This is a genomic window from Gracilibacillus xinjiangensis (genome assembly GCF_042651765.1).
Lineage (GTDB): Bacteria > Bacillota > Bacilli > Bacillales > Amphibacillaceae > Gracilibacillus > Gracilibacillus xinjiangensis.
In genome coordinates this window covers 173,015-230,685 of the sequence record NZ_JBHSDT010000002.1, presented here as the reverse complement: position 1 = coordinate 230,685, position 57,671 = coordinate 173,015, and the positions used below count along the sequence as shown (strand labels likewise).

At 36.0% G+C, this 57,671-nt stretch carries 58 protein-coding genes and 1 pseudogene (2 of these 59 running past the window's edge); 32 read left to right on the top strand and 27 right to left on the bottom strand.

Annotated elements, in window-relative coordinates; genetic code table 11:
- On the bottom strand, positions 1–556 hold the 5' portion of the coding sequence (locus ACFOY7_RS02675) for a TetR/AcrR family transcriptional regulator (protein WP_390249159.1). Its footprint begins 317 nt before the window's first position; the window shows 556 of its 873 coding nt (coding positions 1–556); it begins with the start codon at positions 554–556; its stop codon lies beyond the left edge, outside the window.
- A gap of 159 nt (positions 557–715) precedes the next feature.
- Between ACFOY7_RS02675 and ACFOY7_RS02670 the strand changes: the two genes are divergently transcribed.
- The 3 genes from ACFOY7_RS02670 to ACFOY7_RS02660 all read left to right on the top strand — a co-directional run bounded on the left by ACFOY7_RS02670 (position 716) and on the right by ACFOY7_RS02660 (position 3,580).
- Positions 716–2,218 carry an MDR family MFS transporter gene (locus ACFOY7_RS02670; protein ID WP_390249157.1) on the top strand — a complete coding sequence of 501 codons (1,503 nt, stop codon included), beginning with the start codon at positions 716–718 and terminating at the stop codon, positions 2,216–2,218.
- A 160-nt stretch (positions 2,219–2,378) separates the two neighbouring features.
- On the top strand, positions 2,379–3,077 hold the full coding sequence (locus ACFOY7_RS02665; protein WP_390249155.1) for a DUF421 domain-containing protein: 699 nt from the start codon (positions 2,379–2,381) through the stop codon (positions 3,075–3,077).
- 131 nt (positions 3,078–3,208) lie between these two features.
- Positions 3,209–3,580 carry a hypothetical protein gene (locus ACFOY7_RS02660; RefSeq protein ID WP_390249153.1) on the top strand — a complete coding sequence of 124 codons (372 nt, stop codon included), beginning with the start codon at positions 3,209–3,211 and terminating at the stop codon, positions 3,578–3,580.
- Positions 3,581–3,656: 76 nt separating this feature from the next.
- Here ACFOY7_RS02660 and ACFOY7_RS02655 read toward each other — a convergent pair whose 3' ends face one another.
- The 3 genes from ACFOY7_RS02655 to ACFOY7_RS02645 all read right to left on the bottom strand — a co-directional run bounded on the left by ACFOY7_RS02655 (position 3,657) and on the right by ACFOY7_RS02645 (position 5,306).
- On the bottom strand, positions 3,657–4,481 hold the full coding sequence (locus tag ACFOY7_RS02655) for an alpha/beta fold hydrolase (protein ID WP_390249150.1): 825 nt from the start codon (positions 4,479–4,481) through the stop codon (positions 3,657–3,659).
- Positions 4,482–4,806: 325 nt separating this feature from the next.
- A complete protein-coding gene (locus ACFOY7_RS02650; RefSeq protein WP_390249148.1) occupies positions 4,807–5,103 on the bottom strand; it encodes a spore coat protein in 297 nt (98 codons plus the stop codon).
- Positions 5,100–5,306, bottom strand: coding sequence for a hypothetical protein (locus ACFOY7_RS02645; RefSeq protein WP_390249146.1), 207 nt, complete (start codon positions 5,304–5,306; stop codon positions 5,100–5,102). The genes ACFOY7_RS02650 and ACFOY7_RS02645 overlap by 4 nt, the downstream gene beginning before the upstream one ends.
- 138 nt (positions 5,307–5,444) lie before the next feature.
- Between ACFOY7_RS02645 and ACFOY7_RS02640 the strand changes: the two genes are divergently transcribed.
- Genes ACFOY7_RS02640 through ACFOY7_RS02630 form a run of 3 tightly spaced genes read left to right on the top strand, consistent with a single transcriptional unit; the run spans position 5,445 to position 7,182 of the window.
- Entirely contained in the window at positions 5,445–5,651 is a 207-nt protein-coding gene (locus ACFOY7_RS02640) for a spore coat protein (protein WP_390249144.1), read from the top strand.
- Between the two features lie 13 nt (positions 5,652–5,664).
- Positions 5,665–6,024, top strand: a complete 360-nt coding sequence (locus ACFOY7_RS02635) for a spore coat protein (RefSeq protein WP_390249142.1) — start codon at positions 5,665–5,667, stop codon at positions 6,022–6,024.
- 21 nt (positions 6,025–6,045) lie between these two features.
- On the top strand, positions 6,046–7,182 hold the full coding sequence (locus ACFOY7_RS02630; protein ID WP_390249140.1) for a zinc-dependent alcohol dehydrogenase: 1,137 nt from the start codon (positions 6,046–6,048) through the stop codon (positions 7,180–7,182).
- A gap of 177 nt (positions 7,183–7,359) precedes the next feature.
- On the opposite strand, the gene tatC is transcribed toward ACFOY7_RS02630, so the two are convergent.
- From tatC to ACFOY7_RS02610, 4 genes are all read right to left on the bottom strand, one after another.
- Positions 7,360–8,088 (bottom strand): twin-arginine translocase subunit TatC, encoded by a 729-nt coding sequence (tatC, locus tag ACFOY7_RS02625; RefSeq protein WP_390249139.1) that lies wholly within the window; start codon positions 8,086–8,088, stop codon positions 7,360–7,362.
- Between the two features lie 87 nt (positions 8,089–8,175).
- A complete protein-coding gene (gene tatA / locus ACFOY7_RS02620; protein WP_390249137.1) occupies positions 8,176–8,385 on the bottom strand; it encodes a twin-arginine translocase TatA/TatE family subunit in 210 nt (69 codons plus the stop codon).
- A gap of 27 nt (positions 8,386–8,412) precedes the next feature.
- On the bottom strand, positions 8,413–8,955 hold the full coding sequence (locus ACFOY7_RS02615) for a Rid family hydrolase (RefSeq protein WP_390249135.1): 543 nt from the start codon (positions 8,953–8,955) through the stop codon (positions 8,413–8,415).
- A gap of 44 nt (positions 8,956–8,999) precedes the next feature.
- The gene (locus tag ACFOY7_RS02610; protein WP_390249133.1) at positions 9,000–10,619 is read right to left on the bottom strand and encodes an FAD-dependent oxidoreductase; all 1,620 of its coding nucleotides are present in this window, start codon (positions 10,617–10,619) and stop codon (positions 9,000–9,002) included.
- Between the two features lie 311 nt (positions 10,620–10,930).
- Here ACFOY7_RS02610 and ACFOY7_RS02605 point away from each other — a divergent pair, with 311 nt between their 5' ends.
- Positions 10,931–11,479 carry an MFS transporter gene (locus ACFOY7_RS02605; protein WP_390249130.1) on the top strand — a complete coding sequence of 183 codons (549 nt, stop codon included), beginning with the start codon at positions 10,931–10,933 and terminating at the stop codon, positions 11,477–11,479.
- 256 nt (positions 11,480–11,735) lie between these two features.
- Here ACFOY7_RS02605 and ACFOY7_RS02600 read toward each other — a convergent pair whose 3' ends face one another.
- The 7 genes from ACFOY7_RS02600 to ACFOY7_RS02570 all read right to left on the bottom strand — a co-directional run bounded on the left by ACFOY7_RS02600 (position 11,736) and on the right by ACFOY7_RS02570 (position 19,432).
- Positions 11,736–13,259 carry a CehA/McbA family metallohydrolase gene (locus ACFOY7_RS02600; RefSeq protein WP_390249128.1) on the bottom strand — a complete coding sequence of 508 codons (1,524 nt, stop codon included), beginning with the start codon at positions 13,257–13,259 and terminating at the stop codon, positions 11,736–11,738.
- 16 nt (positions 13,260–13,275) lie between these two features.
- Positions 13,276–14,535, bottom strand: coding sequence for a hypothetical protein (locus ACFOY7_RS02595; protein ID WP_390249126.1), 1,260 nt, complete (start codon positions 14,533–14,535; stop codon positions 13,276–13,278).
- Positions 14,536–14,555: 20 nt separating this feature from the next.
- Positions 14,556–15,392, bottom strand: a complete 837-nt coding sequence (locus tag ACFOY7_RS02590; protein ID WP_390249124.1) for an ABC transporter permease — start codon at positions 15,390–15,392, stop codon at positions 14,556–14,558.
- Positions 15,389–16,534 (bottom strand): extracellular solute-binding protein, encoded by a 1,146-nt coding sequence (locus tag ACFOY7_RS02585; protein ID WP_390249122.1) that lies wholly within the window; start codon positions 16,532–16,534, stop codon positions 15,389–15,391. The genes ACFOY7_RS02590 and ACFOY7_RS02585 overlap by 4 nt, the downstream gene beginning before the upstream one ends.
- The gene (locus ACFOY7_RS02580) at positions 16,521–17,594 is read right to left on the bottom strand and encodes an ABC transporter ATP-binding protein (RefSeq protein WP_390249120.1); all 1,074 of its coding nucleotides are present in this window, start codon (positions 17,592–17,594) and stop codon (positions 16,521–16,523) included. The genes ACFOY7_RS02585 and ACFOY7_RS02580 overlap by 14 nt, the downstream gene beginning before the upstream one ends.
- Before the next feature lie 15 nt (positions 17,595–17,609).
- A complete protein-coding gene (locus tag ACFOY7_RS02575; protein ID WP_390249118.1) occupies positions 17,610–18,431 on the bottom strand; it encodes an ABC transporter permease in 822 nt (273 codons plus the stop codon).
- A 287-nt stretch (positions 18,432–18,718) separates the two neighbouring features.
- Positions 18,719–19,432 (bottom strand): GntR family transcriptional regulator, encoded by a 714-nt coding sequence (locus ACFOY7_RS02570; protein WP_390249116.1) that lies wholly within the window; start codon positions 19,430–19,432, stop codon positions 18,719–18,721.
- 230 nt (positions 19,433–19,662) lie between these two features.
- Between ACFOY7_RS02570 and uvsE the strand changes: the two genes are divergently transcribed.
- Positions 19,663–20,619, top strand: a complete 957-nt coding sequence (gene uvsE, locus ACFOY7_RS02565; RefSeq protein ID WP_390249114.1) for a UV DNA damage repair endonuclease UvsE — start codon at positions 19,663–19,665, stop codon at positions 20,617–20,619.
- A gap of 143 nt (positions 20,620–20,762) precedes the next feature.
- Positions 20,763–22,088, top strand: a complete 1,326-nt coding sequence (locus ACFOY7_RS02560; protein ID WP_390249112.1) for a S8 family peptidase — start codon at positions 20,763–20,765, stop codon at positions 22,086–22,088.
- A gap of 83 nt (positions 22,089–22,171) precedes the next feature.
- On the opposite strand, the gene hxlB is transcribed toward ACFOY7_RS02560, so the two are convergent.
- Positions 22,172–22,726 (bottom strand): 6-phospho-3-hexuloisomerase, encoded by a 555-nt coding sequence (gene hxlB / locus ACFOY7_RS02555; RefSeq protein ID WP_390249110.1) that lies wholly within the window; start codon positions 22,724–22,726, stop codon positions 22,172–22,174.
- A gap of 6 nt (positions 22,727–22,732) precedes the next feature.
- Positions 22,733–23,365, bottom strand: coding sequence for a 3-hexulose-6-phosphate synthase (hxlA, locus tag ACFOY7_RS02550; RefSeq protein WP_153406986.1), 633 nt, complete (start codon positions 23,363–23,365; stop codon positions 22,733–22,735).
- Between the two features lie 243 nt (positions 23,366–23,608).
- Here hxlA and ACFOY7_RS02545 point away from each other — a divergent pair.
- The 3 genes and pseudogenes from ACFOY7_RS02545 to ACFOY7_RS02535 form a co-directional block, all read left to right on the top strand.
- Positions 23,609–23,941: pseudogene (locus tag ACFOY7_RS02545) on the top strand (winged helix-turn-helix transcriptional regulator); the annotation flags it as partial.
- Positions 23,918–24,316 (top strand): winged helix-turn-helix transcriptional regulator, encoded by a 399-nt coding sequence (locus ACFOY7_RS02540; protein WP_390249220.1) that lies wholly within the window; start codon positions 23,918–23,920, stop codon positions 24,314–24,316. The pseudogene ACFOY7_RS02545 and the gene ACFOY7_RS02540, both read left to right, overlap by 24 nt.
- A 190-nt stretch (positions 24,317–24,506) precedes the next feature.
- Positions 24,507–25,472: a bile acid:sodium symporter family protein gene (locus ACFOY7_RS02535; protein WP_390249108.1), complete on the top strand. Its 966-nt coding sequence runs from the start codon at positions 24,507–24,509 to the stop codon at positions 25,470–25,472.
- Positions 25,473–25,592: 120 nt separating this feature from the next.
- On the opposite strand, the gene ACFOY7_RS02530 is transcribed toward ACFOY7_RS02535, so the two are convergent.
- Complete coding sequence (locus ACFOY7_RS02530) at positions 25,593–26,630, bottom strand: NAD(P)/FAD-dependent oxidoreductase (protein ID WP_390249106.1); 1,038 nt, start codon at positions 26,628–26,630, stop codon at positions 25,593–25,595.
- Between the two features lie 155 nt (positions 26,631–26,785).
- Here ACFOY7_RS02530 and ACFOY7_RS02525 point away from each other — a divergent pair, with 155 nt between their 5' ends.
- Both ACFOY7_RS02525 and ACFOY7_RS02520 read left to right on the top strand, forming a co-directional pair.
- On the top strand, positions 26,786–27,412 hold the full coding sequence (locus tag ACFOY7_RS02525) for a spore coat protein (protein ID WP_390249104.1): 627 nt from the start codon (positions 26,786–26,788) through the stop codon (positions 27,410–27,412).
- Between the two features lie 128 nt (positions 27,413–27,540).
- Complete coding sequence (locus ACFOY7_RS02520; RefSeq protein WP_390249102.1) at positions 27,541–28,305, top strand: DUF2935 domain-containing protein; 765 nt, start codon at positions 27,541–27,543, stop codon at positions 28,303–28,305.
- A gap of 43 nt (positions 28,306–28,348) precedes the next feature.
- On the opposite strand, the gene ACFOY7_RS02515 is transcribed toward ACFOY7_RS02520, so the two are convergent.
- Positions 28,349–29,191, bottom strand: a complete 843-nt coding sequence (locus ACFOY7_RS02515; protein WP_390249100.1) for an aldo/keto reductase — start codon at positions 29,189–29,191, stop codon at positions 28,349–28,351.
- Positions 29,192–29,348: 157 nt separating this feature from the next.
- On the opposite strand from ACFOY7_RS02515, the gene ACFOY7_RS02510 reads away from it, so the two are divergent.
- On the top strand, positions 29,349–30,599 hold the full coding sequence (locus tag ACFOY7_RS02510; RefSeq protein ID WP_390249097.1) for a cytochrome P450: 1,251 nt from the start codon (positions 29,349–29,351) through the stop codon (positions 30,597–30,599).
- Between the two features lie 44 nt (positions 30,600–30,643).
- On the opposite strand, the gene ACFOY7_RS02505 is transcribed toward ACFOY7_RS02510, so the two are convergent.
- Together ACFOY7_RS02505 and ACFOY7_RS02500 are read right to left on the bottom strand one after the other, a co-directional pair.
- Positions 30,644–32,254, bottom strand: a complete 1,611-nt coding sequence (locus ACFOY7_RS02505; protein ID WP_390249095.1) for a hypothetical protein — start codon at positions 32,252–32,254, stop codon at positions 30,644–30,646.
- The gene (locus ACFOY7_RS02500; RefSeq protein ID WP_390249091.1) at positions 32,251–33,039 is read right to left on the bottom strand and encodes an ABC transporter ATP-binding protein; all 789 of its coding nucleotides are present in this window, start codon (positions 33,037–33,039) and stop codon (positions 32,251–32,253) included. Before ACFOY7_RS02500 ends, ACFOY7_RS02505 begins: the two co-directional genes overlap by 4 nt.
- A 179-nt stretch (positions 33,040–33,218) precedes the next feature.
- On the opposite strand from ACFOY7_RS02500, the gene ACFOY7_RS02495 reads away from it, so the two are divergent.
- From ACFOY7_RS02495 to ACFOY7_RS02445, 11 genes are all read left to right on the top strand, one after another.
- Complete coding sequence (locus ACFOY7_RS02495) at positions 33,219–34,172, top strand: alpha/beta hydrolase (RefSeq protein WP_390249088.1); 954 nt, start codon at positions 33,219–33,221, stop codon at positions 34,170–34,172.
- A gap of 342 nt (positions 34,173–34,514) precedes the next feature.
- The gene (locus ACFOY7_RS02490) at positions 34,515–35,078 is read left to right on the top strand and encodes an RNA polymerase sigma factor (RefSeq protein WP_390249085.1); all 564 of its coding nucleotides are present in this window, start codon (positions 34,515–34,517) and stop codon (positions 35,076–35,078) included.
- Entirely contained in the window at positions 35,062–35,820 is a 759-nt protein-coding gene (locus tag ACFOY7_RS02485) for a hypothetical protein (RefSeq protein ID WP_390249082.1), read from the top strand. The genes ACFOY7_RS02490 and ACFOY7_RS02485 overlap by 17 nt, the downstream gene beginning before the upstream one ends.
- A gap of 1 nt (position 35,821) precedes the next feature.
- Positions 35,822–36,703, top strand: coding sequence for an ABC transporter ATP-binding protein (locus ACFOY7_RS02480; RefSeq protein WP_390249078.1), 882 nt, complete (start codon positions 35,822–35,824; stop codon positions 36,701–36,703).
- Complete coding sequence (locus ACFOY7_RS02475) at positions 36,703–37,962, top strand: hypothetical protein (RefSeq protein ID WP_390249075.1); 1,260 nt, start codon at positions 36,703–36,705, stop codon at positions 37,960–37,962. Before ACFOY7_RS02480 ends, ACFOY7_RS02475 begins: the two co-directional genes overlap by 1 nt.
- Positions 37,963–37,973: 11 nt before the next feature.
- Positions 37,974–39,113 carry a hypothetical protein gene (locus ACFOY7_RS02470; protein ID WP_390249072.1) on the top strand — a complete coding sequence of 380 codons (1,140 nt, stop codon included), beginning with the start codon at positions 37,974–37,976 and terminating at the stop codon, positions 39,111–39,113.
- Between the two features lie 203 nt (positions 39,114–39,316).
- Positions 39,317–40,084: a C39 family peptidase gene (locus ACFOY7_RS02465; RefSeq protein WP_390249070.1), complete on the top strand. Its 768-nt coding sequence runs from the start codon at positions 39,317–39,319 to the stop codon at positions 40,082–40,084.
- A 264-nt stretch (positions 40,085–40,348) separates the two neighbouring features.
- Positions 40,349–41,032: a response regulator transcription factor gene (locus ACFOY7_RS02460; RefSeq protein WP_390249067.1), complete on the top strand. Its 684-nt coding sequence runs from the start codon at positions 40,349–40,351 to the stop codon at positions 41,030–41,032.
- Between the two features lies 1 nt (position 41,033).
- Positions 41,034–42,038: a sensor histidine kinase gene (locus ACFOY7_RS02455; RefSeq protein ID WP_390249064.1), complete on the top strand. Its 1,005-nt coding sequence runs from the start codon at positions 41,034–41,036 to the stop codon at positions 42,036–42,038.
- 89 nt (positions 42,039–42,127) lie between these two features.
- Positions 42,128–42,811: an ABC transporter ATP-binding protein gene (locus ACFOY7_RS02450; RefSeq protein WP_390249061.1), complete on the top strand. Its 684-nt coding sequence runs from the start codon at positions 42,128–42,130 to the stop codon at positions 42,809–42,811.
- 5 nt (positions 42,812–42,816) lie between these two features.
- A complete protein-coding gene (locus ACFOY7_RS02445) occupies positions 42,817–45,399 on the top strand; it encodes an ABC transporter permease (RefSeq protein WP_390249058.1) in 2,583 nt (860 codons plus the stop codon).
- Positions 45,400–45,691: 292 nt separating this feature from the next.
- On the opposite strand, the gene ACFOY7_RS02440 is transcribed toward ACFOY7_RS02445, so the two are convergent.
- On the bottom strand, positions 45,692–46,174 hold the full coding sequence (locus ACFOY7_RS02440) for an STAS domain-containing protein (protein WP_390249055.1): 483 nt from the start codon (positions 46,172–46,174) through the stop codon (positions 45,692–45,694).
- A 367-nt stretch (positions 46,175–46,541) separates the two neighbouring features.
- On the opposite strand from ACFOY7_RS02440, the gene ACFOY7_RS02435 reads away from it, so the two are divergent.
- Complete coding sequence (locus ACFOY7_RS02435; RefSeq protein ID WP_390249052.1) at positions 46,542–46,733, top strand: DUF1653 domain-containing protein; 192 nt, start codon at positions 46,542–46,544, stop codon at positions 46,731–46,733.
- A 102-nt stretch (positions 46,734–46,835) separates the two neighbouring features.
- Here ACFOY7_RS02435 and ACFOY7_RS02430 read toward each other — a convergent pair whose 3' ends face one another.
- Entirely contained in the window at positions 46,836–47,555 is a 720-nt protein-coding gene (locus tag ACFOY7_RS02430) for a SurA N-terminal domain-containing protein (protein WP_390249049.1), read from the bottom strand.
- A 271-nt stretch (positions 47,556–47,826) separates the two neighbouring features.
- Here ACFOY7_RS02430 and ACFOY7_RS02425 point away from each other — a divergent pair, with 271 nt between their 5' ends.
- Positions 47,827–48,462, top strand: coding sequence for a phosphatase PAP2 family protein (locus ACFOY7_RS02425; protein ID WP_390249047.1), 636 nt, complete (start codon positions 47,827–47,829; stop codon positions 48,460–48,462).
- An 83-nt stretch (positions 48,463–48,545) separates the two neighbouring features.
- Here the strand turns inward: ACFOY7_RS02425 and ACFOY7_RS02420 are convergent, their stop codons facing one another.
- Together ACFOY7_RS02420 and ACFOY7_RS02415 are read right to left on the bottom strand one after the other, a co-directional pair.
- Positions 48,546–49,382: a manganese catalase gene (locus tag ACFOY7_RS02420; RefSeq protein WP_390249044.1), complete on the bottom strand. Its 837-nt coding sequence runs from the start codon at positions 49,380–49,382 to the stop codon at positions 48,546–48,548.
- 74 nt (positions 49,383–49,456) lie between these two features.
- On the bottom strand, positions 49,457–50,308 hold the full coding sequence (locus tag ACFOY7_RS02415) for a pentapeptide repeat-containing protein (protein ID WP_390249042.1): 852 nt from the start codon (positions 50,306–50,308) through the stop codon (positions 49,457–49,459).
- 109 nt (positions 50,309–50,417) lie between these two features.
- Here ACFOY7_RS02415 and ACFOY7_RS02410 point away from each other — a divergent pair, with 109 nt between their 5' ends.
- Together ACFOY7_RS02410 and hisA are read left to right on the top strand one after the other, a co-directional pair.
- Complete coding sequence (locus tag ACFOY7_RS02410) at positions 50,418–51,440, top strand: NADH:flavin oxidoreductase/NADH oxidase (RefSeq protein ID WP_390249040.1); 1,023 nt, start codon at positions 50,418–50,420, stop codon at positions 51,438–51,440.
- A 103-nt stretch (positions 51,441–51,543) separates the two neighbouring features.
- The gene (gene hisA / locus ACFOY7_RS02405; RefSeq protein WP_390249038.1) at positions 51,544–52,308 is read left to right on the top strand and encodes a phosphoribosylformimino-5-aminoimidazole carboxamide ribotide isomerase; all 765 of its coding nucleotides are present in this window, start codon (positions 51,544–51,546) and stop codon (positions 52,306–52,308) included.
- A gap of 274 nt (positions 52,309–52,582) precedes the next feature.
- Here hisA and ACFOY7_RS02400 read toward each other — a convergent pair whose 3' ends face one another.
- A complete protein-coding gene (locus ACFOY7_RS02400; protein ID WP_390249036.1) occupies positions 52,583–54,178 on the bottom strand; it encodes a catalase in 1,596 nt (531 codons plus the stop codon).
- Positions 54,179–54,315: 137 nt separating this feature from the next.
- On the opposite strand from ACFOY7_RS02400, the gene ACFOY7_RS02395 reads away from it, so the two are divergent.
- Positions 54,316–55,122: a carbon-nitrogen family hydrolase gene (locus ACFOY7_RS02395; protein ID WP_390249033.1), complete on the top strand. Its 807-nt coding sequence runs from the start codon at positions 54,316–54,318 to the stop codon at positions 55,120–55,122.
- Entirely contained in the window at positions 55,115–56,299 is a 1,185-nt protein-coding gene (locus tag ACFOY7_RS02390; protein WP_390249031.1) for a pyridoxal phosphate-dependent aminotransferase, read from the top strand. Before ACFOY7_RS02395 ends, ACFOY7_RS02390 begins: the two co-directional genes overlap by 8 nt.
- 79 nt (positions 56,300–56,378) lie before the next feature.
- On the opposite strand, the gene ACFOY7_RS02385 is transcribed toward ACFOY7_RS02390, so the two are convergent.
- A protein-coding gene (locus ACFOY7_RS02385) for a Na+/H+ antiporter NhaC family protein (protein WP_390249028.1) crosses the window boundary here: on the bottom strand, positions 56,379–57,671 show its 3' portion. 174 nt of this gene lie beyond the right edge of the window; only the last 1,293 of its 1,467 coding nucleotides appear in the window; its start codon lies off the right edge, out of view — the gene reads right to left on this strand; it ends in the stop codon at positions 56,379–56,381.

The following is a 57,671-nucleotide window of genomic DNA, read 5'->3' as shown; positions in this document are numbered from 1 at the left end:
GTATTAGGACTTCTACATAAGATAGGTGTGTTTCGATTAAATCATCTAGTGAATATTGGCTGTTTGTCAGATTTAGCGTAAATAACATATATTGCACCATGCCAAAAAACAAAACAGTTGCTTCTGTTGCATACTCGCGAATGTCTTCGCCGATCACATCAACCAGACGATTAGCTAACCATTCCATTTCTATTACTCTGTGCTGTAACACCAGCTTTTTTAAATCAGTTTGATTGGAGTATAAAATGTTCTCAAATAAGGATCGTAAGTTTTTTTCCTCATTTAACCTCATTAATATCGTAATTTGTTCGATTAACACTTCACGATCTTGCGGATCTTTGCCAATTTGTATGGCAACTCGTTGTTGACTCGCATCATATCTTATGTTTTCTAATATTTCTGCAATACAGTCATTTTTAGAAGAAAAGTAATTATAAAATGTCCCTTTAGATATGTTTGCTTTCTCTATAATCTCCTGAATGGATGTTTCTTGAAAACCTTTTTCAATAAAAAGCGTTAAGGCTATATCTGCTACTTTCCTTTTTCTCTCATTCATCATATATCCCCCTGACCTTTATAAGAAGTAGTATACGTTTCTTTAGGGAGAAAAACAACGAATTTATACAACGAGTATAAAAATGTTGAAAAAAATGAACTGTAGGTATAAAATGATCAAGTGCAAAAAAAGATTAAATAAAGATAAGAGGGAAAAATCATGAACAGACAATTGAATAAGCCACCGTATTTAATGATTAGTATTTTATTTATTGGAGCGTTCGTCTCCTTTCTTAATAATTCATTGTTGAATGTAGCTCTTCCATCTATAATGGTGGATTTAGACATTGAAGATTATTCTACAGTACAATGGCTTGCGACAGGTTATATGCTTGTCAGTGGAATATTAATTCCTGCATCAGCCTTTTTAATTACACGCTTTTCAAACCGCAATTTATTTGTTGCCGCTATGGCCATATTTACTGCAGGTACAGCACTTGCTGCATTTGCCACTAATTTTGGCGTACTGCTGACTGGGCGGATGGTTCAAGCTACTGGTTCTTCTGTAATGGGACCTTTATTAATGAATATCATGCTAGTAAGCTTCCCCAGGGAAAAACGTGGTGCGGCTATGGGAGTTTTCGGCATGGTAATGATTGCAGCACCAGCAATTGGACCAACACTTTCAGGCTATATTGTGGAATATCACAATTGGCGATTACTTTTTGAAATGATTTTACCATTAGCTATTATCAGTTTGGTTTTAGCTATCTGGAAATTTAATAATGTCATGGAGCAAGATAAAAATGCAAAACTTGATTATTTATCTGTAGTTTTATCGAGTATTGGTTTCGGTGGCGTATTATATGGAGTAAGTAATGCAAGTTCACAAGGCTGGAGTGATTCCGTTGTATTGGCAACATTAATTGTGGGCGGAATTGCGTTAATCTTGTTTGTTGTCCGTCAATTAAAAATGGAAGAACCATTATTGGATTTGCGGCCATACAAATATCCAATGTTTGCCCTTGCATCTGTCATTGCTATCGTTAATGCTGTAGCGATGTTCTCAGGTATGATTTTAACACCAGCTTATGTCCAGGATGTTCGTGGTATTTCCCCACTAGATTCTGGCTTAATGTTATTACCTGGTGCGATCATTATGGGTATTATGTCACCAATTACAGGAAAACTGTTTGATAAATTCGGACCACGGTTGTTATCTGTAATAGGTCTTGCAGTTACTGCGGTTTCCACATACATGCTGGCACATGTACAAACTGATTCGACATATACGTATATAATCATTGTTTATTCTCTACGTATGTTTGGAATGTCTATGGTTATGATGCCAATTATGACAAATGGTCTAAATCAACTGCCAACACAGTTAAATCCGCATGGAACAGCCATTAATAATACAGCACAGCAAGTATCAGGAGCAATTGGTACGGCTGTAATGGTTACAATGATGAACACTGTTGCAAAAACAAAAGGTGAAAATTTAATGAACGGTGTGGACCCATCAACGATAACAGAAGCTTCCGCTGCTTCCATGACACAGCATGCTTTGTTAAGTGGTATCCAGTATTCGTTCTATGTTGCTCTTGCAATTAACATTGTTGCACTAGTACTAGCTTTATTTGTGAGAAGAGTGGATACAAGTGATAAGGCAGTACGCGAAATAGAGAAACAAGGAAAAGTTGAGGCCAAACCAGTAGTATAATTAAAAGAAAGGCGCAGTATCCTGACAGGTACTGCGCCAATTTTATTTATAATAATTGGAGGATAGCTGCTTAAAATTCACACTTTATCATTTAGGACGGTTAACATGTAAAAAAATCACCAATAATGTTAAAGAAAAATGATAAAAGGTGGTAAGAAAAATGGATTTTTTAGAGTTACTGATCAGGATAGCTGTTGGATTCTTAGTTCTTTTCGCATTAACGAGATTTCTAGGTAGAAAAGAAATCAGCCAAATGACCTTCTTTAATTTCGTTTCAGCGATTGCGATTGGTTCCATTACTGCAAATCTTGTAGTCAATCAAAACCTTAGCATTATCAATGGTGTAATAGCATTAGCTGGTTGGGCTGTATTTACGTTAATAATGGATCTGATGGATATTAAGTCAAAAGCACTGAGGAAAGTTGTTACAGGAGATCCTATCATTGTAATAAAAGAAGGGAAGATTATTGACAAAGCCTTTCGTTCAAGTAGATTAGACTTAGATTCATTGACGGCAATGTTAAGACAGAAAAACATCTTTTCTATTGCAGATGTCGATTACGCAATATTTGAAACGAACGGGAAATTATCTGTAATGCCTAAGGACAGTGCTAAACCTGTCACGAAAGTAGATATGAATATCCCTGCCAAACAGAAGGCTTATCCTATACCGACCGAAGTCATATCAGATGGGATGATTCTAACTAAAAATTTGCAAAAGTTGAATCTTGATCAAACATGGGTTACGGAGCAGCTGAAAGAGCAAAATATTACTACTGTTTCGGATGTGTTTTTTGCACAAGTTCAAACAGATGGAACGTTAGTTGTAATGACTAAGAAAGAATCAACTGCAAAGTAAAAGCGTCTGTTAGTTGCTTGAGTACAAGTCTCGACTTCTTTCTGAAGAATTTACATCCTCTCCATGGATCAGTGAATAATTTAAAGGAGAAAACACAAGATAAAAATATCTTAATGGAAAGGAGAATATTTATGACACAAACTAATCAGCAAATCCTGAATCAAATCAGCCAACTAGCTAGACAACTGGAACAACAGGAGTCACTTAATGCAGAAAAGCTTCAACAAGGTCAAGAAATCAGTGCACAGCAACAACAGCAAATGGCTAATGGGGAACAGAATGCTGCGCAGCAATTAAATCAAATGCAGCAACTGATTCAACAGTATCAGCAATTAAATCAAGCCCAACAAGGCTTCCAGTCATCAACAGGAGCATCAAGTGGACAATTTACAAATGCACAATCCGCGTTTCAACCAGGTTTTTCCGGAACAAATACAGATGAAGTAAGACAGCAAAATCAGCAGTCAGCACAAAATCAAAGTGGCGGTAACACTTTCAGCTAATAAATCTCAAAAAAGAACCATAGTGTTCCTTACTACTAAGAATATTATGGTTCCTTATTTCTTAATTGAAAACTTCTTAAATGGGTATTTTCATTGTTGCATTCTCTATATGTTCACAAAGTTCTTTGGCGAATAGGCTTGGATTATCTAACATAGAGTAATGTCCGCAGTTAGGCAGAATCTTGAAGATAGATTTCGGCATATGCTGTTGTAATAATTTCCCCCAATATGGAGGTAAATAACGGTCATGCTGTCCCCATAAAAGGGTAGAAGGGCATGTTATTGCTTGAAGATATGGAACAAGATCTTCTGTTTGATGATGATTTAAAGACAATGAGGCCTGTTGTAATTCTTTAGGCCCATTTGGTCCACTAAAAGGAATTATTAAGTCGGTTAATAATTTTGGTTTTAACACTTGCGGATAATATAATCCTTCACGAAGCATGCGTTCGATAAAGAGAGGGGTAGGTTCAAATTCCTCTGCTGTCGGGTATCGAATGGAAACTATTTTAGGCAATGGCCAATTGGCAAAGCAAACCCCATCTGCAATGACAATACTTCTAACTCGCTGTGGATAGAAAACAGAAAGAATTTGAACAATTCCTCCCCCAAGATCGTGCCCAACAAAATGTGCTTTTGTAATACCTAAATTGTTAAGCAAGTTGATAATATACTCCGCTTGTTTTGGTAATGTTAAATCGTAAAAAGGCGCTCTTTCGGAATAACCGTATCCAATTAAATCCACCGTTAATATAGTATATTTCTCCTCCAGGTATGGAATAATGGCATCCCATAAATGATGGTTTGTTGGTATTCCATGAATAAAAACAATAACTTCTTCACTTTGACCAGGATAAAAACAATAATTCATTTTATAATTCAGATGATTTCTTTCATTCATTATTTCACCCCTTCACTTCATTGACGTTAATACCATATGCTTTCCTCAAATTTTGTTGCTTGTCTAAGAGCTATGTTAGTTATACCCTTCTAAACTTGATGACAGCATATCAGAGATTTCAAAAAGCTGAGTTGTAATGCGGGGGAAGATACTTATGAAAAGCCTACAGTACGGTCTTGTTGATGGTTCAATCTGAACTATAAGGTGTTAAGAAGGGGAGGGTATAGTAATTCCATAATTATTCACATACTATACCCTGAATTTTATCTATTCTCATTTAACCGGTAACCACTAAGAGATTTGGAAAAAGACTGTTCCCGCTTAACTATTTAGCCAACTTCAGAGCGGCTTTTGATGCCTTCAAGTCTACTTCCAGTTGTTCCTCTATGTCACTTGGATTATAGTATCCTTTCTCCATCATATATTGGCTGATCTTTTCATGCGCCTCCATAGCATAGGTTAATTGTTTCTGCAGGACTTCTCTTACATCTGGTGTTACTGACTCTGTTAGAGCAAAGGTTAAGTTCCTTACTGCTGTTTTAGTAGAGATTAGAAAATCTGTTGCGATAACTTGGTCTGTCATACCAGCCATGCCGGCAATTTTCTGCAGCATATTTGTCATGAAATCACCTCCCTGTTTTTTAATAAGTCATTTAATTGTTCTACATGTTGTTTGCCTTCTGTAACATCTGTTAACAGAATCTCTTTTAACTGCTCACATCCTACTAAACCATGCATTGTAGCTGCTTTGGTTAAACATAAATTCTTGAATGTTAAAATCTCGTGAATTTCCATTCGTTCGTGGAGAGCTAACTTATTTTCCATTTTCTCACTCCTTATTAATTTTTAATTAGGTTGTGTAACCAAATCATATTTATTCCAAGCTGGCAATTATTTGTGTATAGGATAAACCATATGTGGCAAAATATGCTTAGTTTAACAAAATGCGAGGAGGTTTTTGTAGTGGGAAAAGAGGAATTAGCTTTTCATGAAACAATGGACACTCACGAACTTTTAAATATGAAAACAGTCGGATTGTTAAAGTCGAAGTTGATGCAAGGTGTCATTTTTGACCAGGATCTTCGGGCATTATTACAAAAAAATGTGGAAATGTCTGTTATAGATATTAAACAATTACAGCGTCTTTATCCCTATGCGAAAACAGAGTAAATGAGGTGAATATATGAACGATTATTTAGATCCCATAAATTCAGTTGGAATGCCAGAACAAATCGATTCAGCAATCGCAATGGATTTATTAATAACTGTAAAGGAGTCCATTCGAAATTATTCCATTGCTATAACAGAAGCAGCTAGCCCTGAAGTTCGGACAACCATTCGAAATCAAATGGAAGCAGCAATTGACTTTCATACAGAAGTGATAGAGTTGATGATGGAAAAGAAATGGTTCCATCCGTATGATGTAAGTGAACAACAGATGCTTGATTTAAAAGCGGCACAAACTGCTGTCGATATCGCAGGATTGAAGCTTTTCCCTGATAATAATAATCGCAAGGGATTATTTCCGACGCCACCCAAGTAAATGAAAAGGATGGATTGATATATGAAAGCTGTAACCTTTCAAGGGGTTAAAGAAGTTGTAGTAAAAGAAGTTGATGCACCTAAGATTGAAAAACCGGATGATATTATTGTCAAATTAACGCATACGGCAATATGCGGCTCCGATTTGCATCTTATCCATGGAATGATTCCGAATGTTCAAGAGAACTATATTATTGGGCATGAACCGATGGGGATTGTAGAAGAAGTTGGACCAGATGTAACGAAAGTAAAAAATGGTGACAGAGTGGTCATTCCTTTTAACGTGAGCTGTGGTGAATGCTGGTTTTGTCAGCATCAGTTAGAAAGTCAATGTGATAATTCTAATGATAATGGGGAAATGGGAGCATATTTTGGTTACTCTGGGACAACAGGTGGCTATCCAGGTGGACAGGCAGAGTATATGCGAGTTCCTTACGGTAATTTTACCCCATACAAAATTCCTGATGACAGTGAAGTAGATGATGATAACCTGGTGTTACTTTCAGACGCAGGGGTAACTGCATACTGGAGTGTAGACAACTCTGGTATGAAAGAGGGAGACACGGTGATCATCCTCGGCTGTGGCCCTGTTGGTTTGCTTGCACAGAAATTTGCCTGGTTAAAGGGTGCAAAAAGAGTAATAGCAGTAGATTATGTAGGATATCGTTTAGATCATGCTAAACGGACCAATAATGTTGAAGTCATTAATTTTGAAGACTTTGAGAATGTTGGTGCCCATTTGCATGAAATGACCAAAGGCGGCGCTGATATTGTCATTGATTGTGTAGGAATGGACGGGAAGATGACAGATTTAGAATTTCTAGCTACAGGTTTAAAGCTCCATGGTGGATCGATGGGTGCGTTGGTAATGGCAAGCCAGGCAGTTAGAAAAGGTGGAAATATCCAAGTAACTGGTGTTTACGCATCCCGTTATAATGGATTTCCATTTGGAGACATTTTCCAACGGAATGTCAACATAAGAACAGGGCAAGCTCCTGTCATTCATTACATGCCACACTTACATGATTTAATCGGTTCTGGGAAGGTTAACTTAAGTGATATCATTACACATCCATTGCCATTAACAGAAGCAAAGCACGGTTATGAAATATTTGATGCAAAGTTGGATAACTGTATTAAAGTAGTGTTAAAGCCTTAAACTTCAATACTAAGGCTTAATATTAGGGCAGAAAAGTTGGTCAATAGTCATTAAATTAATAATCGAAACAAGAAACAGGACAAGGAACGTCCTGTTTCTTTTCATTCTCATTTATTCCATTAATTGATGGTAGGAAGGTCCAGGCTACGATAGCGGCACTAGATATCTTATTATAAATTAAGCTACCAACTCTGCTTCCATGGCAAGTTTCTTTTTATAAATAATTTTAGAAATTAATACACTTACCTCATATAGGAGTAGTAATGGAACAATGACTAAAATATCTGAAATAAAATCTGGAGGAGTAATTAAAACAGACAAAATAACGAGAGCGAAATAGGAGATCTTCCGTGCCTTAGCTAACTGTACAGGATTAATTACTCCTAATCGTGTCAAAAACATTACTAACAATGGCATTTCAAATAGAAAGCCTAGCGGTAAGCTAAGTTGAAGCATAAATAAAAAGTATTTGTCAGCTGTAAACATTGTTTCGAACTGCCCGGCGGAGATATTCATTAGGAATTCTAATACAATTGGAAACAATATAAAATAGCCAAAGCTTATCCCAGCAATAAACAAAATGAATAATCCGGGAATAAAGCTTAAAGTCAGCTTGCTCTCCTCTTTTGTTAGTGCGGGGGATATAAACTTCCATATTTGGTAGGCTATTACCGGGATAGTTGCAGCAATAGCAAAAACGCCTGTAATCATCATGTAAACCCATAGGATATCACTTGGTCCCAAAACAGCTAATTTACCGTTAAAATCCCTGATTAACCAATTGTATATATCTTGTACAAAAATAAACGCACATATAAAAAAGATAATAAAGGCTGATAAAACGATAAGGATTCGTTTATGCAGCTCTTCTAGATGCCCAATGAGATGAAGTTCTTTTTTTTCCATGGCGACGCCTCCTGTTAAAAAAAACAGTAGATGAGTTTGCCTCATCTACCTGCTAGTTTTTATAGCTGCTAAATACCATATTACTTTTTAAAGAGTCTGTTTCTCATTCTTCTTTTCTTCTTTCAACACATTCTCATCATTACTTCCGTCAGACATCAACTCTTTCGTTGCATTTTTGAATTCAAACAAAGTGTTTCCAAAGGCTCGTCCAATTGCTGGTAACTTGGAAGGTCCAAAAATAACTAGTGCTATGATCAAAATTAAAATTAACCCTGGAATTCCGATATTCGGTATCATAAAATCACTCCCAATATTAGTCTATTACTATTTGCCATTGTTTTTATATGCTACTTCTGCTTCAATCTCAATCAGAAAATCAGGACTAACTAAACTTTCCACCCCTACGGTAGAGCGTGCTGTTTTAACCGGATTGTCTTCCGTATTAAATAATTGAGCATATGCGTTAAACCATCCTGTATAATCAGGTTCATTTCCTTTGTTAGGATCAGGGGCAACATACACACGTAAATAGATTATATCTGACAAAGACAGCCCTTTTCTTTCCAAATCTTCTTCAAATTTTTTGATAATTCCTATTGCCTGTGTTTCTGTATCACCGTATCTTTCATAAGTATTGTCTCCATCTTCATCTAATAGAGGTGGGACTGTTCCGCTGAATAATAATCTATTATAATTATGAGGGACAGAAACTGAACTGGAAATAGAAGAGGCTGCAGAACCAAAAAAGGAAATTTTATTGGAATTTAATGCATTTTTTTCACTGCTAGCTATTGAAAAAGAGAATCCTGCAAATAAACATATACCAAGCACTAGAGTGGCGATAATTATTTTCACAGTTTTTTTCATATAATCTACTCCTTTTATTGTTTTTAGATAACGTAATGGTTTGTTTAACCTGCTTTTGATGATACCTTATTTTCTTTTAATACTTCCTCATGAATTCTGCTAACAACAATTCTTGCTGATTCAAATGCACCAGCCATCCATCCGGTTAGATAACTAAGATGTTCGCCAGCAAGGTGGATTCGACCCTGAGGTTCATTTAAAATAGGATAATAGTTTTTAAGATCAGATGAGGAGTAAGAGGCCCATCCTCCTTCACTATACTTGGTTTTCTGCCATGCAACTGAGAAAGAACTTTCAAATTCATTGTTATACTGAGGGTGTATTTTTGCCCCTTGAGCTAAAGCACGGGCTTGTCTTTGTGAATGAGGGAGATTTCCGTAGTCTATAGCATTTTGACCAAAATTATAATAGCCAATTAATATGCCTTTTTGGGATAAATAATCGTTAGATGGATACCAAATCTGTGAAATATCCATATTGGTTGTTGTAATACCACCAAGAATTCGATCTTCTTGTTCCCAGAATCTATTCTTAAACTGCAAGCCAATCTTACCGGCAGGTGCGTAACTGATACTTTTAATTGCATTTTTCATTGGTTTTGTGAAATCTGCAGATATATTTTTTAAGACAGAGAGTGGAATCGTACAAATACAATAATCTCCAGTAATCTCTTTGGTTTTTCCGTTTGTTTTGTAAACGATTCGTACATTATCAGGACCTTGTCTAATCTCTTGTACTTCTGCCCCAAACGTTATAACTCCAGGCAGCTGCTTTTCAAGAGCTTTTGGAATTTGATCCATTCCTCCTTTCGGCTGAAACATCATTGGCTGTTGATTGTAACTATAATCTCCGCTAAAATGGTTCATCATTCCTGATTGAAGAAGTTCACTAAAGTTATATGGTTCATCTAACTTGCCAGACTGATGGCCTCCGCCTGGTAATTCACTATAACCACGGCGACTTGACCCGTTATATGTCAAATTATCAGACAAATCACCATTCCTTGTTAGAAAATCTTTCAATCTTTCAATATCTTCTTTTGAGAGAGGTGTATCTAAGGCTGCCTGGTCCGAAACTTTAGCTAATAACTCCGATATATACCCACGAGTATCGGCTCTTACAGTACCTTTTCTAATTTTTTGATTAGATAAAGGTCCGGCATTCTCTTGGTAATAGTAGGAGAATTCATTAGAGTTGGAAAATACTTCAAGTTCAACTCCTAACTCCATACAATAGTCTATTGTCACATGATGTTGAGGAATACGAGCAGGACCAGCATTCATATAAAGTTCTTTATCAAATTTAGCTGTTTGCTTGTATCCTTTAAGCTCTGTTTCTTTCGTACCATTCCGTACCGTCCAGTTTCGACCGCCTGAACGGTCCCTGGCTTCAAGTATCTTACATTCATAACCGGCTTTTCTTAACTCATATGCTGCCGTCATACCAGCAATGCCGGCTCCTAAAATGATAATCTTTTTACCGTTTTTATTTACTGCTGTCAAATCACTTATTTTAGGAGACTGAAATTCTTTCGCACCAACTAGAGAATGACCTATTAAGCCTAATGATTCCATTGCACCCCAAACTGCTACTGCACCTCCGACTTTACCAGCTTGATTAAGAAAATCCCTTCTAGTCATGTGGTTACCTTTATTATCTTCCATAACTTGTCTCCTTTCTAACTTGAAAATTATTTTTTTACTACTTTTATAGTATTTAGTAAATAATATATTGTCATGATTTATGGAAGATATTGTAACATGCAAATTTATCTATATAAGTCAACTATTAATATTGATTTATAGTGAAAATGAAGCAATGTAAAACTGTTTATCCAATTCATAACTTAAAAGCATGTATTTAAGCTATAATCCAGTCTCTTTACAATATACACAGCCAATTTATTAAACATGATTGGAGATAATGGATTTAACCTTTATCTATTACCAGTTTCTTTTCTAGGAATTTTGTCTTTATGGTTTTTGTTAGAAGAAGTTCTAGAATAGACCATCCATTTATTGAACTTTCATTATTTAAGTTACCTCTAATTAAAATAGGAGGGATTTCAATAATTGTTAGTTATATGGTTACATACTCAACGATGGTAGTGATCCCATTTTATTTAACAGGTATATTAAGAACAAGTACTTCCTTCGCAGGAATATTATTAATGATGTATCCATTGTTTATGGCGATAACTGGTCCTATCAGCGGTAATTTAGCAGATCGTTTTGGTAGTAAAAAAGTGGTAATTATTGGACTGACCTTCATGCTACTTAGTTTAGCGGGATTAAGTTTTATTACACCAATGACTAATACTTGGAAAGTAGCCACATTATTATGTTTGCTTGGATTGGCAATGGGGGTATTAACATCCCCTAATTATACATTAATGATTGGACAAGTATCTCAAGGTTTATTAGGTACGATCAGCAGTGCTATCGCTTTGCTAAGAAATTTAGGGATTAGGAACTGCTTTTGGCGTAACATTTATGAATTTATGGGTAGATGGATCAATAACTGAATGGATGAGTAATGGTGATCATAACCAATTAGATCAAGTTATGCTAGGCTTTCAAAGTTTTTTTTGGTTTCTACTAATTCTTAATGGGATCATATTATTGTTATGTATCAGGATATTTAAATATAATTATGAGATCTCTGTAAATTCATTACATATTGATTAAAAAGGGAATAGAAAATGCAATGTAAAATACATGAGAAGCTTTCTTGTGTATTTTACATTGCTTATTTTAATTGAAATCTCAAGTTTTTTCAGATCATTTTATTTTAAAATAGATTGGATTCGTAAAGGCGATTAGCTCTTTTTCCTGATTATATACTTCTGCTCGAATCCAGGTAAGTGATTCAGAACTTAGAGGTATCTCTATACCATTCTTAGGAAGGTCGCCTTCAGTTATCAGGCCTTTATTAGAAACAAGCTTGTAAGTTGCATGAACTGGAACTTCTTGCATTGTCATAACCAATTGGTGTCGCGATCCATCTTTTCTCACTGTTTCTCCAATGGTGTACACCGTTTCAGCTTGTATTATTGCTAATGAAAGAACAGAATAATAGGATATAGAGATTCTGCCTTCACGGATTGATTGCAAGAAATCTTTGCGGAAATCCTTCGTGTCTTGCGGCATATGTACATATGTAATAGCATATTTTGCTTGTGGATCATTGTTATGATGCCAATCACGGCCTGCTGTTGCAGGTATGCGATAGCCCTTATTCAATAGTTTTGTCCAAAATTCCATTGCTTGCTGGTTATAAAAGGATGGGCTTGGATTGTTTCCATTCCACACCTCAATAAAATCAAAATCATTGATATTCTCCATTTTGAACTCCCAATGACAGCCAGTTCCAATTGGATTCCCAATCCGGAAGGGATGCGCCATTCCTGCAACTGCGCCAAGCTCATGGATTTTTTCTAAACCTTTGTGTACATCTGTCGGTCCGAGCTTACGCCAATCTGTATAAGTAAGTTCTGGATAGCCGAATGTTAACATATGGCCAAAGAAGGTCGTCCATTCTAGTCCATATAATAATTGAAGTGATGTTCTGTTTAATTGATCTTCCATTTCGCGCAGTGGACTTGTTGTATTATGATCCGTAATGGCAAGAACATCCAATCCTTGCTGCTCTGCAGTATGAACCATCTCCGCCACGTCCTGCTGGCCATCACTATGGAAAGTATGTGTATGTAACTCAGCAGCTTTCCAAACATATTCAGAACTATTACCACATACTGGAGCGATAATATGTTCCAATTTGTTTTCAGGAAAATTGCTAATGTTGATTGGATTAAACCAAGGAATACGTATAGTATCCTCTGTTTGCTTTATATCTGACTTTATTGCTAAAGAAAAATTGCATTTATCAGTAACAATTGCGTGAACACTAATTGTTACAGACCACAGACCTGATGTTAGTGCACCATTTAACATTCCTGGGGAAGAATTTTGCTCTGCTATTGTAATATGCTGATCTGGAGCATGGCAATGTCTTGCACCGCGAAATCCGTTAGGATCATCCACAGATAATGTCAGCAGATTTTTCAATGGACTATATTTATCGATCAGAGGAGCTATCTCATTATTGTCAGGAAATAAGTTATAGCTTTTTAATGTTTCTGATATAATGGCTTTCTGCTTTGGTTCATCTTCCAATATGTCTGGTGCGAATTGAAAATCAATAGATAGTGCTTGAGACTCCTCTGGAACATAGAATGTGTGTGTTAAATGGGATTGCATACTCTCTTGTGTAATTTCTGCTGTCGTTTTAAATAAAATGGTCATACTTCTTAACTCCTAACTAATTGCTCCAAATTATCTTTTCTGTATTATTTTGATTTAAGAGATAGCTCTCTTGCTTGTTAATCCAATTTTGTAACCCTTCTTCTTTATTGTAAGTAAAAACCTTTAGGCCTTTCACTGTAATAGACGCTAACTCCTGATTGATGAGGCGAACTTTTATTTTCGTAATTTCAGAAAAATCAAAAGCAAAAGGCAGATATATGGCAACAGCAAAATGGTGAAAAGGACCGGTATAGGCTGCATCAAAAGGTCCCAGTTTTATTTGCCCGTATGAGCTGCTGTACCAATGATCATCACCTTCCAATTGACAGGCAAAATCAATGGTAACCTTGCCAAGTTCAATGTCCCAAATGGACGAATGAATGAATAGGAAAGAAGATAATGTCTCTAATTGATTGTAAGGTGGCTGTTCTTTTGTCAGTTGTCGAGCTGCTTCCCATTCCATTAAATGATTAACATATGGAAATCTTTCCATGACAAACTCTCTTGGTTCTTCCTCTGCTTTCCATTCTCTAGGCAAGAAAGAAAAATGATACTCACTGGTAATATCATCCGTGAAATTTCCATTGCCTGTTGCAGTTTGCATAACAGGGCGTTTTCCATGGATAAATTCTTTCAAGTATTTTGTATCAATATGGTTTGCTCCTTGATAAATGGCATGGTCAATTGTTTCATCTTCCTTAAGATAGATTCTGATCATATATTCTATGTCAAGCAGTCGCCCCCATTTTGCCATTAACAGCATGGCAGGTGTGCCTTCATCCTCGTGACTGAATACCATGTGATATTCCAGTACCTTACCTTTTTCCCATTCGCCAATCCGGTAGATCATTTCTAATGGAGTATCTGTATACATGTTGTCATATTCCCCGTAAATTTTTCGTCCATGTAGAATAGGGGCATATTGAAGTGCTAGTCTATCATTCTGTGTTGGCGTTAATTTAACTATTTCAATCGATTCAACATGAACAACATGATTTGTGAATGGTTCAATATGTAATTGATAATTTCCCGCCTGCCATTCACCTAAATTACGTTCATAACTAAAACTTTTCTGGCCATAAAAAATAATAATGTCTTGCTGATGTAATTCATTCATATATATACGGACCATTGAAGCTTCATTGTTTTCCTCAGACCAGCATGTCGTACTTTTGGCCTTTAATGTTATGGAATAAAACCCTGTATCAGGAAGCTGAACAGAGTAGGTGAGTCTTTCATTTAAGGTAACAGGCTGATCTAGTAGTTGAATTTTCATAATGTCCTCCTAGAATAATTTTACTTCAGTTCTTTCTTAGAGCCTTTTATATTGCTATATATATAGAAGAAACCGACTAATGAGCACAATAAGAACATAAAAACTGCCAAACTGCTAGATTGTTCAATCTCATTAAAAACAGAGAAATGCTGTTGCATCGATACTCCTAGCATTTGTGGTGCATTACGATCAATTAAGAAAGGTGCAGTGAAACTTCCCACAATCCCCATAAATAAAAAAGTAAGTGCAACTAGCATTGTCCGATAAGATAAAGGCAGGATAAAATGCCAGAAAAGCTGTAATATATTTGCGCCGGCATCTTTTGCTCCTTCAATGATCGAATTCGGTATCGCCTGCAATGCGGAAACTAAAAGCAGTGTTGTAAAAGGAATGTTAAACCAGATATTGATCATGATAAGCCCCTTAACATCATAAATGATGGCAGGCATACTTTCTTCACCAATGATTCGAGCAATCCATCCGTTATCACGGTAAAAATTAATAAAACCATACACAGCAATTACCCCTGGTATAAACATTGGGATAAGGTAGGTTTTACTCACCCACTTCGCAATGCTGCTTTGACTGAAACGTAAGTAAATTGCGATCGAATAAGCAATAATTAAAACGAACAGACAAGAAAAGAAAGTGACAATTAAAGTATGTCGGATATTATCTACGATTAGTGGTTCTGTGAAAATATACTTGTAATGGTCCAGAGTGAATCTATCATTTTCTCCAGTAAAACTCGTTTTAATGGAAGAAGAGACAGGGTACATGACAAGGACTAGCAATATCAGAAAAGAGGGCATAACAAGCCCTAATCCTAATATTGCTGATTTCCATTTTTTGTTCATTGTGCAGCAACCTCTTTTTGCCATTGCTGAACTAATTCACTGCCAAGTTCACCACCATTGAAAATACGGTAGCCGCCACTAACATCTGTGAATTTTTCCTGATCTTCTTCTGATAATAATTCCCACTTAATACCTGGATATCCATACATCTGATCCATAACAATTTCCTGTACATCTAATGTAAGTACATAGTTTAGTAATTCTTCGGCAGCTTCCTTACGTGCTTCATCTCCATTATTTGCAAGCATTAAATATGACGGACCGCCAGTAAATGCTGGATCAATTTGTTTTAATTTTATCGACTCAGATAAAAGACCTGCATTCTTTTGTTCTAAAGCCATATCTGACCATGCTGGAATCATATCGACCTCACCGTTAGCTAGTAAGTCTATTGTTCCTTGGTTTTTCTTCGGATAGACACCTTCTTGATACATATATGGAGCCAATTCGTTTAGTAAGTCAAATCCTATATTCCATTCTTCCATAATACTTTCATCCTGAATATTCATTGCACCATCTTCTAGTTGATTGTAGACAGTTGTGATAACAAATGAACTACCAGAACCACCTGTTGTCGGATCATTGTATGCAAAACGTCCTGGGTTATCTTTAATCCACTGATATAATTCATCCGCGGTATCTGGAACATCTTTCACTTTATCTTCGTTATATGCAAGGACAACAGAGGAGGCGCGGTAAGGAACAGCCAAATCATTTGCCCCTGCTAAGTTTTGTTCTTGTACATTACCTAAATTCTCCACATTTTCTGTTGTTAAAGGATAGAAAATATCTCCTTCTTCTTTCCCTCTAATAATATCTTCAAGACTGCCTTCATATATATCTACACCTGAATCATTTCCAGATTCCTTTGCAGCTAAAATACGATCCATTGTTGATTGTCCACCCGTTCCTGATGGTACAAAAACAAATTCTACATCGATTTTCTCGTGTTCTTCCTCAAACATAGGAATCACTTTTTCCCAGAATTGTTCTACGTTCTTTGACCCAGAACTGTAGACGGAAATCTCTGTCTTGCCTGAAGCGTCTGCCTCATTCCCGCTGCTGCAAGCTACTAATGCTATTGCACTTAAACCAATTACTGCTCCTGTGAATACTCGTTTTGCTCCGTTAAACATTTTCATAAATTTCCATCCTCCTATTATTAAGAACTTCTCCGTTTTCATTAAAAACTTGTAAGTGATTGAATTGAATGGCTATCGTACTTTTTAATCTGATTTGTTCCATTTGCTTTCGGTCTACAAACATTTTGAGTGATCCAATAATGGTGTGTAATGTTATTTCAGCGAAATGGCCGAGCATCATGATTGCTTCTACTTTTGCTTCAATACTCGCAGCATTGCTTTGAACTGGTTGTATATCTTCTGGGCGAATTCCTACGGTAACTTCACCTGTGTATGAATCTGTAAATGGATAGGTTAAATTTCCTATTTGAAGAATGTTGGTATCCGCTTTTCCTTTGACGAAATTCATTCTCCCGATAAATTGGGCAACAAACAAGGAAGCAGGAGTATTATAGACATCTTGCGGATTAGCGATCTGTTCAATATTCCCGTTATTCATGACAACGATTTTGTCTGAGATTGACAATGCTTCCTCTTGGTCATGTGTGACAAAAAGCATCGTTAAATTCTGTTTAGATTGGATTTCTCTTAATTCCTCCCGCAGTTCATGCCGCAATTTGGCATCAAGGGCACTAAAAGGCTCGTCCAATAGCAATACCTCAGGTTCTAATAATAATGCACGGGCAAGTGCAATCCGCTGTTGCTGACCCCCAGACAATTCACTCGGATATTTTTTTTCCATACCTTTTAGGTGGACTAGTGTTAATACTTCCTCAATTCGTTTTTCTATTTCTTTTTTATTTACTTTTCTTAATTTCAAACTAAATGCTAAATTGTTAAAAACAGTCATATGTGGCCATAAGTTGTAGCTCTGAAATACCATCGCACTTGGCCGCTTTTCCGGTGGCAGATGGTGTACTTCCTTATTATTAATTTTAATGGCACCACTAGTGGGATCAATAAAACCGCCAACACTTCGCAGCACGGTTGTTTTCCCGCACCCTGATGGTCCTAATAGTGTAACTAGCTCGCCTTCTTTGACATGAAAATCTATGTTCTTTACACCTTCACCAGTAGGATATATTTTAGATAGATTTTCAATTGATAATTTAACAGCCAAGTATCCATCCCTCCTTTATTTCATTTTGAATCCACTGGCAAAAGCATCTGCACCAACAAAGCGACGCGCCGCAAATAAAAGAATGAGTGTTGGTAAAGTGAGAATCACTGAGAAAACCGCACCAGCGGTACTTGGATAATCTGCTATAATTGAATACATGATAACAGGCATTGTCTGGTAATTTGGAACCCCAACTAAAAATGTACCTTCCGCTTCATTAAGTGATGATAAGAAAGTGAATATGGATGCTACGATAATTCCCGGTTTCGCCATTGGTAAGGTAATATGCCAGAAAACCCTTAGAGGTGAAGCGCCTGCATCCCTTGCTGCTTCTTCTTGCGATTTATGTACATTTTCAAAAGCAGCGGAAGGTATCCATGTCATAAACATTAGTGTATTAATGATATGGATGAGAATAATTCCAGTGAAGGTGTTCATCAAATTCATTTGATAGAATAGCACCGCAATCGCAACATATAGGCCCATTTTCGGAAAAGCATTGGTTAACAAGAATGAAAATAAGAAAAAGCGCCTTAAAGGAAATTGAATTCTTGCAAAGGCATATGCTGCAGGAATGCAGATTATTAAAGAGATTAACGTAACGATGGTAGCAATTAAGAAAGACAGCCACATAGATTTTACGATTGATTCATCCTGTAAAACAAATGACCACCATTCAAGAGACCATACTTTAGGTAAAACATCCGGGTATTGCCATTCCCCTGCAAAAGCAAGCAGCAGCAGATTCAGCAAAGGTCCGAAGAAAAATAACATAAATATACACAAAAAGATAAATTCGATTATTTTTCGTTCACCTAAGGTTCGGAAATACCACATTTCTTCACTCCTTTATATAAAAATTTTAAAAAAGAGGTACAGACCTCTAGGGGGGATTAATTACCTATTTATAAGATAATGGTATTTATCATTATTAGAAGTCTATACATCTTATGAATTTACTTTATCACTAAATTATTAAGAATTAATTATGGATTTGTTGAGACTTTGTAAATTATTGTAGAAATATAAGAAAAAATATTAGGGACAGGAGAGGGGAAAGTAATCTTCTTACAGTCAATAAAAAAAGCATTCGTATGAAACGAATGCTTTTACTAAAAGATCAATTAAGTTCTAGATCTGGAAATGAAAAATTTAAAAATATCATTTCTGAAATAATCCAGCGAATAAAGGACAGGTGTGTTATGTTGATCATAATGCAGCTGCTTTAATAACAGAACAGTTGTTGCGGGGTGTATAAGTAACTTCTGGCAATTAGGATCAGTATGTAATGGAACAATAATCTCTGTTGTAGCTTTATCAATTTCAATATTGTGGACATTTTTTAAGTATTGAAAGAGGGAACCGATCTTCTCTTTATTCAAGATATCATTACCAACTAATTTGCTGGAAAGGATATTTTTAGAGAAAACGACCGGTTCATTATTTGCTGTTCTAATCCGCTCATGAACAATTACTTCTTCTTTTTGTTGAAGTTGTAACAACTCTCTCCATTCATCTATTGGTTCTTCTCTACGTAATTTTTCTCTACGTTCTCCGTCCTCTAATCCCGCATGCATGATCATTGATGTTACACTCATTAAATTTTCTAAACTATTAGGGAGAGAGGGGAGAGGATTAACGACAAATGTCCCCACACCATGGCGGACAACCACTTTACCTTCCTGTTCTAACAATTTAATCGCAGAGCGAATCGTTTCTCTGCTTACCTTGAATTGCTTTGCTAAAGTCACCTCTGGTGGCAATTTCTCACCGATTGGATACTCACCGTCTATTATAGAAGTTTCTAAAGCTGCTTTAATTTCTTGATATATCGCCATATAAACCATCCCTTTTAAGAATTAACTGTTGTCTAGACTTCACTCTCGATTATAGCATATTAAGGGAAATTAACACTGATATATTCCAACAATTTTGTTATTGGGATAATTGAATAGCTAGAATAGAATCTTCTACACATATCATTGGCTGCAGAACAGCAAACTAGTGTATGATCATATTTCAGCAAAGAAATAATACACTATCTTTTAAGAAAGGGCGGGGGAAAATAATGATACTTCGATTCGGATATGTATCAACAGCTATTTCTTTATGGGAGGCATCTCCTTCCCGAACGTTAACATTCGCAAATTGGAAGAAACAAGACAAAGACAGCAGAAAAGAGAAACTTTATTATCTTACATTACAAAATTTAAAAAATACGAAACGTACGTTATATTATAATATTGCCCATGGAATTGAACTTTACCGAATGTCGTCTTCAATTGTCCCGCTTGCTACACATCCAGAGGTGAAGTGGGATTATGTAACACCATTTTCTTATCTATTTAAAGAAATTGGTGAGCTTGTCAAAGAGAATAATTTACGCGTCAGCTTTCACCCTAATCAATTCACATTGTTTACTAGTCCCCAGGAACATGTCACAAGCAATGCTATTATTGATATGGCCTATCATTATGAAATGCTTAAGGCAATGGGATTGGATAAAGATGCCAATATAAATATCCATGTTGGAGGAGCATATGGTAATAAACCAGAAGCAATAGGCAGATTTAATGTGAACTTTGACAAGCTTGACAAGGATATTCGGAGGCAAACAACGCTTGAAAATGATGATAAGACTTACACTGCTGAAGAAACACTTCAAATATGTGAGCGGCACGGTATTCCATTTGTGTTCGATTATCACCATCATTGGGTGAATCCTGGTGTTGCGAAAGAATTTGAGCAATTATTACCTCGAATCTTTGGAACATGGAAAAATACTGATAAGGTACCTAAATTTCATTTATCCTCACCAAAATCAGAAAAGTTAATTAGAGCACATGCAGATTATGTTGACATAAGCTTTGCCATGCCGTTCATAAAAGCTCTGAAAGCATATGGCGAATCAGCAGATATTATGATAGAAGCAAAAGCAAAAAATAAAGCAACTTTAAAGCTGGTAGAGGAATTAAGCAAAATGCGTGGTTATAAACAAGTAAATGGTGCTGCGATAAAGCTGTAAAAAATCTCCTTGATTAATGGAGATTTTTTTATTCAGCAAATTATTCATTGAACATGCCTTTCTTTTGCAATACAGGTACAATCATTGCTTCAACCCCTCTTCTCTTTTCATAGTTTATAAAAAAGAGAGAAAAGAGGGATAATTTGTTTGGTTATTCAATGATTCAGATGGTGCGAAGTCATGCAAAACAATTAGAGCGTCCTTTACGGGAGGAATTGGTTAATTTATATCGTCCATTCAGATATACACCTTGTTTTTTACATTCTTTTCATGAAAAAAGAGTAAAACGTACAAAAAAACTTCCGGTAATTATCCAATTCCATCCAGAGAAATTTATTGAAGGTTGTCAACAAGTTGAGCAGATCACCAAAAAACATTCGAAAACTAAAATTCACCATTATTATTCGAGAGTTTCCAGTTGTTCTGCGGAAATTACACCAAACAGCCTTGACGAATTGTTATGTAATTGTGAGCATATTAAGAAAGTTTATAAAAATAGAGAAGTTCATGCACTATTGGATGTTGCTTTACCAACAGCGAATGCAAGAGAAGTCGTTCGAAACAATACTACATTAACAGGGAAAGGAACAAAGGTTGCGGTAATCGATACAGGTATTTATCCACATGCGGATTTATCAGGAAGGATTACTGATTTTGTTGATTTTATTAACGGGCGGTCGGAACCTTATGATGATAATGGACATGGAACACACTGTGCAGGGGATGTTGCCGGAAATGGAACTGCTTCTTCAGGCAGGTACATGGGACCAGCGCCAGAAGCAAATTTGGCAGGTGTAAAGGTATTGGATAGAATGGGATCAGGTACCTTGGATACGATTATGCAAGGTGTGGAATGGTGTATTAACTATAATGAAAGAAATCCGGACAGTCCAATTCATATTATGAGTTTGTCGCTGGGAACTGTTCCATTTAACTATGGAGAAGAAGACAGGGATCCGATGGTACAGCTTGTAGAAGAAGCCTGGAAAAGCGGGATTACGGTCTGTGCAGCTGCAGGTAACAGTGGACCAGAACAGCAAACAATTGCCAGTCCTGGGATAAGTGACAGGATAATTACAGTTGGTGCTCTGGATGACAGGGATACTGTTACTCTAAATGATGATACAGTAGCAATTTTCTCCAGCAGGGGACCTACAATTTACGGTGAAACAAAACCAGATATTCTGGCGCCAGGGGTAAATATCATCTCTTTGCGTTCTCCTAATTCGTATATCGATAAACTGCAAAAAAACAGCCGTGTAGGACAGTATTACTTTTCTATGTCTGGTACTTCAATGGCGACACCTATTTGTGCAGGAATTGTCAGTTTGATGCTTCAGCATAATCCTGACTTAACTCCTGATCAGGTAAAAGCTTTATTGAAAGATGGAGCAGAGTTGTGGGAGGATGGAAACCATAACATATATGGCAGTGGTGCTATTAATGCAGAAAGATCAATACCGCAATAAGCACTTCAAAAAGTGATACTCACAGAATCTAAGAAAGAAGCAGGAGTACGTGACATTCCTGCTTCTTCGTTATGTGGCCAAGGTTATTCCAGATTTGCATGTTTTCCATACATTTTCATCGTATCCAGACCCTTTTTTTCCATGAATCTTAGAATGATCGCATCAAAAACTAGCAATAAAGATTGCTCAAAAAGAGAGCCCATTGGCTGGATTGTTGTACTGTTGTTTCCCTGGTCCTTAGCTGCACCTGGTAATTTCAGTGTTAAATCAGCCAAATTTCCAATCGCAGAATCTGGCGATAAAGTTACAGCAGCAACTTTTCCTCCAAGTTTCTTTGCTTTCTCTGCGATTGGTACAAGGCTTTTCGTTTCACCAGACCCTGAAGCGATAATTAAAATATCGTCTTCTTCAAAAGTCGCAGCAACTGTCTCACCAACTACATATGCATCAATTCCCATATGCATCATCCGCATTGCAAAAGATTTAGCCATTAAACCGGATCTGCCGGCACCTGTAACAAAAACTTTCTTAGAGTTGGTAATGTTATTCACCAGCTCTTCCGCTTCCTCGTCAGCAATTGAGTCAACAGATTGAGTATGCTCTTCTAAAATTTTCGTCAGATATTCCGTCGTTTTCATGCCAGATTAACCTTCCTGGATCATTTGCTGCATCTTAGCTGCAACACCCTTCTTGTCATCTTGGCCTGCGATTCCACCGCCAACAATAACTAAATCAGGCTGTGCTTTAATTACTTCTGGGAGTGTATCTAATTTGATACCACCTGCTACAGCTGTTTTTGCATTTTTTACAACACCTTTGATTGTTTGCAGATCTTCAAAAGAATTCTTACCAACTGCCTGCATATCATAACCTGTGTGAACACAAATATAGTCAACACCAAATTCGTCTAATTCTTTTGCTCTTGTTTCAATATCCTTTACAGCAATAAGATCAACTAGCACTTTTGTGCCTTGCTTTTTCGCTTCTTCTACAGCACCTTTAATTGATTCATCTTCCGCAACCCCAAGGATTGTAACAATATCAGCTTTTGCTTCAGAAGCTTTCTGTACTTCGTAAGCAGCCGCATCCATTGTTTTCAAGTCAGCTAATACCTGCAAGTTTGGAAAAGCTTCTTTTAATTCTGTTACTGCTTTAAGTCCTTCAATTTTAATGATTGGTGTACCGATCTCGACAATATCGATATGCTCTTCGACTTCTTTTACTACTTCCTTTGCTTCGGGGATATTTACTAGGTCTAGCGCTAATTGTAATTCCATTAAGAACACTCCTTATTATAATTTAATGTATTTGTATGACCATTCCTGATGGTAAGCAGCACTGAAAAGATATGTAAGTGACAAAGCTATCATCTCCAAAACAGCATTTTTCATTCATTGCTCTCAGCAGATAGAAAATGTACTTATCATAATTAGTGCTTACTATGGTATTTATCATATTACAGAGAGCTACTCTTTTGTAAGTAGGCACTTTTTTTTGTTATAGTAACTTTAAGTAGACTAATGCGTGAGATGGGGGATAAGATGAAACCTGATAATAAAATGAGTTTTTATCCTGAAAAAGAATGGACACTTTCACTTATCGAGGGAAAATGGAAAATAACGATATTATGCAACTTAGGCATAAAAGGAACTAAGCGGTTTGGTGAATTAAGAAAGTCAATTCCGAATATTACGCAACAGATGCTATCAAAACAGCTGAGAGAACTGGAAAAAAACGGCGTTGTTCACCGGAAGGTATATCGGGTTGCTCCTCCGAGAGTGGAATATTCTTTATCAGAACAAGGGCAAAGTCTTATCCCTATTTTAGATATGCTTAAGAATTGGGGAAAAGAATACTTAGACGCAACCAAAGTGGAAAGTCAGGACCTGTATTATGAAAAAAGACTGGCTCTCACAGTGATCGAAGGTAAATGGAAACTGATCATCTTATGTCATTTAGAACGAGAAGGCACCAAGCGATTTGGAGAATTGAAAAAGATGATTCCTAATATTACCCAGAAAATGTTAACAAACCAGTTAAGGGAATTAGAACATGATGGTTTGGTTCATCGAGAAGTCTATCCCGTAGTTCCGCCAAAGGTAGAGTATTCTTTGACAGAGCAAGGACAACATCTTTTGCCTATCTTACATAAGTTAGAGGACTGGGGCAGAGACTTTCTGAAACATACTGGCAAAAATAAAACCATTTATATGGAAGAATTAACATAACCTGCAGTCAGCTGGTAAGGTCACATCTGCTTACTTTGGATTTGCAAAATTCTTGATTGTATTAAAGATACTTCAAAGTTTTTTAAGTGCCCTCCAGTAATGTTCGCTCTTCAAGTGATTTGCAATAAAAAATTATTTAAAATATTCTGAATATACTATATAATGTAATAATTGCAAGAGGAGGGGGAACATGAAAGCTATAGAGAGAGTAAGCAGTTTTGTAGGAAGCACGTTCGCAATTTGGGTGGTATTATTTGCAGTTGTATCATTTTTAATACCATCAGGGTTTACATGGCTGGGAGCGTATATTACACCATTATTAGGTATTATTATGTTTGGTATGGGGCTTACGTTATCAGCTAATGATTTTAAAGAAGCATTTAGGCGTCCGAAAGAGGTTGCGATTGGGGTAGTTGGCCAGTTTACGATCATGCCGCTAATTGCCTTTGCATTAGCAACTTTATTACCTGTTTCAGAAGAGGTCGCTGTCGGTGTGATTTTGGTAGGCTGTTGTCCTGGAGGAACTTCGTCAAATGTTATGACATACTTATCCAAAGGAGACACGGCATTATCCGTTTCAATCACTGCAGTATCGACAATCCTGGCTCCAATTTTGACACCAGCACTTATTTATCTTTTTGCTAGTCAGTGGTTGGAAGTATCTGCAGGGTCTTTATTTGTATCAATTGTTCAAATTGTTCTGGTACCGATCTTGTTAGGCCTATTTGTTAAAGCACTGTTGAAGGATAAAGTGGAAGCCGGTGTTAAGGCAATTCCATTAGTATCTGTTATTGGAATTGTAGCAATCGTCGCAGCAGTAGTAAGTGGTAACCAGGAAAAAATTGCCGAAACTGGTCTGCTGATCTTCTTAATTGTTGTATTACACAATACGTTAGGATATATCATTGGTTACGGATTAGGAAAAGGATTAAAGATGGGTCCAAAGCAACAAAAAGCTGTTTCGATCGAAGTGGGAATGCAAAATTCAGGACTTGGTGCAACATTAGCAGCTGCACATTTTAATCCACTATCAGCTGTACCTAGTGCTATCTTTAGTGTGTGGCATAATATTTCAGGACCGATAATTGCAACTATATACCGTAAGTTGCAGGAGAAAGAAGAGAGAAATAATATAGAAAAAAGACCAAATGCCTAATTTAAAGGATAAGATATTTCCCAAACTGGGCTTTTGTCAACAAACTTTGAAAGAAAGCTAGCTGCCTTATTTAAATAGCGATAAGGAGCTAGCTTTCTTTCATTTTTTCTGACCAACCAGTTAGTATGCATAATCATTCAAGTTTAGTACGGTTTCTTTCCCACTTAAATATGCAGCAACTTCCCTTCCAATTACCGGTCCGCAAGTTAAGCCGGTTGATCCTAAACCATTTACTACAAAGACACCATCTTTAGTATATCCTATGTATGGCAGGGAATCTCTTGTAAATGGTCTTAATCCTACTGACATAAACTGATCGTGAATCTCTGTGTCAGGGAAATAACGTTGTGCTTCTCCATGTAAATAATCCTGATTTTCAATGGATGGTGTAATAGAAAAATCTTCCGTATCTTCATGAGTAGTTCCAATAGCATACTGGTTCAGATCTGTTTCAACGATATACATTGGTCCCAACCCCATCACTACAGGCGTTTGTTTCATTGGAGCTTTGCCATCAATTTTTAAATGGAGAAGTTCTGCTCGTTGGTGTCGAACATCAGGATTGCTGTAGTATTCTCCTGACCAAGCACCTGCTGTATAAATGACAGTTCCTTCACACGAATCGGGAGCAATGGTTTGATTGATCCATTTTCCTCCATAGTAAATTATAGCTTCTTTCAGGGCATTTAGAAGGCTCCTGCCACTAATCTGACCACCACCTTCCACATAAACAGCAGGATAGTAATCTGTCAAATGTGGATGCATTTTCTTTACCTCTTCTTTGGTCAATTTTCTCACTTCACCCATTTCAGGTGAACCTTCTTGTTTTGCAGAAATCCGTTCATAAGCAAGTTGTTGGATATGCTTGTCTTTAAAAAGGCAAATAGCGCCATTTCTTCTAAAGTCTGTAGATTGTTTTGTTTTTGCTTCTAACTCCCGGATAAAATCTGGATAATAGCGAGCGCCTTCTGTTACTAGGCTGTACCATTTTTTATTTCTGCGCTGACTAATCCATGGGCAGATAATACCTGCAGATGCAGCCGTAGCCTGACCTGCGTCTGATCGATCATAAACCGTTACATCGTGATTAGATTTTGCAAGATGGTATGCAATCGAAGCACCAGCAATCCCGCCGCCGATGATTGTAAATGTTGACATGAAATCACTCCTGTAAGATAGTATAACCTATCTTATAGAGTATTGTCATATATCATAGGATTGGCAGAACCAATAAAAAAGATGATGAATCGTACATAAAATTATCAGCAACGGAAAATATAATGGGGAACTTTAAGAAAGAGGAGGACAATGCTGTGCAAAATCAAAATCAAATGCAAAATGGAACACAAATGTCACCAAATACGATGAATCAAGGAACTAGCCGTAATCATGGTGCACATGAAATGCTTGATGCTCATGAAGTAATCAGTTGTCTAATTGGTGTGATGGAGCAATATAGACTGTATGATCAACATATTCAAGATCCGGAATTAAAGGATATTTTACAGCGTCAAACATTATTTATGACGCAAATGTATAACACGGTTGTTGATTCTTTCCAAACTGGACAAGATCCTCAGGTACCAACACAACAATACAAAATGCAACAAAACAATGAGGTTACTTACGGAATGAAAGCAGGGCAGCCAAAGAAACCGAAACAATCAGTCAATGAATTTACGGATGAATGTTATTCTTCCTTTATGCTAGCACATGCTAAATCTGCTGCCTCTGCATTGACAAAAGCAGGAGTCGAAATGAATAATCCTGTTATGCGTAGAATTCTTGCTGATAGTGTACCTAACATGATTGAAATGAGTTACGAGCTTTTCTTATATCAAAATAAAAATGGGTATTACCAAGTTCCTCAAATAAATACGCAAGATATGAACATGATGTTACAAGCATATACGAAAGCCCCTCAACAAAATATTCATTAATTAAAACATGGAATAGGAGAAGTTCTCTTATTCCATGTTTTAATTAATGAGCAAACAATAATTAGTTAATATTTTTCCATTCCTTTGAATACAATGAAGCATCATGTAAAAAAAGGGGATGTATTTCGATGCAATCCAATTATTTGAAAAATGCAATGTTTGAACACCAATTTTGGCTGCAAGTACTATCAGACCATGCCCGATTCATTCAAGACTCTTTATATCCATCACAAAAAGATGATATTGATAAAGCCAACATGTTTCGTACATATTTTGATCAACTGCTTCTTCAAGCAACTAAGCTAAATAGCTCCAATGCGATAGCTTTTGCTACAAACGTCGAAGATATAACAAAGCAATTTAGGGTGTTTAAATTATCGATAATAAAACGGCATCTAACAGGACAAATGGGTATACATCTGACACCTACTTTTATAAATCATATGGTCAATGAACTAGAAGAATATTTGCTAATTTTAACTTATTTGAAACAAGGAGATAAACCTCCGATCTTCCATGAATTGCACCACCATTTAATCTGGCTTGTGGATGCATCAGGTCATGCAGGTGCAATTAATGATCGGTTAGACGGTGTAGAAAAACGATTGAAGGAAAAAAGTGCGGCATTCACTAAACATTTTGAACAGTTTTATTTAAAAGCAGTAGAACTTACCGGTTACCTGCGGACGAACATTGATGCTTTTCCAGCACTTGAAAAGTTCAATCATGATGTTGAAATAGAAATGGGATTATTCCAAACATTCCTTCATGAATTAGAAGAGATGGAATTAAGTGCAGAGGTTTTAAGTACTTTTACTGCATCGATGGCAGATCATATGGCGAGAGAAGAGCAGTATTACTTATGGAAACTTGCAGAATCAAAAAGTATTTAACGAAAGAAGGCTTCTCAAATTAGGAAGCCTTCTTGTTCTTTTGCTAAAATTCTTCATATACTGCGGGATCTTGGTCATTAATTCTGCCGTCAGGCTTTGTTAGTTGATTGATATTTGACATATCTTCCATATCCAGTTCAAAGTCGAAGATGGCAATGTTTTGCTGTTGGTGTAAGATGGATGTGGATCTTGGAATTGTTACAGCACCTAGTTGATAATGCCAGCGTAAGACGATCTGTGAAATAGTTCTCTCATGCTTTTTCGCAATTTGCTTGAGTGTGTCATTCTCAAATAAATCTTTTGAACGATAAAGCGGGCTCCATGATTCTGTCACTATCCCGTGCTTTTCGTGCCATTCCCTTTGTTCTTGCTGATTGAAGAAGGGATGTAGTTCAATTTGGTTAATTGCTGGAAGGATACCTGTTTCATCCCTCAGACGTTCTAGATGCTCAGGTAAAAAGTTGCTAACACCAATGGAGCGGATTAGACCCCATCTTTGTGCATCGATTAATGCTCTCCATGCATCAACATATTTTCCTTGTTTAGGATTTGGCCAATGAATGAGATAGAGGTCGAAATAATCCAGGTTGGTACGATAGAGAGATTCCTGGATAGCTTCTACTGCATCGTTGTAGGTGTGATAACGGCCTGGAAGCTTTGAGGTAACCTGCAATTTTTCTCTAGGAACCGATGTCCGTTTGAGTGCCTCTCCTACTGTCCCCTCATTCTCATAATTATAGGCAAAGTCAATGAGCCGGTAGCCGTTATTAATTGCATTTACAATAGCTGTAGCCCCTAAGTCGCCTCTGATTTTGGCTGTCCCAAAACCAATTACAGGAATTTGATTTCCATCGTGTAACGTGATTGAAGGTATTTGTGTAGTCATCTGTAAAACTCCTTACTAATTTTATCTTTTTATATGGTTTACCACTTTTTTGATACTATTTAAACATTCTTTTTAAAAAGAATGTTTAAATAGTTTGAGTTTTAGTTTGTTAATATAGGGAAAAATGTAATAAAGACTGTTAAATGGAGGCTTAGATATGGCAGATTATCAAGATATGCCGCAAGAAAAAAGTTTGGACCATACAATAGCCTTACTGAAGGAAGGCTATGAGTTTATTTATCATCGTAAAGACAAATACGATTCAAGGGTATTTAAAACTCGCATATTAGGCGAAGTAACAAATTGTATGATCGGAAAAAAAGAGGCACAATTGTTTTATGATAACAACAGATTTTCCCGGAAAGATGCTGCCCCATCAAGGATTCAGAAAACACTCTTTGGGCAAAATGGTGTACAAGGATTAGATGGTGCAAAACACCACCACCGTAAAGCGATGTTCATGTCAGTGATGACAAGAGAGCTGCTGGATGAAGTGAAAGAATTAACAGAACTGGAATGGGATAGAGCAATTACAAGGCATCAAGAGGAAGAGTTCATTGTTTATGAGGAAGCAAAACGTGTGTTAACAAGTGTAGCAATGCGTTGGGTCAGTATTCCAGCCCAGGAAGCAGAAAATGAATGGGTAAATGAATTAAGTGATTTATTCGAAGATGCCTCAGCTATTGGCCCGAAACATTGGAAGGCTAGAATGTCCCGTTCTAAGGCGGAAGATTGGCTGGAACAACTAGTACTCGATATTAGAAGTGGAAAAAAACAGGTAGACCAGAATCGTCCATTATATCAGTTTAGTACACATCGTGACTTAAGCGGTCAATTATTAGAGCCAGCGATTGTTGCAGTAGAATTATTAAATTTGTTGCGGCCAATTGTAGCGATTTCTGTCTATGTTGCCTTTACTGTTATAGCAGTAGAGCAATTTCCACAGGAAGTTGAACACCTTCGTCAAAAGGATGATAAAAGGTTACAATATTTTATCCAGGAAGTTCGTCGCTTCTATCCATTTTTCCCCTTTACAGTGGCGAGAGTAAAAGAGGATTTTGAATGGAATGGATTCATGTTTGAAAAAGGAACCTTAACATTATTAGATTTATATGGAACAAATCATGACCCTGACAATTGGGAACAGCCAGATCACTTTAGACCAGGTCGTTTTGAAAAATGGGAAGGGAGCCCATTCGATTTTATACCACAAGGTGGTGGAGAATTCGATATTGGACATAGGTGTGCTGGTGAATGGATGACAATAGATATACTAAAAGTTACACTAGACTTCTTTGTCAATCGGATTTCTTATGAGGTTCCAAACCAAGATTTCACATATTCTATGAATGAAATTCCTAGTTTGCCTGAAAGTAAAGTGAAAATCAAAAATATTAGGAAGAAGTGAATAAAAGGTAGAAACAACTCTAGATTTGTTTCTACCTTAACCCCCTACATTACTTTCCTCCATAAAAAGATATTGAGTATTACTAGTACCGCTAAATAGAAAAACTGCATGTTCGCTAGTGACAACAATTGGAAATGTATCACACCAAGTACACCCGCCAATACTAATAAAAGAATGCCTTTTATCGCATTACCTTGCTGAACGAACTTATAAGATTCAGAAAACGGCAACCGTGCATTAGTACATTCAACTTTATAACAAATAACTGCATAAATGGATGCAACTAGTAAAAAACAAAGCAGAAACAATAGAATTCGAATCCCAAAAATAATGCAAAAGGTTATACTCAATAACATAAAGATTGGGAGAAAAAATTTTGTGAAAAAGGCTTTTAATGCAGCCCTGTGGATATTTTTGGTTTCCGCAATAGGGCCGGCTTTAAAGATCCATGCCCCTTTATAGTTTTCCGAGAAGCCTAACATTAGTACACCGGAAGGTAATAATAACAATGAAAAGTAAATATTGATAAACTGATTACTTGCCTGTATCTGCTCATAACTGTCTACCGTCAAGTTGTTAAGTAAAAAAATGAAAGGGAACACAAAAGCCATTCCAAGCATTGGGTATACTTTTAACTTAAACTCCCGCTCATTTTTAACCATTCGGCAGGTAAAAAGAAAGAAAGTTTTTTCTTCATTATTTCGACATAAAAATTTGGACCAAATTTTTGTCAGTTGGTTATTTGACTTTTTATATCGAGTAGATTCGGAAAGTAACTTTTCTAAATTTCTTTCAAATGACGGGATAAGCTTAAGATAAATAATAAAGGAAATAATAGGTACAATAACACCTGATAAACCAAGAATAATTATGCCTTGATCAGTATTCCGGTTCATTACTATATCAAATAATGCTCCATACCATACTGGTGGGATCAACAATTGCCACCAGTGAAAGGTGAACGAGAAATCGGGATTGATAAAATCAAATGACCGAATGACTAATTGGTAACCAGCTACCATTGTAACACTTAGCATAATCTGCACATAGTTAATGATATCCTTTAATCTTTCCCCATCAAAAAAACGGAGTACTAGGATATATAGTAAAGCAGTGACAATAAGTACGAGCAAATTCACCAAAACTAAGGTAACTATACACACTAAAAAGAAGATGATCCCATGAGTAAACAAACCAAAGATTATAGGAATACCAGCAAAAGCAATGGTCAACAATACCAGATAGATCGTAATATGAACAAACTTAGCTGCATTAATTGTCCGACTATCCACCGGTTTTGTTCCGATAATGGTTCGATCCCGTATATCCAATAAAACTGTGGAAAAATCAGAAACCATTGACGTCATAATTATAAACATCGTGATACCAAATACTAAGCTCATTTGAAAAAAGTATTGCTCACCAAACATAAAAACAATGAGAAAAAGCCCCATAATTGCGTACAGTCCTAGCGATTTAATAAACTGGTTGCCCTCTTGCAATTTTGAGTCATTAAAAATTGTTGGTATCCTTCTGCTATCCATCGTTAACTTTATTTCTAATATTTTCCGCATTGCTTTATAATCAATATTCGCATACGTAAATATTCTCTCGAATTTATCTAATAACTGCAATGTCTGGAAGTTTTCCATCATCTGTCACCATTTAGCACAATCGATACAAAAGATTCCGCGATTTGTTCATGTTGATCGAATCCTGTTAACTGGTTAAAAATTTGTTCTAGTGAACCTTCTGAATTTTGCTGTCTTAATTCTTCAATCGATCCATCTGCTACAATTTCTCCATTATTTAACAGGATAATCCGATTACTTATTTTCTCGACAACATCCATTATGTGTGAGGAATAGAAAATTGTTTTTCCTTGTTTAGCTAACTGGTCAAGAATCTCCTTTACAATAATCATACTGTTAGCATCAAGGCCACTTAACGGTTCATCAAGGAATAATAAATCTGGATTATGAATAAGGCTGGCAATTATGAGAACCTTTTGCTTCATTCCTTTAGAGAAACTGGAAATTCGATTGTGCATACCATGTCTCAAATTAAATAGTTCCATTAATTGTTGTGCCTTTAACTGAACCGCATCTTCGCTCATCCCATAGAGCGAACCAATGAAACTGAGGTACTCATATGCTGTTAAGTTGTCATAAATTTCAGCATTTTCGGGGACATAACCAATTCGTTGCTTATAGGATGGATCTCCGAGGTCTAATTTTTCACCAAAGATTTCAATCTTACCTTGATACTCTTCAATTAATCCGAGCATAATTTTAACTGTTGTACTTTTGCCAGCACCATTTGGACCAATATATCCTATAATCTGTCCTTGATAGACATCAAGATTAATGGCATTAAGTATTGTTTTTTCTCCGTATGTTTTTGTGAGGTTATAGATTGACAGTGCTTTTTTATATTCCATTTAGAACTACCACCTTTAAAGATTTAGATCTTTTTCATGATAACATGCAAATAGAATTAATTGGGAAAAATGAAAAAAACTACACAATGATAATTTTCGACATAATTAAACAATTCACTGAACAATTTCGGTCTTCTTCTTGATATAATAGTAGTAACAGCAGGGGGAGGCAGAATAGTTTGAAGAAGAAAATAAAAGTAATGGTTATCAGTATTGTTGTAATCGTATTAATTACAGACATATTTGCAGGAAACTACTTTTATAACCTTGCCATTAAAAGAGAGCAGAAAGATTTCTTACAGGGCAATGAAGATTTAACGGTTTCTGCAACAGCAATGGATGTTTTCTTGCAAGGTGGTTGGAGACAGTGGGTTTCACAGCAAGATTTTAATGAATGGGAACTAGAATCTTTCGATCGACAGAATTTGAAAGGATACTACCTTGAAGCAAAAGAACCAACGAATAAAACAGTAATGCTTGCTCATGGATATTTAGGAAAAGCGAAAGATATGGGGTTATATGGGCAATATTATTATGAGGAATTAGGATATAATATATTCATGCCTGATGCTCGTGGTCATGGTCAGAGTGAAGGTGATTACATTGGATTCGGCTGGCATGATCGACTTGATTGGATTGACTGGACAGAGAAGATTATAAAATATACTGGTGCAGAAACCCAAATTATTTGGCATGGTTTATCAATGGGTGGTGCCACAGTATTAATGGCTTCAGGAGAAGAACATCCGGAAAATGTTGAGTTAATTGTTTCAGATAGTGCGTACACAAATGTGTATGAGTTATTCCAATATCAATTGAAACGTATGTATAACTTACCTGCATTTCCGATTTTACCAACCTCCAATCTCATTACAAATTTACGGGCAGAGTATTCGCTTGTCGAAGCTTCAGCTCTGGAACAAGTCAAAAATGCCCAAGTTCCGATAATTTATTTCCACGGAAATAATGATTCCTTCGTTCCCGCGAAAATGGCAGAAGAGCTTTATCGACATACTGCTACTGATAAGGATCTCATACTTTTCGACAATGCAGGTCATGGAGAAGCGTATGCGATCCATGAAGAAAAATACCAAGAGCACTTGAAAAAAACCTTATTAAAATATATAGATTAATACTATATGAGAAGTCAACTGTATGATAAGACAGTTGGCTTTTTAAGAGTGCAGAAAGGTATGGAGCAAGAGCTATCTCGGAAGTTAGTATGGAACAATGACTAATTCAAAGCCGTGTTGTTAGGTGAAAGCGATTGTTTTCCCCAATGGCTGTAAAACATTACACCATTACAACATTAGCAAGCAATAGACAGTTCTAGTATAAGGCTATTTTTATTGCGCATTTTTCCACTAAGTAATAAAAATAAAAATATTTTAAATATATTAAAACTATTATCCTTTAACTTACGAATATATAGACAGCAAGTTTTTGGGATGGGAATGGATGTGGTGTGAGAGGAAATGAAGCAAGAATTAAAATGGATAAAAGCAATAAAAAAACGTTCTAGTGAATCGGCTGCCAATCAATTAATCGGAAAATATTACAAAGAAATGTATGCCTTTATTTACAAACAAATCATTGATCAGGAATTAGCAAAGGATATTACACAAGAAATTTTTATAAGTGCTTTAAAAACAATCCATCTTTTTAACGGGAAGGCATCTTTCCGGACATGGTTATACAAAATTGCTAATTCGCGTTTAATTGATTATTATCGCTCGAAATCATATAAACAATCGCAAAAGACAGATGTAATGGATGGTGTAGATATTCGAACAGAAGATAGTTTTACAATAAAGTTGGAACAAAAAGAAGAAGTAGGTCATGTATTGCAAGTGTTAGCCCAGTTTAATCAACAGAATCAGTATATTCTCAGGTTAAAGATTTTCGGTGAGTATACATTTCTGGAGATTGCTGAGATCACTAATTTAACCGAATCAACTGTGAAAACAAAATATTATGCAACAATACGTAAGCTCAAACAGTTGTTAATGGAAGGAGCTTCTAATGAAAAAACCAAATAGGAAGATACCATATCCTGACGAAATAGAAATCAATAAAGAAATTAGCAGTATATTAACCGAAGGAATAGATAAACGCGCAAATTTCTGGTCATTTCTACATACTATGTATCGCCAGCTTGGCTTTCGTTTTATCTTTCGAGACCTCACGGAAATAATCTATACCATTATCTTGTCTCTTTTTGTTGTCATTACATTACTAATGAGTTTAAGCGATTTATTGACATGGGCGGAATGGAATGTGTATACAACTATATTTACCTTATCACCCATCACTTATTTACTGTTTGCTTATTTCTTTTTTATCATTCAGAAACAAAAGCCGACGTATGAAGTGGAAATGGTATGTAAATATAACCTCTATCAACTTGCTGCGTTCAGAATGCTGACCTTTAGTATTGTCAGCATGTTATTAAATAGTGTGTTTATTTTGGGGTTAATGATAGAGGAATCGATTCATTTTGGTTACGCCTTTTTATTATCAAGCTCTTCCTTATTTTTATATGCTGTTATTTTCCTGTATATACAGTTATATGTACAATCAAGATTAGTAAAGCTGCTCCTGGCTATTGGTTGGGTGATAGGGAATATGCTTGCATCAATTTTTAGCGAAGAGTTGTACATTTTATTATTACAGCAAATCCCTTTGTATATCTACGGAATGATCATCATTGGCAGCTTTGTGTTATATCTTAAAGGATTGAAAAAGTTATTATTTGCTAGCCAAAGAGGAAGGATGAGTTAATTTGTTAGTCGTTGAAAATGTAAGTAAACAATATGGTAACTTTCAAGTATTAAATAGTATTCAATTAGAGTTTCAGAATGGTATTTATGGTTTATTAGCACCAAATGGGGCAGGGAAGACAACATTGATTAAAATGTTAGCAACTTTAATGTTTCCGACAAAAGGTGAAATTCTTTATAACGGAACAAATATTGTCCATTTAGATGACAAGTACCGTGATGTACTCGGCTATTTGCCTCAGCATTTTGGTTATTATAAAAATTATTCACCAGAAAAGTATTTGTTTTATTTAGCTGCATTAAAGGGGTTGAATAAGTCAACAGCAAAACAGAGAATCAAAGAACTCCTTACATTAGTAGGATTAGAAGATGTGAGACATAAGAAAATGAAGAAGTTTTCCGGTGGGATGATTCAGCGTGTTGGTATTGCGCAAGCAATGCTTAATGATCCAAAGATTTTAATATTAGATGAGCCTACAGCTGGATTAGACCCGAAAGAGCGCTCAAGGTTTAGAAAAATTTTAACATCGTTGGCGCGAGACCGCATCATTATATTATCTACACATATCGTTTCAGATGTCGAATCAATCGCCAATCAAATTATAATGATGAAAGATAAAAAGATTTTGTATAAGGATACGGTTGCAGACATCAGCAATCAGTTAAAAGGTATGCTGTTTGAGACACAGGTGTCTTTAACCGAAGGAGATCAATTCCGCGCCAATTATCAAATAATTGGCGAAAGACAGGAACGGGGTAAGCTCTTCTTTCGCTTTGTTGCTGAACAAAAGCAAGACGAATCTTGGATTGAGATTTCCCCAACTTTAGAAGATGTGTTTTTACATGTTTATGAAGATGATCAAACATTGGCGGGAAGTATGTGATGATAATTCAACAAGAACTGCTAAAAATTTTCAGGTTGCCAATTGTAGGGATACTGCTCTTATTCTTTATCATTATCAATAGTTTATTTATTTGGAGCAATTCCTATATAAAGGGAGAATTATCATTATTAACATCACTTGTTGATAAATATGGAACAGAAACAAATGAAGAAATGCTATCCCAATTTGGTGATGACTATGAACAAATATCTGATTGGGTCAGCAAAGTAGAGGGTCCAAACGGGAAGACAGGCTATAAACATCCTTCTGAATTGTTAGAGGATGACGAAATCTTTTTGAATCCTCCTATGAGTGAAAAAGATTTTGATCAACTATTAGAATACAACCTTATTGAAACCTATTATCGAACAGCGCAAGATATCGATGTCATTTATGAAAACTTAGATATCGAAAATAGAGCAGAAACAATAATTAACTTATATGGGTTTAAAGGAGAAGCGGCAGAAACGATACGTGCCCAATTTGAGCAGTTGGAAGACAGAAAAGTGCAATTAATTGAAAATCAGGAACATAAACATCTATTTTTTTATGGGAAGATCTATGAAATGCATAACTTGCTTTTTAAAGATATTGGCTTAATCCTCATTTTTGAATTAATTATATTAGTTGTCCTTATAACAGGAGCAGTAACAAACTATGAATTTGAGCAAAAGACAGCATTAGTTACCTATACAACGAAAATTGGGAGAAAACTGGTTTTGCATAAGTTCATTTCTGCTGGGATTGCGAATACTGCTGCCATTTTCAGCTTAACAGGCGCAACACTTGGAATATACTTTCTTGTATTTACCTATGATGGACTATGGAATGTTCCGGTTAGTTCCTATTTCAATGCAATAACTGAGTTTCCGTATATTACTTGGTGGAACATCAGTTTTATCGAATATGTTGGTTTAATGGTTTTACTGATTTATTTGGTGATGTTGTTATTTAGCGGAATGACTTATATTCTATCAATTTGGTTGAAGAATACGTATCTTGTTTTTTTTAGCTTTATGGTGTTCCTCAGTTTAGGTATAGTTTTGCCAGGTTATGTGCCATTATCAACAAATTGGACTTATTATGTACACCAGACACCGTTTTTCTTAATCTTAAATCCACAGGAATGGTTTATGGGATATAGTGCTTTTACGATTTCCCCATATTATGAACCTATCACAATTAGCAGCTGGGCAATATTTATCTTTGGATTGATATATTTAAGCATCCGTCATTTTTATCGCCAGGCATTGCATTGAAAGGAGTACATATGAAAATTATTATTTATGAGATAAAGAAATTATTTCATTGGAAAGTGGTAACATTGGTTCTGCTTCTGAGTTTTTTCTTTTATCAATTTTTTATGGAGTTTGAATTTACGCATTTTCCAAATGGCAGACCAACAACTGACCACTTTCTTATTGCTAAAGATATGATTGCAGATTATGGGAACGAAATGGATGAGACAGAATTTAAGGATTTTAAATTAACATACCAGAAGGAAATAGAAAAGGCAGACGATTATTTAAAGTCACGAGAGGATAGCGTAGCATTAGGGATAAAAACGTATGAACAATTTCAGGCAAGGGACTGGGATGATGAAGGTGTGAGTGAACTTTCGAGTAGGATTTTGTTCGAGGAAGGTGTAGACATTTTTTGGGAGCTTCAGGCACGTGAAGGTATTATAGAACGCTATGAGCAAAGGGAAGAGGATTTTTACAGGGTGACAGGCCATATTCATGATAAAGTTTGGAAACAGAAAATGGCAGAAGAAAAAAACTATAATAGCATACTTCCTATTTCGGTTGTGGAAAATTACAATAATTTAATCAAAATGGTTGCAATATGGGTTGTAGTCTCCGTAATGATAATTACAGGAAGAGTCTTTATTGTTGACCAAAAAAACAGTGTACTGTTAATACAATATACATCAGAAACCGGGAGACGCATTTTTCAGAAGAAAGTGATAGCATCTGTTATATCGACATTACTTATTACAACAGTGTATCTTGTTGCTTTTTTTTCCATGTACCGAACGAATAAAACTGCTGAATTTTTCCAATCGAGGGTCTGGTCATATGATAATTTCTTTTATTTAAGTTGGTTTAATATCAATTTCTTTCAATTTATTATTCTCACTGTAATTGGGATATACATTCTTGCATTAGTTGCAGGAATGCTTTCAACCATTCTATCAAGATATATGTCGAATTATATTACCTTAATTGGATCACAAGTGCCGATTGTCATATTACTAGTGTATTTTATTGGAGAATATTTAATTTTTAATCTAAGCAGTATACATGATCCGAAGTTCTTGCCATTCATTATCTATACAATTCTGATAGCTTTTGCTTTTTTCTGGCTTACCTACCGAATGAGAAGAGAGAAAAATCTTGATATCTTATAAATATTACTTAGTGCTTTCTTGTTTCGTTAAGAAAGCACTTCTTCTTTTATGGAGATCTATTACTATCCATTGTGAAAACCAATAATGTAAAAAAAAATTTACCCATATTTTCATTGATGACATCTTCCTGACACATAAAACTTATATTATAATAATTATAATATAAAAATTACCTTAAAAATATAAAATGAGGTAGGTTATTTATGGATGGAAAAAAAGGATTGGCGATCATAGGTTTGCTTAGTGTATTTGCTATTGGAGGATTTGAATTAGCTAAAGAAACAAAAAATGAAAAAGAAAAGATAGTAACATTTAATAAACCGTCTAGCGTTAAGTTAACTGAAAAAAAAGATAGTTTTCTTACGGGTTTCGTTAAGAATGAATATTTGCTAGATGTTCCCCACATTTCTCAATTACCAGAGTTAATGCGAGGGTGTGAGGTAACAAGTTTAGCCATGCTTTTAAACTATTATAACATCGAGGTAGATAAACTTGAATTGGCAGAAAATATCCAATATGAAGCTTTTGAAGTGAACGGAATTAGAGGAAATATGCATGAAGGGTTTGTTGGCAATATGGAGACATTCAGCAAGCCGGGTCTTGGTGTGTATATTGAACCAATTATGGAATTAGCAACCCAATACGTGTCAGCTGACCGTATAATAGATTTAACAAATAAAGAGCCTGAAAATTTATACGAAGAAGTGCAAAACGATAGGCCGGTATGGATTATTACAAATGCCCAATTTGATGAGTTAAGTGATCAACAATTTATGACATGGCAAACAGAACTAGGAGAAATGCAAGTTACTTACCAACATCACAGTGTTGTTGTTACTGGTTATGATGAAGATTATGTATACGTAAATGATCCACTGACAAAAGAAAAAAACAAAGCAGTAAATCGGGAGGATTTTGAAGAGGCATGGATTCAAATGGGGCAACAAGCATTTACTATATCCCCGTTGTAATGCTAATTATTTGAAAGTAAGTTGACAATTCAACTATATAAATGTGGACTGCCAGATAAGTGTGAATTAATTGGTAAGTAGGAAAAAAGTTAAAGTGGTGTGCAGAAATTGTCGGAACCAAACTGTATACAAAAGTAACCGTTAAAAATGGGAATATAACTAGATAATTTTATTAAATTATGGAAAAATTAGAGCGATAGGGATATGCTCTAATTTTTTTATCAATAAATTAATTCGGTACTTTTATAAAAGAGGGTGAAACTAATGAAAATCATGCTAGTAGAAGACGATAAAACCATTGCTTCGGGACTAGAATTTTCTCTACAGCAAGAAGGCTATGAAACTGTCGTCTGTTTTCAAGCGTCGACGGCAGAAAATGCGATAACAGAAAAAATAACTCAAATTGATTTATTTTTATTCGATCTCTCGTTACCAGATGGAAGTGGCTATGAGCTCTGTCAAAAAGTTAAACAAATCAGTGATAAGCCAGTAATCTTTTTAACAGCTTTAGATGATGAAGTAAATGTGGTAATGGGTCTAGATATGGGGGCTGATGATTATATTACCAAGCCTTTCCGAATTAGAGAATTACTATCAAGGATTAAATCTGTTCTTAGAAGGTATAATAAAGACCCTAATGAACAGTCGATAATTATTTACCAGAATATTAAAATTAACAGACTGGAAGGTAAAGTCTATAAAGGTGGAACAGAAGTATTATTAACAGCACTGGAATATCGTTTATTATTAATTTTTGCTAACCATATTGGTCAGATTTTAACTAGGGAACAGTTACTAGAAAAAATATGGGACATAGCTGGTGATTTCGTAAATGACAATACGTTAACTGTTTATATTAAAAGGCTGAGAGATAAATTAGAAGATCACCCGCAAAAGCCGATAGTTATTAAAACAATACGAGGCATGGGCTATCGAATGGGGGAATAATGTGTTACGAAATAAAGAGATTGCTAATTTTCTATTAAGTTTTTCGGTAGTTGGACTCATTGCCACAATGACAGCAGCTATCCTTTTTACAGCAAATGTCGCAGTTTTCGTTGTTATAACACTCTTCGTTTTGGCGACGATCTATCTTATTTATACATCTTATCGTTATCGGAAGATTAGTCAACTCTCCACCTATTTACGCAGAATTAATAGTGGTGAATTCAGTCTTGATATCCGCGATAATCGTGAAGGTGAACTTAGTATTCTTCAAAATGAGATATACAAAGTAACATTAAAACTGTCGGAACAAAATAAAACCCTCGAACAAGAAAGAGTAAAGCTGAACAATGCTATTTCCGATATTTCCCATCAGATTAAAACACCGCTTACCTCCATGATGGTGATGGCAGATTTACTGGGTAGCCATGAACTTGACGAATCTAAAAGAATGGAATTCACCCATAATATTCAGAACCAGCTAGAGAGAATGGAATGGCTTGTAACTACATTGCTTAAATTAGCTAAAATAGATGCAGGTGTCGTTCAATTTAAGAAAGAACCATATTCTGTCACTGAGCTAGTGAATAAAGCAGTTGAATCTGTTATGATCCCTATCGATATTAAGGAACAGTATTTACAGATAAAAGGAGAAGAGAACGTCATCTTAACTGGTGACCTTAACTGGACAAAAGAAGCAATAATTAATATTTTGAAAAATTGTGTGGAACATACGGAGGAAAAAGGGAGTATTACTATTTCCTATGCTGATAATACCCTTTACACACTTATAACCATTGAGGATAACGGCAAAGGTATAGCTAAATCAGACCTACCGTATATTTTTAAGCGTTTTTATAAAGGAAAAGATGGCAGTGATGACAGTGTTGGCATTGGTTTGGCAATGGCGTACAGTATTATTACAAACCAGCAAGGCGATATTGAGGTGTATAGTAAAGAAGGTGAGGGAACACAATTTCAGTTAAAGTTTTATAAAGGAATTATCTGATTAGATGACATTATTGTCACATTAAAGTCACTTGATAGTCATATTAGACAGATATACTTTAGTTAAATAAAAATTGTGGAGGAATAACAATGACTATTTTACAAATTAATCATCTGTCTAAATCATATGGCGAGGGAGCTACAGCTGTAAAGGCGTTAGACGATATCTCATTTACAGTGGAGAAAGGAGAATTTGTTGCAATCATCGGGCCATCCGGATCAGGGAAATCCACTTTATTACACTTGCTTGGTGGTGTGGACAGACCAACGAGTGGGCAGGTACTTGTTGACAATACAGATATCTATCAATTAGATGAAACAAAATTGGCTATATTCAGAAGAAGACAAATCGGTTTGATTTATCAATTTTATAATCTTATACCTGTTTTAACAGTTGAAGAGAATATGACTTTACCTCTATTGTTAGATAATCATAAAGTAAATCAGACACAGTTCCATGATATTATTGGGAAATTAGGCTTAGAGAACCGATTAAATCATTTGCCTAATCAGTTATCAGGCGGCCAGCAGCAAAGAGTTTCCATTGGACGTGCGCTTATTAGTAATCCGGCAATAATGCTTGCAGATGAACCAACAGGTAACTTAGACAGCAAAAACAGCAAAGAAATCATTGAATTATTAAAATTATTTAATAAAATGTATAATCAAACATTAATTGTTATCACACATGATGAAAGGATTGCATTACAGGCAGATCGTGTAATTTCCATTGAAGACGGCAAAATCGCCAAAGATGAGGTGATTCGTCCATGAATATTATGAATAAATTAACGATTCGACATTTAAAACAAAATCGTAAACGGACAATCGTGACAATTATTGGTGTCATTATTTCTGTGGCGATGATTACAGCAGTTACGACATTAGGTGTGTCGTTTCTTGATTTAATGAAAAGACAAACAATTGCTAATAATGGAGATTGGCATGGACTATACCGAGACGTCTCTGCAGGGGATATAGAAATAATTAATAATGATGCTTCGGTTGGTGAGTTAAGTATAATCAATGAACTAGGTTATGCGAAAATAGAGGGAAATAATAACCTTAATAAGCCTTATCTTTATATTCAGCAGATCAATGATAATGGATTGGCACTATTTCCGATAGAGATCGCAGAGGGAAGGTTGCCTAAAGCTGTCGATGAAATTATTATATCAAAAGATTTATGGAGAGACTCTGAAGTCGACTTAGAAATCGGCGACCAAGTCACAATGGATATAGGGCAACGAGTGCTCCCTGATTCAGAAGAATCACTTGATCAATCGGTTGAATTACAAGTATCTGAAGAAGGAAGTTTAACAGAACAATTTATTAAGGAAGAGACAATGACATTTACTGTTGTTGGCACCATTGATCAAACAAAGTGGGATGCATCATGGACACCTGGTTATACAGCTGTCGGTTATTTAGATTTGGATATGCTTCCACTGGGAGAAAGATTAGACGCATACGCTACATTTAAAAGTGTTGATTTTTCACTGTTTGAAAAAGCAGAAAACATTATGGAACAAATAAATACAGAAGTAGTAACATACCATAATGAACTGCTAAGATATTATGGTATCACAAAGAATGTGGATTTAGGCATTACACTTTTTTCACTTCTCGGTATTATCATTCTGGTCATAATGATCGGATCAATTTCATTAATATACAATGCTTTTGCGATAAGTGTTTCTGAACGCTCTCGTCATCTTGGTATGCTTTCAAGTATTGGTGCGACGAAGAAGCAGAAGCGGAATTCAGTCTTTTTTGAAGGTGCAGTCATCGGTGCAATCAGTATTCCTTTAGGTATTATTGCAGGAGTAGGCGGAATTGCATTAACTTTCTGGTTTATTAATTCAGTTATCTTAATTGAAGAATCATTAGGTGTGTCAGAGAAGCTGCATGTTGTTTTGACCCAATGGTCTATTTTTGCTGCCGTTATTATTTCAGCTTTGACGATTTTTATTTCCACTTATAAACCAGCAAAAAAGGCATCCAGAATATCTGCCATTGATGCTATTCGACAATCTGATGATGTGAAGTTAACGGGAAAAGCAGTAAAAACATCGAAATGGACGCAGAAACTTTTTGGTATCGAAGCAGAAATAGGATTGAAAAATTTAAAGCGGAATAGGAAAAGGTACCGAGCAACTTTATTTTCTCTTGTAATCAGTATTGTGCTATTCATTACAATATCATATTTTACTGAAAATTTAGGGAGATCATTTGAGATGTCAATGGAGAATATTAATTTTGACTACAAATTAAGCAGTGGTGCGAATAAATTAACCGATGAGGACTTGGAAGATTTCACTAATCTGGAAGGTGTAACGGAATATAGTTTAGTCAACAGTATCCAATTGAATACATGGATAGGAGAGAGTAAAATTGCTGAACAACTGACACAAGCTCCCAATTATAAGGAAATGTTACAGGATGGGAAATATCCATATTATGTGAACTTTTATGGATATGATAATCAAAGTTTTGCCGCATATGCGAACAATATTGGTGTTGACCCGGAAGAATTTATGGATGCTTCCAACCCGAAAGCAATTGTTGTTGATGAGGTTACGTACAGGGATCCAGAGACTGGCCGGTTCATTCATGCGAATACCATTTATCAAAAGGTAGGCGAAGAACTCAATCTGTATGCAATGAATTATGAAACAGAAGAAGAAATCCAGTTAGGTACGGTAGAAATTGGCGCATTAACGGACCAGATTCCCATGGGGATGTATACAGCCCGACCCGGAGGAATAGATGTGGTCATGCCTAAACAAATTTTCAATGAATTTGTAAATAATACAGAACATTTAGTTGAAACAACACTATATTTGAATAGCTCTAATAAATCTTTAACTGAGAGTGGGATAAATGAGATGAAGAGCTCAGACATGTACTTCTATAATGTTGTTCAGCAAAGAGAAGATGAACAGCGGCTTTTGCTGTTTATGTCTGTATTTATCTACGGATTTCTAACATTAATCTCAGCAATTTCAATTGCCAATATATTTAACACTGTTTCGACAAGTGTGGCATTACGAAAGCGGGAGTTTGCCATGCTGAAGTCTGTTGGAATGACACCAAAAGGCTTTGACAAAATGATATACTATGAAAGTATTTTTTATGGAATAAAAGCATTGCTGTATGGTTTACCACTAAGTATTCTTATTATTGCCTTAATGTATAAAGCTTTTCAAAGTACATTTGAGTATGGCTTTACATTCCCTTGGATGAGTATACTCTATGTAATCATAAGTATCTTTGTGATTGTAGGTACAACGATGGTTTATTCTATTAGAAAAATAAAGAAAGAAAATATAATGGATGGTTTAAAACAAGAGTCTATCTAATGAAAATATTCTCCCTATATCATTAGGGAGAATATTCTTAATTTAGGGAAAGCAGCACATATTTAGATGAATATTATAAGATATGACAGACTAATAATGTTTCCTATGGTTCGTACTTGGGGAATACGTGGAGGGAAGTTTTTCTGCTGCAATATAAGCTGGCTAATGCAAAATACAATATTTCTTGCTAATTTATCTCTAAAATATATATAGTATTTTTACATGAAGCAGAAATTCAGCTAATATTCGGTCTTTCTTTCTGTCTGTTTATATAAAGACACTCTTTAAAGCATTATAACTTATGAAAGGACTGATCATTACAGTCGTTAAATACTTGTGTAACGCCCATAAGATTTAGAATTTCGAAGGTTCTTTTTGTTGTGATGAGAGAGATTTCAATCGACTTTTTTTTCATCTCCTCCATAAAGGATACAATGCTTTGTATACCACTTGTGTCAAAAAAATTTAAGTTAAGTAAATCAATACAGATTTTCTTAATTCCTTTCCATTTTTGCTTATTCTGTGCGATGAAATTATCTAGTTTACAGGATGTAACCAAATCTAGTTGACCTTCTAATTTTATCGTAAGTTTATGTTTATCTATCATTTCAGAAATGTTAATCTCTGAATATGTCTTACTTTGAAAGTGGTTAATAAAATGATCTAATTCTTGGCTGTGGGAAACAGTTATTTTTGAAGTCAAAGGTCTGTTTTTAGCACTTTCAAATAATTCATCTCTTTTTCGTTGAAATGACTCTGACAAAGAAATAAACATAAAAGCTGGCTCCTTTATTATTTTGAATTTGAAATATTATTAATACGTTTTAAATAGTACTAAAAATGTAAGTAATTAGCAAGGAGGAATTTCTAAAAATTTGAAAAATTAGCGGAAAAGTAGTTAATGATTCAATACTGCTTCGTTATTTTTTGCTTTTTTGTTAACAGTCCCTGTAGATGTTAGGGTTACACTAATATAAACAGAGATTTTTTTGGTTCTGTAGTTTTAATCTTCATTTCACTTCCCGTATTTATTCTGCAAATTATAATAAGAAAGAAATTCGTTTATATGATAAAAAGCTTATGCTACTTGTCAATCAGCGGTGCTTTCTAGATAATAGGAGTATAGAAATGGAGTGATCAAAATGACAATGTACAAGCACTATAAAGGTGGTTTATATCAATTCTTATTTGTTGCCACACACAGTGAAACAGAGGAACAGCTTGTTATTTATAAAAATGAGGAGCAACGTGTATTTGCTAGACCGTATGAAATGTTTTTTGAAAATGTAATCGTAGAAGGGAAAGAAGAACCAAGGTTTAAGAAGTTGACCTGAGACTTCGATAAAAAAATGAAAGAATAAAATCACAAAGTAATAAGGATATTCGGATTCATAAGAAATAAAAAGAAGGGCACCGAGTTTGTGCCCTTCTTTTTATTATATTAGTAGCTCGATTTCTGCATTTTCACGAAGTTGTTCTATTTTTGGCTGAAGTTGTTCTTGTCGTTTTTGTTGGACAAGAATTTCCCTTATTCGATCTTCTACTTCACTAAGTTTACCAATATCCTCTTCGGAACTGGAGCTTAACTGGTCATAGTACGCTTGGATTTCGTCCTCTGTCACTTCTGTATCAAATTGTGTTTCTACATACTTACTTCTAATCAAATCCTGTTCCAGTTGCTCTTGGAAGCTCTCTTCTGTAAAACCGGAAGCTTCTAATACTGTTTTATATTCCTCACCATATTGCTCTTTTATTGATTCCATCTCTGAACTTACTTCCTCATCAGTCACTTCGATTCCTTGTGTTTTTGCATCTTGGGTAATTAATTGCTGTGTAACTAGTTCGTTTAGCACCTGTTCTTTAACAACTTCTGAGTCACTTGTGTCTTGGCCATATTGTGTTAAATAATTTACAACTTGTGGATATAGTCGATTATACTCTTCGCCTTTTATTTCCTCACCATTGACTTCGGCAACGGTAACAGTCGGATCCACTTGTTTCTCTGCAGCAGCTTGTCCATCAGTTTCTTCTGTATTTTGATCGGTTTGCTCATTCTCTTCATTTGTTTCACTAGTATCTTCAGTATCATCGCCATTGCATGCTGCGAGTACTAGTGCAATTCCAACCGAGAATAAAAATAATAAAAGTCTTTTCATTGTTATGCCTCCTCTTTTCATAGTATCACCATTCAAACATGAATATGTATTAGTTTCAACTAATACGAAATATAGAGAGTTTGATAAAAGGCTGATATACTAAGCTGTATGAATACTTTTTACATTTGATTAACAAATATCCATATAATTACACACTTTCTACACATTTAAGATGTATGGATAGTTTTAAGGTAATAAAACTAGGGAAATAACTGTATCAAAAGATTTGTAAAAAGGGTGGGATCTTTTGTTAATTGGCAAAATAAAAAAGTTGCCGAAAGCTTCAATTATTTTATTAGTTTTTGGTTTTGCTGTTATCGGCTTATCAATGGCTTTATTTGTAGAACTTGCCGAAGACGTAATAGAAAAAGAGACATTTGCCATCGATGAAATAATTCATAATGTTATGGTGAATATCGGTAATTCTCTTTTTTATACAGTTATGGGGTACGTTACAGAGGCAGGATCTGTTTTGTTTATATCTGTTGCTTCTGTTTTATTATTTATATATTTACTTCTCTTTGGGAATAAAAGCAAATGGGTTGCTATCTTCTTTGCAGTAAATATGATAGGCATTAGCGGATTGACAAAGGTATTAAAACTTTACTTTGAAAGAGAACGACCAGAACTGTTGGAACAGTTTGATGGAACAGGATTCAGTTTTCCCAGTGGACATGCGACAGGGTCTATTGCTTTTTACGGTTTTGTGATTTATTTAATTATTATAAATCGCCTGAAAAAAGGGCTGAAAATATTGTTTATAACTTTATTCTCTTTAATCATCCTTGCTGTAGCCTTAAGCAGAGTGGTATTAAGTGTCCATTACTTCACCGACATTGTTGCAGGCCTGGCACTTGGATTATCATGGCTAATAATATGTATAGTTGCAATGAAATTAATGAGATAATGCATTAACTCCTAAAGTTAATGTTATTGTAAATAGTTTTTTTAACAATCTAAAAGGAGGACAGATAAGCTGTCCCCCTTTGGTTAACATATTGATGGTGGGATTTGAAAATTGGTGTCAAATGTATATGGTGGTGCTGGGTTAAGGATTGGGATATCGCCGTATGCAGGCGGATTTTGAATATAGCGGAATTCGGAACAACCGTCCATACTTGGTCCATATGCCCATCGGCCTTCTGCAGAAGCATCTCCTTGTGAAAAGTTATAAAAGTCATATGCTACTTGCTGTTTTTCTAACTCGCGAGGGAAGGTGGAAGGAACGACAACACCTTCTTTTTGTTCTAATTCTTCAATTGCTGCTAACCACATATTTTGATGCATCGTATCCCGAGCAATTAGGAATGAGAGCATATCTTTGACACCACGATCTGACGTTATTTCGTACAATCTAGCGACTTGGAGGCGTCCTTGTGATTCTGAATTTAAATTCGCACGAAAATCAGCAAGCAAGTTACCGCTGGCAATGATATAATCTGCTGTCCAGCGATTTCCTACACTATCTGCTGGCATTGCGCCTAAACCGGAAACAATTGCATGTTGTGGATTCATTCCACCAATAATTGCACCCAAAACTGGGTTTTTACATGCTTCTTCTAAGTCCCCAACTGGAGCATTGTCTAATAATCTTGCAATCATTGTTGCTAACATTTCCACATGGGCTAACTCTTCTGTTCCGACATCCATCAATAAATCTTTATATTTGCCTTCCATTCTTACATTAAAACCTTGGAATAAATATTGCATCGCTACAGATATTTCTCCAAACTGCCCACCTAGCACTTCTTGCAATTGTTTCGCGAATAGAGGATCTGGCCGATCAGGCTTAGAAGGATACTGTAACTCTTTAATGTGATAAAACATGTGCACACTTCCTTTTTTTATAGGTATAGGTATCTGTCACATACTATGCGCCTATTTTGAGGGTGTGACAGATTTTATCTATCCTTCGACCAGTGATTCGGCATCTGTAAGTGCGCAGGAAGTTTGGTTGCTTCATCGCCTCTTGCTGCATTTATTTGTGCTTGTGTTAAGAAAATACTCTCTTCTAAAATTGCACCACTTAAATTAGCGTCACGAAGGTCGGCGCCAATAAAATCCACTCCTCTAAGATCCGCATTGCATAAGTCAGCAGCTATTAATAAAAATCCGCGAAAGCTCGCTCCTGATAACTTTTTATTTCTTAAGTCAGCCCCGAATAATTCTCTTTTTAGTCTGGGCATATGCTTACTCTTGTACGTTTCCCGAATCATTTTGCTTGATTGTATTAACAGTGGGTTGATAACCTCCCGTTGTTTATTAACATTTAATTTTAAAATCTCTTCTGGTGTAAGTATAGTAAATGATTCGATTATATTATACGCATTGATTAATTGTTCATGAATACGCTTAGTTTCTGAGCGTTGAGCTGCTTCATGCAAGTAATAAAGTATTTCATGTAATTGCCGTATAATTGGAAAAACTAGAAACATATTTTCAGCTGTTTCAGGAAAATCACGCCAGCTTTTACCATTATAAATATGTTGAGCAACTTTTTGGCCTGCTCCAAAGCATTCATAAACAGTACAACCTTTAAATCCTTTTTCTCTAAGTTCCTGATGGATGCTGCAGAGAAAATTGTCTTGTAAATTATCACATGGTTTTCCAGAATCTTTATTAAAGGCAAAGTCACTAGACTTCGCATAAGGTAATGCTACACAGCAAAGGGCGAAGCAATTTTCACAGTCAGCTAGTAAGTTCTGTTTTTTTAGATTGATAGCATTCAACTTTTGCAACCTCCGTATTTCCATTTAATTAATCATATCATAGAACCATCTTCTCAGTTCAATTATGTGAATAAAAAAAGCAATCTTGCTATACTGATATTGTTGAAAAATTTATACAGAGGAGCAGTCTAAAATGAATCAGTTATTTAGCTCATTTCATATAAAAAATCTTACATTGAAAAATCGTGTTGTAATGCCGCCTATGTGCCAATACTCTGTAATAAGGGAAGATGGGATACCTAATGACTGGCATTACACCCATTATGTAAGTCGTGCTGTTGGCGGTACAGGCCTTATTATTGTAGAGATGACAAATGTGGAACCTGACGGCCGGATAACCAACAATTGTCTAGGCCTGTGGTCAGATGATCAAATACCGGCATATAAAAAAATAGTAGATGCTGTTCATGCACAAGGTGCAAAAATTGGCGTTCAAATTGCTCATGCAGGAAGAAAAGCAGAGGATGCAGATACACCTGTTGCACCTTCAGCAATTCGATTTAGTGAAAAGTATAATATGCCTAGAGCTCTTTCCACAAAAGAAGTAAAAGAAATGGTTGAGAAGTTCCGTCAATCAGTTAGACGTGCCGTTGAAGCAGGTTTTGATACAGTTGAAATACATGGGGCACATGGGTACCTTATTCATCAATTCCATTCCCACTTAACCAACAAAAGAGATGATGAATATAAAGAATTAACTAAATTCGGTATGGAAGTGATACAGGCTGCTAAAAGTGAAATGCCTGAAGACATGCCGCTGATTTTACGAATTTCGGCAACTGAGTTTGCAGAAGACGGATATGATTTACAAGGTGGAATCGAACTAGCGAGAAAGTATAAAGAGGCAGGAGTAGATATCTTCCATATTAGTGCAGGAGGAGAAGGGAAGATAGCACCTTCGCGGAACCCGGGCTCACATGCCGGGTACATGATTCCATTTGCTCGAGCAATGAAAGAGGCCTTACAAGTACCTGTAATTACAGTAGGTAATCTGGATAGGCCTGAAATTGCTGATGCAGTTATCGGGAATAATGATGCTGATCTTGTGGCAGTAGGCCGGGGAATGTTAAGAGATCCTTATTGGGCTATACATGCAGCCCATCAACTAAAGCAGGAAATCACTGTTCCAACACAATATGAAAGAGGTTTTGCATAATTTTTAAAGGTGCCGCATATGTTGGCACCTTTCTTAATTTTCAGCTTTCGATTACAATAATAAATAAAAGAACATTGTAATATGAATGAGAGGATTTGTTGTAATGAAATTTAGACCATGCATTGATATACATCAAGGGAAAGTTAAACAAATTGTTGGAGAAACATTAAATGATGTAGGAAACCCTGTTGTGGAAAATTATGTTTCGGAACATGATAGCAGTTATTACGCGGAAATGTTTCGTCAAGACGGGCTAGATGGCGGACATGTAATTATGTTAGGTGATGGCAACAAAGAAGCCGCACTGAAAGCATTACGAACCTACCCAAATGGGCTTCAAATCGGGGGAGGAATCAATGCAGATAATGCTCTATACTATTTGGAAAACGGAGCATCTCATGTAATAGTAACATCCTATATTTTCGAAGATGGCGAGTTGAAACAGGACAGACTGGAGAAGTTAGTTGCAAAGATAGGTAAGGAAAACTTAGTAATTGATCTAAGCTGTAAGAAAAAAGATGGTAAATGGTTTGTGGTGACAGATCGTTGGACAAAATTTAGTAATATAGAAATTAATCATGCAACAATCAAACAAATGGAACAATATTGTGATGAGTTTCTGATCCATGCAGCAGATGTGGAAGGGAAACGGAACGGTATCGAGGCAGGAATTGTAGAAAATCTAGCAGAATGGGTAACTATTCCGACTACTTATGCTGGAGGGGTACGATCATTAGAAGATCTGGAAGAATTCCAAAAACTATCCAAAGGAAAATTAGATATAACAATTGGCAGTGCATTGGATATATTTGGTGGTGACTTATCATATAATCATGTGGTTAGATTTTGCGCGGAGAGTGAATCATAATAGTAAGCAGACTTATCCTAGTAATCACTTCATCCTCCCTAGTTTAGATATAATTTAAATATGGTATTGGGGGAAGCCATTGAAACGAAATGTGCGTTTTTCAGAGAAGTTGTTGGTGGTAAGTTTCGGTTTCATACTAGTCTTTATGGTAATACAGGTGTACATGAGTTTAACAAATAAGACTGAGAAAAACAGTAGTGATTATATGCATCTTAAGGTACAACTAATTCTCGATAAAAAAGCGGTGCTCATTAAAATGAGCCCGCTTCTTCTGTTAGTAAGGATCGGATACATGTCCCATTTGATCAGCTTTCATAACGGCTTCTTCCATTTGCTCCATTTGACCCGTTGCTGCGTGCTTTAATCCATCTTCGACTCTTTTTCCATAATCTTGATCACATTTATAAAACATTTCCACCATCTTATCCTGAATTTCCTTCTTACAGCCGGACAATGCAGAAACGAGATTTTTGATTAAATCATTTTTCTCCCAATCACTTAAACGGCGATACGTTTCCCCAGCTTGTCCGAAGTTGTTTTCACGGGAAATTGCTTTTCTCTGCAGGTGCCCTTCCACATAAGGTTCATGCTCTTTGCCTGGATTTTCAGCTTCTTTCAATCCGCCAGTTAAGGAAGGTTCATAATCAATGTGCGGATTTTTATGTTCCGCATAATCTTGTCTAAAATCCATTTGACCACCAGTTTGGTTTGTAGCCACCTTTTTATGTGGGCGGTTGATTGGCAGTTGTAAATAGTTTGCTCCCACACGATATCGTTGTGTGTCCGAATAAGAATAAGTTCTGCCTTGCAACAGTTTATCGTCAGAGAAATCAAGTCCATCAACCAGCACACCAGTACCAAAGGAAGCCTGTTCCACTTCTGCATGGAAATTGTCCGGATTTTTGTTTAATATCATTTTTCCTACTTTATGCCATGGGAAATCTTCTTTGTACCAAAGCTTCGTTGGATCTAACGGATCATAATCAAGTTCTGGATGTTCTTCGTCCTCCATAATTTGGACATATAGTTCCCATTCAGGATAATTCCCTTGTTCGATCGCTTCATATAAATCCTGTGTTGCATGATTGAAGTTTGTTCCTTGAATTTTATTTGCTTCTTCTTGCGTTAAGTTTTTAATTCCGCCAACAGGCTCCCAATGATATTTGACCAATACAGCTTTTCCTTCTTCATTTACCCATCTGTATGCGTGAACACCTGATCCTTGCATATGTCGATAGTTTGCTGGAATACCCCATGGTGAAAATACAAATGTTACCATATGTAATGCTTCAGGAGACATGCTAATAAAATCGAACATTCTTTCAAGATTTTGAACATTGGTAACAGGGTCTGGTCTAAAAGCATGAATCATATCAGGAAATTTGAGTGGATCACGAATAAAAAATATCTTTAAATTGTTACCGACTAAATCCCAATTACCATCTTCTGTGTAAAATTTAATTGCAAAACCTCTAGGGTCTCGCAATGTTTCTGGGGAATGTTTGCCATGTACTACAGTCGAAAAACGGACAAAAACAGGTGTCTTAACTTCAGAATTAGTGAAAACTTTTGCACGTGTATACTTCGAAATTGGTTCACCATTTATTGTTCCATATGATTGAAAGTATCCATGTGCCCCGGCACCTCTCGCATGCACAATTCTTTCCGGAATTTTCTCACGGTCAAAATGACTGATTTTCTCTAGAAAATCGTAGTTTTCGAGGGTCATTGGCCCCCGATTATTAACTGTTCTAACATTTTGATTATCTGTTACAGGATGACCTTGTTGATTTGTCAGGATTTCTTTTTCATTCGAATTTTTATCCTTATTGACCAATGCATTAACCTCCCTTTTGTGATTCATTTCCATTATCCCCAAACATTCAAATCTCTATTCTGTTTATTTTTGTAGAATAGACTAATCCAACTATTAATAATCTCCAGAATTTAAAATAATTTTCTTCAGTGGTAGAATGACTATAAAATATAAAGAAGGTGAGAGTTGCAGTGAATTTTTCTATCTATCAAATGGATGTTATTGTTGCCAATCCCGACCAAAACCGTCACAAGATTGCAAATTGGGTTAAGAAACAAATAAACCATAAGCAAGTTGATACAATTGTACTCCCGGAAATGTGGAATACGGGTTATGCGCTGGATCAATTAGAAGAATTAGCCGATGATGAAGGAAGACAGACCATTCCTTTTTTAAGTGAGTTAGCTGAAAAATATAATGTCAACATTATTGGTGGTTCTGTTGCAAACCGTAAAAAGGACGGGATATTTAACTCTAGCTTTGTCTTTAATCGATGCGGAGAACTCATATACCAATATGACAAAATTCATTTAGTGCCAATGTTAGATGAACCGAAATATTTACAAGGCGGAAACGTTAAAGCGGAAATATTTCAATTAGACGGGATCAAAATAGGATTAATCATTTGTTATGACCTCCGTTTTCCTGAAATCACGAGATCCCTGGCTCTTCAAGGTGCAGAAGTAATTTGTGTTTTAGCACAGTGGCCAGCATCCAGAAAAGAACATTGGATATATTTACAGCATGCACGTGCGATCGAGAATCAATGTTTTATTATTTCCGCAAATAGTTCAGGTACATGTAACGGTACAGCCTTTGCTGGTGAATCAATGGTTATTGATCCATCAGGAAAATTAGTAACAAAAGGGCCTGCAGAGCAGGAAACAACAATTAACACAATGATTAATTTAAATAAAGTTGCAGAAACAAGGCAAGCTATTCCAATCTTTTCAAGCCGTGTACCACATTTATATGGTGGGGGAAACAGTGATGCATGATTTTGAATCCTCGGACCTTTTAAACAGATTGCCAGAGCAGTTTTTTGCTGCTCTTGTTAAAAAAGCGAAAAAGTTAGAAAATGAAGGACATAATGTCATTAACTTAGGTCAAGGTAACCCAGATTTACCAACACCAGCGTTCATAGTAGAAGCTTTGAAAGCAGCAAGTGAGAATACTAAGTTTCACAAATATCCACCATTTCAAGGCTATCCATTTTTAAAAGAGGCAATCGCCCGCTTTTATGAAGACGAGTATGGTGTTATGGTTGATCCGGCAACTGAAGTGGCGATATTATTTGGTGCTAAGACAGGTTTAGTGGAAGTTAGTCAATGTTTATTAAACAAGGGGGACAAAGTGTTGGTGCCAGATCCAGGTTATCCTGACTATATGTCTGGAATAGCGATAGCTCATGCCGAACCTGTTTATATGCCATTACTAGAAGAGAACGACTTTTTACCAGATTATGCTCAGTTTGATCACGATAAATTAACGGAAGCAAAATTATTGTTTTTAAATTATCCAAACAATCCAACTGCTGCGATGGCAACAACTGACTTTTTTGATCAAACGGTTGCACTAGCAAAGAACCATCAAATCTGTGTTGTTCATGATTTTGCTTATGGCGCAATTGGCTACGATGGAGTACAAGCTCCCAGTTTTCTACAAACAAAAGGTGCGAAAGACATTGGGATTGAAATATATACATTATCTAAAACTTTTAACATGGCTGGATGGCGTGTTGCATTCGCTGTTGGCAACAAATCAGTGATCAGAAGTTTAGAACTTATTCAAGACCATTACTATGTCAGTATTTTCGGTGCAATCCAATACGCCGCACAACAAGCATTACTGCATGGTAAAAAAGCAATAAATGAAAATATTCAAATTTATGAGCAGAGAAGAAATACTTTTCTTCAAAAAGCTGAAGCAATTGGATGGAAAGGGGGTATTTCAAAAGGCTCTTTCTTCGTTTGGATGCCTGTACCAGATGGATACAGTTCAGAGCAATTTGCTAACATTTTATTAGAGAAGGCACATGTCGTTGTGGCACCAGGTAATGGTTTCGGTACAACGGGTGAAGGTTATGTACGAGTTGCTTTACTTGATGAGGAATCCAATTTAGTAAAAGCTTGTGAAAGGATCAAGCATCTGCAGATCTTTAAACGTATTGTTTAATTATCCCTATTCTAAAACAGCTTCTTTCCTAGAAAGGAAAGAAGCTGTTGTTTAACTAAATATGTCCATAATTAATAGTTTAGTTTTTCGGCATCTCTTTTAATTCTTCACCATTCTTCCCTTGATAACGTATCCCCCAGCTAGTTAATGCTGCAACAAGCATAACAATAACTAAAAACCAGCCTTGAAATACAAATGGGAAAACAGAGGTTGGTGCAACAACTGGCAACCATTCATACGTATCTTTCATCATCGATACAGTTGACCACCCTAGTAACACAGGGGCGCCCCATGGGAAGATGTAGCCTAATGCGGATGTTACTGCATCTAACATATTTGCACGTCTGTAGCTGTGGATTTTATATCTTTCTCCGATTTCACGGACAAAAGGCGCTGCAGCAATTTCGGCTGCAGTGTTAATGGTAATAGCGCTATTTAGTAATGCAACAATTCCCCAAATAGCGAATTCCGCTCGTCGAACAGAATCTTTAATCCACTTAACTAATGAAACCGTAATGGTATCCATTGTCCCGCCTAATTTTAACAAGTGAGCAGAAGCAACAATTAAGAGAATGAGAATTGCCATATTCATATATCCCATAATCCCGTTAATTAATGCACCTTCGATAATATTATCGGAATCCGGATTAAAGCGAATGATATCACTTACTGATCCAACAGGGAAGATAACAATGCTAAGGGTAGCAGCAATAATTCCCCAAGTTAATGAAGTGATAATATGATGACCTGACAAAGCTAGAATGAGAACAATAGCAAAAGGTATAAGCATAAGCAGACCTGAAGGATTTGTCGTCGATTCAATACTAGCCTGGTGTTCAAAAGAACCTCCGCCCCCAAGAATAATAAACAAAATTAATGTAGGAACAGCAGCAGCAATCGCATATTTAAAACGACTGCGGACAACACCTGGTACATCTGCGTCTTGTGTTGTTGCAGAAACAATGGTTGTATCTGAAACAGGCGCTAAGTTATCTCCGAATACAGCTCCTGCAAGAATTGCTGCAAATAGTATGGTAGGATCTGCACCTGTTGCAACACCTGCTGGATACATTAATGTAGCAAAGGCAACTGTTGTACCGTAACCTGTACCTACAGCTGTTGAAAAGACAGCAGCTAGGATGAAAGTTAAACCAACAAACCATCCTCCGGTAAATCCAGTAATGTTACCAATCCATACTAATCCTTCAACAAGCCCGCCAACTTGTAATACTTGTGCAAACATGCCGGCATAAAACCATGCGACCATTGCCACAACACCTATTGGCTGTGCTAACCCATCAAATAAGCCTTGGGCATAGTCCGCCCACTTACTTTTACAAAAAAACAATCCTAATGTAATCCCGAATATAGC

Coding starts and splice junctions, on each gene's coding strand:
- ACFOY7_RS02535 (WP_390249108.1), top strand. CDS start 24,507: ATGAAAGCTATAGAGAGAGTAAGCAGTTTTGTAGGAAGCACGTTCGCA.
- ACFOY7_RS02465 (WP_390249070.1), top strand. CDS start 39,317: ATGGATGGAAAAAAAGGATTGGCGATCATAGGTTTGCTTAGTGTATTT.
- hisA (WP_390249038.1), top strand. CDS start 51,544: ATGAAATTTAGACCATGCATTGATATACATCAAGGGAAAGTTAAACAA.
- ACFOY7_RS02490 (WP_390249085.1), top strand. CDS start 34,515: ATGAAGCAAGAATTAAAATGGATAAAAGCAATAAAAAAACGTTCTAGT.
- ACFOY7_RS02645 (WP_390249146.1), bottom strand. CDS start 5,306: ATGGAAAATAAGTTAGCTCTCCACGAACGAATGGAAATTCACGAGATT.
- ACFOY7_RS02435 (WP_390249052.1), top strand. CDS start 46,542: ATGACAATGTACAAGCACTATAAAGGTGGTTTATATCAATTCTTATTT.
- ACFOY7_RS02410 (WP_390249040.1), top strand. CDS start 50,418: ATGAATCAGTTATTTAGCTCATTTCATATAAAAAATCTTACATTGAAA.
- ACFOY7_RS02635 (WP_390249142.1), top strand. CDS start 5,665: ATGAACGATTATTTAGATCCCATAAATTCAGTTGGAATGCCAGAACAA.
- ACFOY7_RS02585 (WP_390249122.1), bottom strand. CDS start 16,534: ATGAAAATGTTTAACGGAGCAAAACGAGTATTCACAGGAGCAGTAATT.
- ACFOY7_RS02660 (WP_390249153.1), top strand. CDS start 3,209: ATGACACAAACTAATCAGCAAATCCTGAATCAAATCAGCCAACTAGCT.
- ACFOY7_RS02440 (WP_390249055.1), bottom strand. CDS start 46,174: ATGTTTATTTCTTTGTCAGAGTCATTTCAACGAAAAAGAGATGAATTA.
- ACFOY7_RS02430 (WP_390249049.1), bottom strand. CDS start 47,555: ATGAAAAGACTTTTATTATTTTTATTCTCGGTTGGAATTGCACTAGTA.
- ACFOY7_RS02615 (WP_390249135.1), bottom strand. CDS start 8,955: ATGAAAAAAACTGTGAAAATAATTATCGCCACTCTAGTGCTTGGTATA.
- ACFOY7_RS02610 (WP_390249133.1), bottom strand. CDS start 10,619: ATGGAAGATAATAAAGGTAACCACATGACTAGAAGGGATTTTCTTAAT.
- ACFOY7_RS02590 (WP_390249124.1), bottom strand. CDS start 15,392: ATGAACAAAAAATGGAAATCAGCAATATTAGGATTAGGGCTTGTTATG.
- ACFOY7_RS02520 (WP_390249102.1), top strand. CDS start 27,541: ATGCAATCCAATTATTTGAAAAATGCAATGTTTGAACACCAATTTTGG.
- ACFOY7_RS02475 (WP_390249075.1), top strand. CDS start 36,703: ATGATAATTCAACAAGAACTGCTAAAAATTTTCAGGTTGCCAATTGTA.
- ACFOY7_RS02445 (WP_390249058.1), top strand. CDS start 42,817: ATGAATAAATTAACGATTCGACATTTAAAACAAAATCGTAAACGGACA.
- tatA (WP_390249137.1), bottom strand. CDS start 8,385: ATGATACCGAATATCGGAATTCCAGGGTTAATTTTAATTTTGATCATA.
- ACFOY7_RS02390 (WP_390249031.1), top strand. CDS start 55,115: ATGCATGATTTTGAATCCTCGGACCTTTTAAACAGATTGCCAGAGCAG.
- ACFOY7_RS02450 (WP_390249061.1), top strand. CDS start 42,128: ATGACTATTTTACAAATTAATCATCTGTCTAAATCATATGGCGAGGGA.
- ACFOY7_RS02670 (WP_390249157.1), top strand. CDS start 716: ATGAACAGACAATTGAATAAGCCACCGTATTTAATGATTAGTATTTTA.
- ACFOY7_RS02485 (WP_390249082.1), top strand. CDS start 35,062: ATGAAAAAACCAAATAGGAAGATACCATATCCTGACGAAATAGAAATC.
- ACFOY7_RS02530 (WP_390249106.1), bottom strand. CDS start 26,630: ATGTCAACATTTACAATCATCGGCGGCGGGATTGCTGGTGCTTCGATT.
- ACFOY7_RS02650 (WP_390249148.1), bottom strand. CDS start 5,103: ATGACAAATATGCTGCAGAAAATTGCCGGCATGGCTGGTATGACAGAC.
- ACFOY7_RS02500 (WP_390249091.1), bottom strand. CDS start 33,039: ATGGAATATAAAAAAGCACTGTCAATCTATAACCTCACAAAAACATAC.
- ACFOY7_RS02575 (WP_390249118.1), bottom strand. CDS start 18,431: ATGTGGTATTTCCGAACCTTAGGTGAACGAAAAATAATCGAATTTATC.
- ACFOY7_RS02470 (WP_390249072.1), top strand. CDS start 37,974: ATGAAAATTATTATTTATGAGATAAAGAAATTATTTCATTGGAAAGTG.
- ACFOY7_RS02665 (WP_390249155.1), top strand. CDS start 2,379: ATGGATTTTTTAGAGTTACTGATCAGGATAGCTGTTGGATTCTTAGTT.
- ACFOY7_RS02415 (WP_390249042.1), bottom strand. CDS start 50,308: ATGGAAATACGGAGGTTGCAAAAGTTGAATGCTATCAATCTAAAAAAA.
- hxlA (WP_153406986.1), bottom strand. CDS start 23,365: ATGGAATTACAATTAGCGCTAGACCTAGTAAATATCCCCGAAGCAAAG.
- ACFOY7_RS02595 (WP_390249126.1), bottom strand. CDS start 14,535: ATGAAAATTCAACTACTAGATCAGCCTGTTACCTTAAATGAAAGACTC.
- ACFOY7_RS02505 (WP_390249095.1), bottom strand. CDS start 32,254: ATGATGGAAAACTTCCAGACATTGCAGTTATTAGATAAATTCGAGAGA.
- ACFOY7_RS02570 (WP_390249116.1), bottom strand. CDS start 19,432: ATGGCGATATATCAAGAAATTAAAGCAGCTTTAGAAACTTCTATAATA.
- ACFOY7_RS02655 (WP_390249150.1), bottom strand. CDS start 4,481: ATGAATGAAAGAAATCATCTGAATTATAAAATGAATTATTGTTTTTAT.
- ACFOY7_RS02605 (WP_390249130.1), top strand. CDS start 10,931: ATGGTTTTTGTTAGAAGAAGTTCTAGAATAGACCATCCATTTATTGAA.
- uvsE (WP_390249114.1), top strand. CDS start 19,663: ATGATACTTCGATTCGGATATGTATCAACAGCTATTTCTTTATGGGAG.
- ACFOY7_RS02510 (WP_390249097.1), top strand. CDS start 29,349: ATGGCAGATTATCAAGATATGCCGCAAGAAAAAAGTTTGGACCATACA.
- hxlB (WP_390249110.1), bottom strand. CDS start 22,726: ATGAAAACGACGGAATATCTGACGAAAATTTTAGAAGAGCATACTCAA.
- ACFOY7_RS02400 (WP_390249036.1), bottom strand. CDS start 54,178: ATGGAAATGAATCACAAAAGGGAGGTTAATGCATTGGTCAATAAGGAT.
- ACFOY7_RS02600 (WP_390249128.1), bottom strand. CDS start 13,259: ATGACCATTTTATTTAAAACGACAGCAGAAATTACACAAGAGAGTATG.
- ACFOY7_RS02420 (WP_390249044.1), bottom strand. CDS start 49,382: ATGTTTTATCACATTAAAGAGTTACAGTATCCTTCTAAGCCTGATCGG.
- tatC (WP_390249139.1), bottom strand. CDS start 8,088: ATGGAAAAAAAAGAACTTCATCTCATTGGGCATCTAGAAGAGCTGCAT.
- ACFOY7_RS02515 (WP_390249100.1), bottom strand. CDS start 29,191: ATGACTACACAAATACCTTCAATCACGTTACACGATGGAAATCAAATT.
- ACFOY7_RS02460 (WP_390249067.1), top strand. CDS start 40,349: ATGAAAATCATGCTAGTAGAAGACGATAAAACCATTGCTTCGGGACTA.
- ACFOY7_RS02630 (WP_390249140.1), top strand. CDS start 6,046: ATGAAAGCTGTAACCTTTCAAGGGGTTAAAGAAGTTGTAGTAAAAGAA.
- ACFOY7_RS02540 (WP_390249220.1), top strand. CDS start 23,918: ATGCTTAAGAATTGGGGAAAAGAATACTTAGACGCAACCAAAGTGGAA.